Consider the following 54888-nt stretch of genomic DNA (forward strand, 5'->3'; position numbering starts at 1 on the left):
TAGCGAGGTTTGCCTTGAATGCTACGGCCTTACCTCCTAACTTCTGAATTTCAGTTACGGTAGCTTGAGCCTCGGATGCAGACTGGCCATAATGAACTGCTACATCCCAGCCCTGACGAGCAAACTCCAAGGCAATTTCTCGACCAAGACGCTTGGCAGCGCCGGTCACTAAAACTGCTTTATTTTGCTGAGGTTGTGGGTTTGAACTCAAGTTACCTAAATTCTCTTAGACTAGCGAGCTATGGATATTACCTTGACCAGCCTTGAAACGGCTCATACCGAGCTTCTTAGCCAGAAAATAATGGCAGAAATCGCCTCAAACGGCGGCTGGATCCCCTTCTCAAGATATATGGAAATGGCCCTCTATGAGCCAGGAATGGGCTATTACAGTGCCGGAGCTCATAAATTGGGAACCGGTGGTGATTTCACGACCGCACCTGAGCTATCCCCCCTGTTTGGCGCTGCCATTGTGGAGACGCTTTTACCTATTCTCGAGGCTCTTCAGTCTCAAGGACTCCCCACCCAGATTCTGGAATTTGGTGCCGGTACGGGCAAGTTAGCCCAATCCATTCTCAGCCGTCTTCAAGAGCTTGATTTCACTCTGGATCACTATGACATCATCGAGATCTCGCCCGACCTAGCTCAAAGACAAGAAGAGCGACTTCAACATCTCTCCAAGAAACTCAATTTATCTACTCAATGCCATTGGCTCAGCTCCTTACCCAACAGCTTCAAAGGCATTATGTTAGCCAACGAAGTCATTGATGCCATACCTTGTGATGCCATCATTTTCCAAAATGGTTTCTGGTATTGGCAAGGCGTCTCAGTTGTTGATGGTAAGCTTATTTGGTCAGCAGGAAAGCCGGCTGAACAGTCGCTACTTCCAGAAGCATTGGTGAATGGAAGTTTCTCTGAAGGCTATGTCACTGAGTTACACGTACCAGCAAATGCTTGGATGCGCCAAGTAGCTAATCATCTAGATACCGGACTCTTTCTGACTTTTGACTACGGCTTTCCAGAGAATGAGTACTATCACGCTCAACGTCTCGAGGGAACCTTAATAGCGCACCATCGCCATCATGCAATTCAAGATCCGTTTTATCTTCCAGGACTATGTGATGTGACTACCCACGTTGAGTGGTCACAAATTGCGCGTAGTGCGCTAGAGGCAGGGGTTGATGATGTCTATCTCAGTAATCAAGCAAGCTATTTGCTTGATGCGGGTATTGGTGATATCGCATTAGAGATTGGCGACCCTAGCAATCCAGAAACTTTTTTACCCATTTCAAACTCTCTGCAAAAACTGTTATCCGAAGCAGAGATGGGGGAGATCTTTAAGGTCTTCGCATTCTCAAAGAAACTATCCGACATATTGCCAGACCATACATTAGAGGGCTTACCTGGCCTACGAGGTAGAAACCGGCTTTAAATTAATTAGCTAGCTAGTGCTACAGAAATGGCCGAGAGTCTTGTAGCATCTACTGCACTGCGAATGCTTTCCCCATTGGATCGCTCCTCTGCTGGAATGCCTTCAATCACTTCGGCTGTGTTGAGTACCTGAGCATTTTGCATTGCCAAAATTAAAGTGTCGACATTCAGGCCGATGCGTTTAGCCAAATCTAATAAAGCCTGGCCACGATCAGGCTTGCGCCATACATCCGCACGATTGAACCATGCCAGCACATTGGAAGCTTGATATGCATCCCCTGCTGTCTGCTCAGTTAATAAATTAAGCTCACTAAAGATTTCACTAAAGTCTCGCACCTCATTTGGCATTTTGACGCACGCTGCCCATGAACGAATTTCACTAGCAGGCAAATGCATCAGAGTGATAGCGCAGCGATCTTCCAAGCGGTTATCTGATGCATGCAAATGCGCAATGAGCTGCTCACGAAATTCTTCTTTAGCCAAATAGGATGTCAGTGTTGCGGGTAGCAATATCTTGGCTGCGTCAGCATCTAGCAGAACTTGGAACATTCGCATTGGCTTGCTGGCAGTAAAGCCTCTAGCTAACTCCTGCCAAATTCTTTCAGCAGAGAGTGCTGACAATTCATTGGATCGAACGATAGCCTGCAAAGCATCCATAGTTTCTGGCGCTACCGTGAATTCTGGGAAGCGGGCTGCAAAACGGGCGATGCGTAATAGTCGTAAAGGATCTTCTGCAAACGCATCCGATACATGACGGAAAATTTTTGACGCTAAATCGTCCTGGCCGTTGTAGGGATCCAAAATAGGTCCTAGCCATTTGCCATCAGCCCCCACCTCTTGAGCCATTGCATTAATAGTAAGATCACGGCGCTCTAGGTCTTGCTCTAGCGTGATAGTTGGGTCGGCATAAAACAGAAAGCCTTTGTAGCCCTTACCCGTCTTACGCTCCGTACGAGCCAGGGCATATTCAGCTTGAGTCTCTGGATGCAGAAAGACGGGGAAATCCTTACCCACCGGACGATACCCCTGAGCAATCATCTCTTCTACGCTAGAGCCCACCACCACATAATCAATGTCGTGTACCGGCAAACCCATGAGGGTGTCCCGAATAGCACCACCGACTGCATAGATCTTCATCGACTTATTTCATGCCTTCTAGTGTGCGACGACTGATGCCAAACACTTTACTCAAGGCATCCACTCCATTTGGCGGCAGAATATTGGGTAATTGCATTGAGGCAATATTGTCACGAGACATTAAAGTCGGAACCGGTAAAAACTCAAAGGCCAAAGCTTGAAGGTAACCCACAAAATCCGGTACGGGAATGATCGCGCATTTTGTATCGACTTTGCGCGCAGCAAATTCCACAATCTCTTTCATAGTGTAGACCGTAGGCCCTACCAAATCATAAGACTCACGAATCGTCGATGGCATTTTCAGAGACTTGGTAAACGCACTGGCCACATCATCCACACTTACTGGCTGGAACTTGGCACCTGAGTTTGCTAAAGGCATCGCCAGAAATAATTTTGTTAACTTAGCAAACAAATTAATAAATTGATCTTGTGCACCAAAAATGACTGAAGGTCTAAAAATAGTCCAGTCGAGATTGCTAGCTTTTACTGCGGCCTCGCCATCACCTTTACTGCGCTGATACATCGATGGGCCATGAGAATCCGCGCCCAATGCACTCATATGCAAGTAACGCTTGAGACCATTCATCTGCATAGCGGTAATAATGCTTTTTGGGAGATCAACATGTGCCGCTTGGAATACTTTTCCATAAGGCTCTGCTGGCTTGTCATGCAATACACCCACCAAATTAATGACGGCACCGCTAGGCTGGATTCGTGAGCAAAGCTCTTGCAGAGAATCGAACTCATGTACATCAGCATCTTCCAAATGTATCTTTGGCAACATGCGTAATTCACGTGCGGATGCTAAGTGCCTAGTGGGCAGCAATACAGAGTAGCCCTCTGCTTGTAATTGGGCAGCTAAGACTCTGCCTACAAAACCGTTACCACCAATTAGCAGAATGTCATATTTCATAAAAATCCCATCTCGTTAAATTACTAAGGCAACTCAGAGGCGTTTGCTACTTTAGGAGTGATCACCCCTAAGCGCTGCTTTAATGATTGTGTCTGACCATACATCACCGATGAATAGTACGTTGAATTGGCTAAAACGTTTTTTACGTAAGTGCGTGTTTCGTTGAACGGAATCGTTTCCGCAAAAATGGCACCCTCTGTTGGGCTGGTGAGTTTTTCTCGCCAAGTTTTCGAGCGTGAAGGGCCGGCGTTATAGGCCGCTGAGGCTAACACCCATGAACCATCCAGATCTACTAAAACCATATTTAAGTAATTGCTACCTAAAGTTAAATTCGTATTGGTATCAGTCAATTTATCAATAGTGTATGAAGTCATCCCAATTTTTTTAGCTACATACTTTGCTGTATTCGGCATCACCTGCATCAAGCCTGAAGCACCCACCGAGGAAGAGGCATTCATAATGAATCGTGACTCTTGACGAATCAACCCATAAGTCCAGGCCAAGTTCAAGTCGATTTGTTTTGCAATCGGCGACAGCTCGTCACGATAGGGTGTTGGATAGCGCAAACTGAAATCATGCTCTTGCTTTGTGCGGTCTGCAGTGTTGACAACGCGGTCATATAGACCGATACGCTTGGCGTACTCAGCAGATGCTAACAACTGCTTATCAGTCATATTACGCAACTCCCAGTTCCACTCCCGATTGCCTTCAAAACGCAAATTCATAGCATAGAAACGCTCGCCCCTGATAAAGCCTTTACGTTGAGACATCGCTTCGATTTCTGCATCACCAACCTTAGTACGTGCAGGCACATGATTTGATTTACCAAGATCTTCACGTGCAAGCTGCCCATAAAAATTATATTGATCGGCAACGAGCTCAAGGTTTTCGCGTGCCTTATCATTTTGTCCATCTGCCTTTAATGCACGCGCATACCAGTAGGTCCAAGCAGGATCTTTACTTCTTACCGCAGGATTCATGCCTTCAATCGCATTTTTTACCAGCGTCCAATCCTTAGCGCGCAAGCCTGCACGCACTTTCCACTCTTGGCCTTCAGTAGAGAGTAGTTCGTTAAAACCTAGCTCCTGTTGAAGACGATAGGCATCATCTGCATTGGAGTCTAATTTCTTTGCGAGGAACTGGCCAATGACACCCCAAACTACAGCTTGATTCTCTTTGCTATAGCGTGATGGGTTTTGTGAAAAATCTTTAAACGCTTTTGCAGGATCTGCTTTGGCAGCCTTCACAATCTCGGCAATAGGATCTTCGCCACCTAAGCGACGCGACATCGTATCAAAGCCCATCTCGCTAGCAGCGCGGCCGATTGCCTTTGCTTCGCTCAGCGTCATACCTCCGGCGCTAACCAAGGTGGGCACTAATTCTTGGCACGCTTGGCCAAAATAGCGTGGGTCTAATAATATTGCGCGTGCATCAATCGCTAATTTAGTTGGGTTCTCACCTTGGACTAATTTCGACTGTAATGAATAGCATTTCACCTGGGTGTCATCATCTAAAGCAAACTTGGGATATTCAGCATCAAAACGCGACCAATCTTTTCGCTTGCCTAATACGAGCAGCCAGTCATTACGCATCCGATCGGCCAGAGCGGTACCTTGATACTGATTTAGAAAAGCCATTACTTGAGAGTCAGCATTGCTATCTGCTCGGGCAACGCCCGCACTGTCAAATAACTGGGGCTTAATACGGAAATAAGCTACATAGTCGTCATAGGGGTAATTGGAAAGGCTAGCAGCTAATGTTTGTGCGCGAGCTACATCATTTCTTTTGGCGGCCTCACGTAACTCAATAAAAGTGCGATCACCCTCAGTGATCTCAAAGGCTGCAATCCTACTTTCTTTAGTCTGGGTAGTTTTCTTGGCCTTCTCTGCAGAAATACTGGGCGTAGAAACTGTCAGGGCCAGAAATAGCATTCCGCCCATGATTTTTTTCCAACCACCAAAAAGATCAAAACTCTTTTTCACCGTCATACCCTATCGATTTACTATATCTCTTAATTTTCGCCTGATAATGGTCGATATGCACGGCAATTCTCCAAAATCGCTTCGGCAGGACTTGCTAGCCCAAAGAAAACAGTTTGCGGCTAGCGCAAGCTATCCCATCACTAAAGAAGCCATTTTGGCTGGCCTAGCGAGTTTTCTGGCTGACCATGACACCCAAGTTCAATCCATTGCCTTGTATTGCCCCATACAAGATGAGCTTGATATACGACCTACATTATTAGCTTGGGCTCAGAGTAAGTCAGGTAAAACGCTGGCGCTCCCATTTGCGCGTGCTGATAAACATTTGGATTTTTATATCTGGCAAGAGGGTGACCTACTTATTCCAAGTCGCCACGGCGTTCCCGAGCCAGACCCCAATAACCCCCGCAGACCTCAAATTACTCCAGACTGTATTTTGATTCCCTGCGTTGGTTGGTCACAATCCAAGGTAGGCGATAAAACCCATCATTGGCGACTGGGCTATGGGGGGGGCTATTTTGACCGCACTTTAGCGCAATTGCGTACAGCCAAGCCTAAGCTACTCTGTATAGGAATTGGCTTTGATTGGCAAAGGTTAGATGATGCGCAGTGGCAAGCTCAAGCACATGATGAGCCTTTAGATGCCATGCTGACTGAGTCAGGTTTAGTGATTACCTATTGAGACTTAAATTATCTGCAATCGCTAAAACGGCATCAGCCTGATTCAGCGAATAGAAGTGCAGTCCAGGTGCACCCGCTACTAAAAGCTGGTCGCAAAGATCAGTAACCACTTCTTCACCAAACGCGCGAATCGAGGCAGTGTCATCACCATAAGACTGCAAGCGCAAACGAATCCAACGTGGGATTTCTGCTCCGCAGGCATCAGAAAAACGTAGCAACTGAGTACTATTGGTGATCGGCATGATTCCAGCAATAACGGGCTGAGTAACACCTAATTCATATGCCTCATCCACAAAACGAAAATAGGCATCGCTGTTATAAAAATATTGCGTGACTGCGGAGTTTGCTCCAGCTTTCATTTTCTGCACAAAGAAGTCAACATCAGTTGCTGGTGATTTGGCCTGAGGATGGCATTCTGGATAGGCAGCGACATCAATGTGAAACCAGTCACCAGTTTCGGCACGAATAAATTCAACCAATTCATTAGCATGATGGAACTCACCATACTGACCCATGCCAGATGGTAAGTCACCACGTAAAGCTACGATACGCTTGATACCTAAAGCCTGATATTGCTTCAACATCTCACGCACGCTCTCACGTGAGCTTCCAACACAAGATAAGTGGGGAGCAACCGCTGCACCCGCAGCGTGAATGTCGCTCACCACTTTTAATGTGCCAGATTGAGTAGAGCCACCAGCGCCAAAGGTCACAGAATAAAAAGCGGGCTTAAGCATTTCACTAAAACGCTCACGCACGAGATGCAACTTGTTCTCACCTTCAGGTGTTTTTGGAGGAAAGAATTCAACACTTAATTCCATGATCTTGGGCCTGTATCTCTATTGAACAATGTCTAGCAAGGAGCAGATTAATAACGGTAGTGATCGGTCTTATAAGGACCTTCCTTCGTTACACCAATGTAGGAAGCTTGCTGATCTGACAATACAGTTAACTGAGCATTTAGAGTCTTAAGTTGTAAACGAGCCACCTTCTCATCCAAATGCTTAGGCAAGGTGTAAACACCAACTGGGTATTTATCTGTACCAAAGGCATTCCACAGTTCAATCTGCGCAATTACCTGGTTCGCAAATGAAGAGCTCATCACATAAGATGGATGGCCTGTACCGCAACCGAGGTTAACCAAACGACCTTTAGCCAAGATGATGATGCGCTTCTCAGGATTGCCATTGCTTGCTGGGAAAATCACGTGATCTACTTGAGGCTTGATTTCTTCCCACTTGTATTTCTCGATACCAGCAACATCAATCTCGTTATCGAAGTGACCAATATTACAAACGATGGCTTGATTCTTCATCTTGACCATATGGTCATGTGTAATCACATGGTAGTTACCAGTTGCTGAAACAAAAATGTCTGCCTTATCTGCAGCGTAATCCATGGTGACTACGCGATAACCTTCCATCGCAGCTTGCAATGCGCAAATTGGGTCCACTTCAGTCACCCAAACTTGAGCAGACAAAGCGCGTAAGGCTTGTGCCGAACCCTTACCTACATCACCATAACCACACACAACGGCAACCTTACCAGCAACCATGACATCGGTAGCACGCTTGATCGCATCGACTAAAGACTCGCGGCAACCATAGAGGTTATCGAACTTGCTCTTGGTAACGGAGTCATTGACGTTAATAGCTGGGAACTTTAATTCCCCTTTAGCAAACATCTGATAAAGGCGATGTACACCCGTAGTAGTTTCTTCTGTAACACCCTTAACTTTTTCTAAACAAGTGGAATACCAAGTTGGATCTTGCACCAATTTCTTTTTAATGGCCGCAAACAAAATGGTTTCTTCTTCGCTCGTTGGGTTATTCAAGCAAGCTTGATCTTTTTCAGCGCGTGCGCCGAGGTGCAATAGTAAAGTCGCATCGCCACCGTCATCCAAAATCATATTAGTGAAACCACCATCAGCCCACTCAAAAATACGGTGGGTGTAATCCCAGTACTGCTCAAGCGTTTCACCCTTGATCGCAAACACCGGTGTGCCATTCGCAGCAATTGCTGCAGCAGCGTGGTCTTGGGTAGAAAAAATATTGCAAGATGCCCATTGCACTTCAGCACCAAGAGCTTCTAAAGTCTCAATCAATACTGCAGTTTGAATAGTCATGTGCAATGAGCCAGTGATGCGTGCACCACGTAATGGCTGCTGAGCTGCGAACTCATCGCGAATTGCAATCAGGCCTGGCATTTCAGTTTCAGCAATGGCGATTTCTTTACGGCCAAAGTCAGCCAAAGAAATATCGGCAATAGCGCAACGGGTTGCAACAAAGTTGTTTAAATCGGAAACGGTACTCATGAATGCTCCAGCTAAATACGATCCAATGCTGGAGTAGAAACTCGCTAGCCATTGAATCATGGGTTAGCGAGCGCAGTTGCAATTAGCAAACTCTGGGGTTATCTAGGAGTTCACTCCCTTCAAGCCTGGGGAAACACTGGTTCTCAGTATTCCTTGCAACGCTCCTTGAAGGTATGGCGAAATTGTAATCAATTTCGCCATATTTCGCCTCAATACAACAACATACTGCCAATTTACTACCTAGAAAGCAGATTACAAGCCAGCAGCTGCACGTAATACAGGCGCCTTATCGCACTGTTCCCAAGTAAATTCTGGTTCCTCACGACCAAAGTGGCCATATGCAGCAGTCTTGCGATAAATCGGGCGCAAGAGGTTCAACATCTTGACGATGCCTTTTGGACGCAAATCAAAATGCTCCGATACCAATTGCGCAATCTTCTCGTCAGAGATCTTGCCGGTACCAAAAGTGCTCACCATCACTGAAGTTGGCTTCGCTACACCAATAGCGTAAGAGATTTGAATCAAGCACTTGCTTGCCAAACCTGCAGCAACCACATTCTTAGCCACATAACGGCCAGCGTAAGCAGCAGAACGGTCTACCTTAGAAGGATCCTTACCTGAGAACGCGCCGCCGCCGTGAGGAGCCGCGCCGCCGTATGTGTCGACAATAATCTTGCGACCTGTCAGACCACAATCGCCTTGCGGGCCACCAATCACAAATCGACCTGTTGGATTTACCAAGAAGTTAATTGCACCTTTGATCAAATGCTTTGGCAATACCGGTTTGATAATTTCTTCGATCACTGCTTCACGCAATTTCTCAAGAGAAATTTCTTCATCATGCTGCGTGGAAAGAACTACGGTATCGATTGAGTCAGGCTTACCATCCACGTAACGCAAGGTCACTTGAGACTTGGCATCTGGACGCAGCCAGTTCAAACGGCCATCACGGCGCAATTGAGATTGACGCTCAACCAAGCGGTGTGACAAATGAATTGGCAAGGGCATGAGCTCTGTAGTTTCATCACAGGCATAACCGAACATCAAGCCTTGGTCGCCAGCGCCTTGATCTAAGCCGTCGTCATGCGCCTTATCAACGCCTTGAGCAATATCTGGGCTTTGCTTGTCATAGGCAACTAAAACCGCGCAACCTTTGTAGTCAATACCGTAGTCAGTGTTGTCATAACCAATCTCACGCAAAGTGTTGCGAGCTACTTGGATATAGTCTACGTTAGCGTTCGTTGTGATCTCGCCAGCCAACACTACGAGGCCGGTGTTACACAGGGTTTCCGCAGCTACACGCGCAGTTGGATCCTGAGCCAGGATCGAATCCAAGATGGCATCAGAAATTTGGTCTGCTACTTTATCGGGATGACCTTCAGAAACTGATTCTGAGGTGAAGAAGTAATCATTTGCCATTGCATATTCCTTTAAAAATTAACACGATCTATAGGACAACTCGACGTGCCAGGAATTTCAACGGCGACGCTTTAGCAGAATTTATGAATCGCCCTGCAAGTTGCCTTAACTCAGCGATGTATGAATTCTATCCGAAAAATGCCTTATTCATCAAGCATCAGTGGAAATTTGGCCCTATCGCCCGCATTGAATATCATTAGAGGGTGCGCAAACTCCTTCTCAAGCTAACCCTCGCTGCAATTGCAGTGTTGCCCTTATTCCTAGTTCAGGTCATTGGGGCTGCCTTAGGGATATTGGCCTATGTAGGATCCAAGCAATATCGATCACTTTTTCACCCTCAATATGAGGCGGTTATTAAAAGCCATCATCTCCCACTTCAAATCTGGAATGCGGCGGCGGCCTCCGGGCAGCTCTTCTCAGACAGCCTGTGGATTTGGCGCAACCCCAAAAAAGCACTTTCCCTGGTTGAAATACAAGACTGGGATCTAGTCGAGGCAGCCATCAATGAAGGTCATGGCCTAGTCATGCTCACGCCGCACCTTGGCGGCTTTGAAATCATTCCCCGAGTATTGGCTCAGCACTTCCCTGCCACCATCCTCTATCGCCCCTCCCGCCAAGAATGGCTCAACGAAGTGGTTGAAGAGGGTCGCGCCTACCCCAATATGCATTTCGTACCAACCAACCTGAACGGCGTTCGTCAAATGACGCGCGCCCTCACGCGAGGCGAGGCCATTGGCATTCTTCCAGATCAAGTGCCAAGTGGCGGTGAAGGCGTTTGGGTACCCTTCTTTGGGCGCTTAGCTTATACAACCCCGCTGCCAGCACGCTTAGCGAATCGTAACAACACACCTGTTGTGATGTTTACCGCCAAACGTAAAGGACTGGGTAAAGGCTGGCTCATGCAAGCCAAGAGACTGGGGCCGCTTTCTGAGGATTCCACGCTAGCGGCTGCCGAACTAAACATTGCCATTGAGAATGCAATCCTAGTTGCGCCCAATCAATTCATCTGGGCCTATAACCGCTACAAACATCCAAGTGGAGCAGAATTACCACCAAGCAATTAGTTAATAAATTTATAATTAATTCTCATGACCTGGTTACAAAATGTTTTCAATTTTCTAGCGCTAAACCTGTTGCGCCTGTTTGCATTTTTACCTTATGGCCTCACCATTCAGACCGGCTACAGTCTCGGCTGGTTAGCAGCACACATACCCAATGAGCGTGCCAAGGTTGTTAAAACGAATTTACGCTTGTGCTTTCCCAATCTGAGCGAAGATGAAATTGATGCACTTGCACTAGAGCATTGGAAATTATTTGGGCGCAGCGTAATCGAGAGGAGTCGCATTTGGCTCGGTAGTGGCAAACAAATCACTGATATCGTCACCATTAACTCTGCGATTACTCTGGGTGATCGTAAGCCACGCCTCCTAATCAACCCTCACTTTGTTGGGCTTGAAGGTGGTTTCATGGCCCTCTCCGTTTTAGCCAGTGAGCATGACTGGCCGCGCGGTGCAGGGCTCTACCAAAATATGAAGAACCCCTTCTTCAATCAAAAAATGATTGAATGGAGAAATCGTTTCGGGGGGAAATCCATTGAGAGACAAAGTCGCTTACGTGATTTAATTCGAGAGATTCAAACGGGCAACTTTATTTTTATTGCGCCCGATATTGATCTCGGTCCACGCGACTCTGTTTTCGTGCCCTTCTTTGGCATTCAGACAAATACGATCACCTCAGTCTCGCGTTTAGCCAGGCTCAGCGGTGCAGAAGTCTGCCTGATGACCACCACTTTGAATCCCGATCGCAAAGCCTATATCTGCAATATCAGCGCCCCACTTCCCAGCTTCCCAACAGAGGATGTGGAAGCAGATACCGCACGCCTAAACAAATACATCGAAGACCTTGTTCGAGAAAGGCCGGCAGAGTACTATTGGGTACATAAACGCTTTAAGCATCGGCCGCCTGGTGAGCCAAGTCTTTACAACTAATTGGATTTCTTTTGAGCACGAATTTAAATATATCCGCACGCACATTACGCTTCACCAAAATGCATGGTGCCGGTAATGATTTCATTGTGCTCAATGGGATTGATCAAGATCTTAGCGACATTACACGCGAGCAGTGGCAAAAACTAGCCCATCGCCAATTTGGTATTGGCGCCGATCAAATTCTGCTGGCTGAAAAAGCCACGCGCCCTGATGCTGATTTTCGTTATCGTATTTTTAATTCGGATGGTGGTGAGGTTGAGCAATGTGGCAATGGCTCACGTTGCTTTGTTCGGTTTGTGCTCGACCAAGGTCTATCCACGAAAAATCCCTTGCGCGTTGAAGTAGCGCATACCGTACTCACACTCAGATCTCATGATGATGGTCAGGTAGAAGTGGATATGGGCGCGCCGATTTTTGAGCATAGCCAAATTCCTTTCAACGCTAGCGGCTTAGCAAGTAAGCAAGAGTTTCATGAAATGCTCTACGCGCTACCTATTAAAACCCCTGCTGCACACGACAGCTGGATCAGCGTAGTCTCGATGGGCAATCCTCATGCAGTCCAAGTGGTAGGTGATGTCGATAGTGCACCCGTTCTTGAAGAAGGTCCATCAATCGAAAAGGATGCGGCATTTCCGAAAAGAGTCAATGCAGGCTATATGCAAATTCTGAATCGTAAAGAAATCAAGTTGCGTGTATTTGAGCGTGGCGCTGGCGAGACTCTTGCTTGCGGCACCGGCGCCTGCGCCGCAGTAGTCTCGGGCATTCGTCGTGGCTCACTGGATTCACCAGTCACAGTGCATACCCGTGGTGGTGACTTACAAATTACCTGGGGTGGCATGATCAATGAAGTGGCTCAGCCTGTCATCATGACTGGCCCAGCGATTACCGTGTTCGAGGGTGAAACAACAATCTAAAGAGCGGAGCTGATCTTGAGATTAAATGCCGTATTTCTCGCGATAAGCTTTCACAGCTGGTAGGTAACTTGTTAGCTCGGTATTACTGGAGCTTGTCAGGAAAGCCATCAAGTCTGCCAAGTTCGCAATTGCAACGACTGGTAAGCCAAATTCTTGCTCCACCGCTTGGACTGCTGACTGATCTCCAATGTCAGTGGCAGTTCCTGACTTTTCCATACGATCCAAGGCAATTAATACTGCTGCCGGCTCTGCACCCGCATCCCGAATCAGTTTGACAGACTCTCGCACAGACGTCCCCGCAGAAATCACATCATCAATGATGACTACCTTACCTTTGACTGGGGCGCCCACCAAAGAGCCGCCCTCACCATGGTCCTTTGCTTCTTTACGGTTGTAGGCATAAGGCACATTACGACCAGTATCAGCCAATGCAATTGCTGTTGCAGCAGCTAAAGTAATTCCCTTATAAGCAGGGCCATACAGCATGTCGTATTGGAGACCAGATTCTTGCAAGGCTTTGGCGTAATAGCGGCCTAGCGCACTTAAACGGGCGCCATCATTAAATCCACCGGCATTGAAGAAATAAGGAGAAAGTCGTCCCGCTTTAGTTTTAAACTCCCCAAACGACAAAACATTTGCCTCTAGGGCAAATTGAATAAAGTTATCTTGATTAGAATTTTTTGAGCTCATAGGCCTATATGTTACGCATCATTTCTGCCAACCTCAACGGTATCCGCTCAGCGGTCAAAAAAGGCTTCTTGCCTTGGGTTGTAAAGCAAAAAGCGGACTTTGTCTGCATGCAAGAGCTCAAGGCTCAGCAGGATGATCTGGATGATGCCATCCTCAATCCAGACGGCCTGCATGGCTTCTTTCATCATGCCGAAAAAAAGGGCTACAGCGGTTGTGGCATCTATACCCCACATCAGCCTGACAAGGTGCTCTACGGCTATGGCAACGCCGAGTTTGATGCTGAAGGTCGCTATGTCGAAGCTCGATTCAAAAAGCTTTCGGTGATCTCGGTATACATGCCCTCAGGCTCGAGCTCGCCAGAAAGACAGGAGGCTAAGTATCGGTACCTGGATTCTTTCTTGCCACACCTAGTTGAGCTCAAAAAGTCAGGACGCGAGATTGTGCTGTGTGGCGATGTGAATATTGCCCATAATGAGATTGACCTCAAGAACTGGAAAGGCAATCTCAAGAACTCGGGGTTTTTGCCTGAAGAGCGCGCTTGGCTAACAAACCTGTTTAGCAAAGTTGGTTATGTAGACGTCTACAGAAAGCTAGAGCCTGAGGCTACTGATACCTGCTACACCTGGTGGAGCAATCGTGGTCAAGCGTATGCAAAGAACGTAGGTTGGCGTATCGACTATCACATCACCACCCCAGAGATTGCAGCAAGAGCTAAACATACTGCCGTGTATAAAGATGAGCGTTTCTCAGATCATGCGCCACTGACAGTAGATTACGACTGGTCTATTTAGAAACCTGTGAGTCGTGCTTTTTAAATTCCACTACTTTGAAGTGAATAGTGAGCCAAATCAGAATTAATACTGGCGCACCAATAATCGCAGTGCTAATAAAAAAACTTGAGTAACCAAAGCTATCAACAAAAACGCCAGAGAAACCAGCCAACCACTTTGGCAATAACAGCATCATCGAACTAAACAGGGCGTACTGTGTTGCGGAGTACTGAACATTCGTTAGCGCCGACAGGAATGCAATAAACGCAGCCGTTGCGATACCAGAACTCAAGTTATCGGCAGAGATTACCCAGATCAAGCCATGTAAGTCATGGCCCTGCGTGGCAAGCCAAGCAAACAATAAATTACTGACGGCCGATAAAATCGCACCCAAAAACAAAATCCGCATCACGCCGAAACGCAAAGTGAGTACGCCTCCAACGCAGGCGCCGACCAATGTCATCACAACACCAAAGACCTTGCTCACTGCTGCCACCTCATCTTTGGTATAGCCCATATCAACATAAAACGGGTTGGCCATAATACCCATTACCACATCACTAATCCGATAGATGGCAATTAAAGACAAAATTAAAATAGCGTGCCAACCGTAACGCTTAATAAAGTCTGCAAATGGCTCAATCAAAGTTTGATGTAGCCATGCTTTTGCATTGCGTGCTTTTGCAAGCTCAATACGAACGGGCTCTTTACTAAACAAGGTAGTGACCACACCTACACCGATAGAGAGTGCCATGCAAAGATAAGCAAATTGCCAGGCAGCTGGATCATAAGCAGCCATACCAGATTCTGCGCGGGCAGCCAACCAGAGAACACCAGCACCAGACCAAATTAACGCAAGTCGATACCCTGTTTGATAAGTAGCTGCTAAGGCGGCCTGATGGTCACTATCGGCTGACTCAATTCGGAAAGCATCTAAAGCAATATCTTGAGTGGCAGAACCAAAGGCAACCAAAAGTGCACACCACACAATCGGCGTCAGTTGAACCTTAGGATCAATGCTGGCCATACCCACCAGTCCAAGAACAATCAACAATTGTGCAAAAAGTAGCCAGCTACGCCTTCTACCAAATAATTTTGCAAGCAAGGGGATAGGCAATCGATCCACTAAAGGCGCCCACATCCACTTAAAGGCATAGATTAAGCCAACCCAAGTCAGGTAACCAATCGTGCTGCGATCAATGCCAGCCTCTCTTAGCCAAAAGCTCAGCGTTCCTAAAATCAGTAATAGCGGCAGGCCTGCAGAGAATCCCAAGAAGAGCATTCGAAGGCAGGGCCATTCGAGATAGACCCGAAAATCTTTTAGCCAGGACTGAGGGCTACTAAGCACGTCGAACGCGGAACAGCGCTAGGCTTCCAAAAAGATTAGGCATCAAGGTAACTTGCCGCCCCTCATGCAGAATGCATTGATCCAAAATCTGTAAGCCTAAACTCGAGGCTAATTTTTCGAAATCAGCAACAGTAAGAACACGCACATTGGGTGTGTTGTACCACTGGTAAGGCAGGCTTTTAGAAACTGGCATGCGGCCAAAGCCAACAGCTACGCGGTGTGACCAATGGCCGAAGTTTGGAAAAGAAACAACCGACTCCTTACCAACCCGAACCACTTCACGCAAGATCTTTTCAGTTTCGTGAATAGTTTGTAGCGTTTGTGAGAGCACAACCGTATCAAAACTATTGTTCTCAAAGAGTGCCAAGCCCCCTTCAAGATTTTGCTGAATAACGTTCAAACCTTTTTGCACACAAGAAAGTACGCGCGCATCGTCAATCTCAACCCCGTAAGCGTGCACGGGTTTTTGTTTTTGCAAATACTCTAAGAAGCTGCCATCACCACAGCCAAGGTCAAGCACCTCGCTATTAGGCGCAATCCAATTCGCTATTGCGGCAAAGTCTGCGCGCTTCATGCCTTCACCTCGAGCATTTGTTCAAAATAAGCACGAATCAGATTGTGATAGCGCGGGTCATCCAATAAGAAAGCATCGTGTCCATGTGGCGCATCAATCTCTGCATAACTGACCTCACTCTTATTGCTGAGCAAGGATTCCACAATCTCGCGACTGCGATTGGGTGGGAAGCGCCAATCTGTAGAGAAGCTCACTACCAAGAACTTGGCTTGCACTTCCGCTAGAGCACGATTCAAACTGCCTTCATAACGACGAGAAGGATCAAAATAATCTAGCGCTCTAGTGATCAGCAAATAGGTATTGGCATCAAAGTAAGTAGAGAACTTGTCACCTTGATGACGCAAATAGCTTTCAACCTCAAACTCCACATCAAAGCTAAAGCGATAGTCTTGAGATTCGCCACTAGGCCTTTGTAGCTCGCGCCCAAATTTTTCCGCCATGTCATCATCAGATAAATAGGTAATATGTCCGACCATGCGAGCCAACTTGAGGCCACGCTTTGGCACTACGCCATGCTCATAGTAATTACCACCATGAAAATCTGGGTCAGACAAAATCGCATTACGAGCTACCTCATTAAATGCAATATTCTGTGCACTGAGTTTTGGTGTTGATGCAATAACTAGGCAATGTGCAAGGCGTTTTGGAAACTGAATTGACCAAGCCAATGCCTGCATGCCACCTAAACTTCCTCCCATTACCGCCGCAAAACGGCGAATGCCCAACTTATCGGCTAAGCGCGCCTGGGTGTTTACCCAATCTTCCACCGTAATCACCGGGAAATCAGCGCCATAAGGCTTGCTACTGGCAGGATTAATACTCATGGGTCCAGTGGACCCAAAGCAAGAGCCTAAATTATTAACACCAATCACAAAAAAGTGATTTGTATCTACTGGCTTGCCTGGCCCAATCATGTTGTCCCACCAGCCGATATCTTTCGCATCATCCGGATTGGGTCCAGCCACATGGTGCGATGCATTTAATGCGTGACAAACTAATACAGCATTACTTTTATCGGCATTGAGCTTGCCGTAAGTTTCAATTATTAAATCGTAGCCAGATAAGATGGCGCCACTTTGCAAAGGCAAGGGCTCGGCAAAATGGATAGTATTTCTAGAGAGGTGTAACTCGCTCATTCGGACAGAAGAATGCGAAGGCTAATATCAGATGCTTCGGTTGGAAGCTTCTTAAAGCCGCTGCGAGCAAAACGGTGCCAGCGACCCAAAACATAACTCATCAACATTGTTGCGCGAATACTAACTTCATCTTGAGGCACATTTGCCCAAGGGCCATCCTGAGTTAGAGCGATACGCAGCGCCTGCTTTAAAGATGCCTCAACACGATCCAGCACTTGTGTAATACGCTCTTGTAAGCGATCGTCTTCTTGCAATAGGGCATCGCCCAAGAGTACGCGAGTCATACCAGGATTCTTTTCTGCAAAGAATAAAAGCATCTGCAAGATGCCACGAGCCTGGGCAAGCCCAGATTCTTCTTTTTGATTGATCTGATTAATCAGACCAAAAACTGTTTGCTCAATAAATGCAATCAAGCCCTCAAACATCTGAGCCTTACTAGCGAAATGTCGATAAAGCGCTGCTTCAGAAACTTGAATTTTTGCAGCCAATGCCGCGGTCGTTACACGCTCACCTTTGGGATTTTGTAACATCTCTGCCAACACTTGCAAAATCTGGAGGCGGCGCTCCCCCGGGCGTGGGCGCTTGCGTGTCTTGCCCTCCTCGGCAGCCGTCACTTCGATCTCTGATGCAGCGGGGTCAAAAGAATCACGCATATTTATATCTCTTGTTCAGCTATTAGCGGGAACGAATCATCGTGCCGAATGCTTGCTCTGTCAGAATCTCTAACAATAAGGAGTGCTCAATTCGTCCATCAATAATGTGCACTGAATTTACACCACTCTTTGCCGCGTCTAATGCAGAAGAAATCTTTGGCAACATACCACCAGAAATAGTACCGTCAGCAAATAAGCCATCAATTTCACGGGCAGTCAGGTCGGTCAAAAGATTACCGCTTTTATCCATCACACCAGGAATGTTAGTCATCATGACTAATTTCTCTGCATGCAAAATTTCCGCCATCTTGCCAGCTACTAAGTCAGCATTAATATTGTAGGCCTGACCTTCTTCACTAAATCCAATGGGAGAGATCACCGGAATAAAGGCATCATCCTGCAATGCTTTTACAACTGCAGGATTAATCGCCTCAATCTCACCAACAAAACCTAAATCAATAGTTTCGCCAGGCTTCTTTTCGTCGGCAACCAGCATCTTTTTTGCACGAATCAAGCCACCGTCTTTGCCAGTTAAACCAACTGCTTGACCGCCAAAGTGATTAATCAGCATCACAATGTCTTGCTGCACTTCGCCGCCGAGAACCCACTCAACCACTTCCATGGTCTCTTCATCGGTCACGCGCATACCTTGAATAAAGGTACCGGTCTTACCAATCTTCTTGAGAGCCTCATCAATTTGTGGGCCGCCGCCATGAACCACCACCGGGTTCATGCCAACCAGCTTCAGCAAAATGACATCGCGTGCAAAGCTTTCTTTCAGGCGCTCTTCGACCATCGCATTTCCACCGTACTTAATCACAATAGTCTTACCGTGATAAGTCCGAATGTAGGGCAAGGCCTCAGCCAAAATCTCCGCCTTTAGTAAAGGAGAGATGTCACTAATAGATGGGGATTGCGTTGTCATTGCTGCTTTTGTATTCGGTCTAGTAAATTAATCGCCAAACAACTTTTGACGCAGCTCACGGCGCTCTTGCGCCTCTAGAGAGAGATTGGCTGTTGGGCGCGCAATAAGACGGTTCAGGCCGATCGGCTCACCGGTCTCCTCACACCAACCGTAATCACCAGATTCAATTCGGGCTAAAGCCTGCTCAACTTTTTTCAATAGCTTGCGCTCACGATCACGTGTGCGCAACTCAAGAGCATGCTCTTCTTCAATCGTTGCACGATCAGCTGGATCAGGAACCAAAATGTTTTCACGTAAATGCTCTGTTGTCTCCGAAGCATTCTTCAGAATGTCACCCTTTAGGGTCAACAACTTCTGACGGAAAAAATCTAACTGGCCGGCATTCATATAGTCCTTTTCGGACATCTTGAGTAACTCAGCTTCTGTTAGAGGCGCACCTTTGGCAACTTTTGCGCTTGCCGCTTTACTTGGGGCTTTTGCTGCAGCCGAAGATTTCGTTGGTGTTTTTACCGTCATTTCATTCTTTCCATGGATCTAAATCATTATTACTTCATTCTGCCAAAGTTTTATTACCCTTTAGCCAATATTTATCAATATTGGCTGTGGCGGCGGATTGTACTGTAAATTTCCTAGACTAAACAGCCCTCAAGCCCAGCCAGCAGGGTATCTTTGGGCAAATCTATCCCGATAAAAACCATGCGGGTTTGCTTGGGTTCAGCACCCCATAAACCAGCCATATCACTACCCATCATCTGATGGACGCCCTGGAACACGACTTTTCGATTGCTACCCTTTACATAGAGGACGCCTTTGTAGCGCAACATCTTCTCCCCGAAGACCTCCAAAATACCCCCTAGGAAGTCCTCTAATTTTTTATGGTCAAAGGGTTTATCACTACGAAAAACGAAGGATTGGATGCGGTCTGTATGGCCCGCGTGATCATGGTGACCGTGACTATGGTCGTGATGGTCATGACTGTGGTCATGGCCACAAGCAGCGTGATCATGATCGTCTTGCCCTAGAAAATGAGGATCAATATCGAGCTTCGCGTTCAAGTTAAAACCCTTGAGATCCAAGACGGCATCCAAAGGAACGACTCCTTTAGAAATTCCCTGAATTGGGGCGCGGGGGTTCATATGCATTAGGCGATTGCGCAAGGCATCCACCTCGGCAGGCGTTACTAAATCCGTCTTAGTGATGAAGATTTGATCTGCAAAGCCCACTTGGCGCTGCGCCTCTTCATGTTCAGTTAGTTGTTGTGGGCCATGCTTGGCATCCACCAAAGTGACTACGGCATCCAGAACATAGTGGTCGGCTACGTCATCGTCCATAAAGAAAGTTTGAGCCACCGGCCCTGGATTAGCCACTCCAGTAGTTTCAATAACCACGCGCTCAAAGCTAATTTTCTTATCCCGACGTTGCTCCCAAAGCTCATTCAGGGCTTCAACCAGATCTCCACGAATTGTGCAGCAAATACAACCATTGCTCATTTGCACAATGTTCTCTTGATTGTCTTGAACCAAGATGTCGTTATCGATATTTTCTTCGCCAAACTCGTTTTCAATCACGGCAATTTTTTTGCCGTGTTGCTCAGTCAGAATATATTTGAGCAAAGTAGTTTTGCCGCTACCTAAAAAGCCTGTAAGAATTGTTACCGGAATTAACGCCATCTTTGATCCTATCAAAATCTATAAATGCATTCCCCAATCGGGAAACCTTTCTATCTTACCGAGTTCTTCAAGCTTTGCCAGCTTTCGCACGGGGATGCGCCTTGTCATATGCCTGTGCCAGATGCTGGAAGTCTAAAGAGGTGTAAATCTGGGTGCTGGCGATGCTGGCGTGACCCAACATCTCCTGCACCGCCCTCAAATCCTGAGAAGACTGCAATACATGGCTAGCAAAGCTATGGCGCATCATATGCGGATGCACGTGGGTGGGAAGGCCTGCCCGCATGGCTAAGGTACGTAAGCGCGCCTGAACAGTGCGGGGAGATAAACGTGCGCCCGTAGCGGAGATAAATAAAGCCATTGATACATCTGCCTGCTCAAGCAATTCTCGAGTAGCACGCCAGACTTTGAGGGATTGCATTGCTGGTCCACCAATCGGAACTGAGCGACGTTTACCACCCTTACCCAAAACCGTTACTTCTGCAGCATCCCAATCCAGCCAGCCAGCAGACTCATGCTGACGATCCTTGCTTTGCATCACATCAATACCTAAAAGCTCAGATAAACGCAGGCCAGAGGAATACAACAAATCAATGATCGCGGCATCACGCACAGTCTCTAGATCCTTTTTTTCTTCAGCCTCCTTGACTGCTTGATTGACTAAAGAGAGTGCCTGCTCGACTGAAAGGGCTTTTGGTAAAGACTTCGGGCGTTTGGGAGCCTTCACATCATCAACAGGATTGGCAACTAGATTTGCGGTAATCCTGCCTGCCTGCGCATCACGTCGTGCATCTTTTTCAGTCAGCCAGTCGTACCAGCCACGCCAAGCAGATAGCGCTCTTGCAATCGTGCGAGATGACTTCCCTTTCGAGTGCAAGCGACCAGCCCAGCGACGTACATGAGCATTGGTAACCTTTAACAACTCGACGGCATCATCTGTTGCTAATGTCTGTAACTCACCAAGATCCATGCGGTAAGCTTTAAGCGTATGTGGTGAGAGCTGCCTTAATACATGCAGCTCATGCAAGTACTCCTGCACTAAGGGGTGCAGATCAGCTGGTGCTTGGCTCATAAGCCTGGATACGATCCAAAGCTGCAGCAGTAAGTTCAGCAATCTGACGCAAATAGAACGCGCCCATATCAGCAGTAAAACGGAATTCGTCTTTGCTTGCTAATAAAAGTACTGCTGGCGATTGCGCTACGCCAATACTTTTACCTAATGGCAGACCAATAGCTACCATGCTTTGCCACTCAGAATCGATAGTCACTTGAGTTGCCAATAAATCTACGCTCGCTGCAGCTAGCTCTTTAGCAGAACCGCATAGCGGCGTATCAATCCATGGGCCAAATGCTGTATTGGGTGACAAGAGTTGTGCCGACTCGACTTCAAACACTTCTGCCAAACCTGCGGTCACTGCAGACTCCACATCCTTCTTGGTGTTAGCGCGCATTAAACGCAATAACCAAGCCACTAAGCTTTGCTGGGTTTTGTCATTGCGACTGCCAAAGTGCAGCATTTCACTTAGGCGACGATTGAGCTCTTGATTCTGTGTACGCAACAAGGTCATCTGGCGCTCTTGCAAGGAGATCGCACGATCCTCGTGGGGATGCTTTAAACGAATTTCATTTAAGAGATTGGCATAGCGCTCAAAAAAACCTGGGGTAGCGCGTAACCACTCTGCCACCAATTCTTCTTGTTCGGCCTGCTTAGGATCGATCGCGCTCATCTGTCTTTTTCTCGCTTATTTTTTAATTTAATTTTTTTAGCTCAGTTTTTTACGCAGAAGCTCATTCACTTGCCCTGGATTAGCCTTGCCCTGCGAGGCCTTCATAATCTGCCCTACCAAAGCATTAAATGCTTTTTCCTTGCCAGAGCGGAACTCTTCAACTGACCTCTCATTGGCCGCCAACACGGTATCGATCATGGCCTCAAGTTCACCACTATCGCTAATCTGCTTCAAACCTTTGCCATCAATCACTTGATCAACAGTACTCATTTTTTGGCCTGCGATAGCCTCTTCCCACAAAATTGCGAAGATATCTTTTGCAATCTTGTTAGAAATTGTGCCATCGGCTACGCGAGTTAATAGTGGCGCTAAATGTTCAGCTTTTAATGGTGCATCTGCAGTAACAATACCAGCGCGATTGAGTGATGAAGCAAACTCACCTGCAATCAGGTTCGCTGCAGCCTTTGCCAAAGACTTGCCAACAATCGCAAGTAGCTCTCCAAATACTTTGGCAGTGTCACGATCTTGCGTGAGTAATTGTGTATCGTAGGCGCTTAAGCCGAATTCACTTTGCCACTGCTCACGAAGCTGTGCCGGTAAAGCTGGCATCTTGCTGCGCACAGCAGCAATCCAGGCGTCATCAATCACTACTGGCAATAAATCTGGGTCCGGGAAATAGCGATAGTCATTTGCATCTTCTTTGCTTCGCATACTGCGAGTCTCTTGACGATCGGGATCGTAAAGGCGGGTTTCTTGAACAACTTTGCCACCATCCTCAATCAACTCAATTTGGCGACGTACCTCGTATTGAATTGCCTCTTCCAAAAAGCGGAAGGAATTTAAGTTCTTAATTTCGCAACGGGTACCAAATTCTTTCTGGCCTACAGGGCGAACGGATACATTGGCATCGCAACGGAAAGAGCCTTCTTGCATATTGCCGTCACATACCCCAAGCCAAACAACCAGGGTATGAAGTGCTTTTGCATAGGCAACTGCTTCCGCAGCGCTGCGCATTACTGGCTCAGTCACAATTTCCAGCAATGGGGTACCAGCGCGATTTAAGTCTATACCGCTGGACGCCTCGCCGTGCGGACCTAAGAAGCCTTCTTCGTGAACCGACTTTCCGGCATCTTCTTCCATGTGGGCGCGGGTGAGTTCCACTACCTTGACTTCATCGCCAACCAATATTTCCAGATGTCCACCAACGACTACAGGAAGATCCATCTGGCTTATCTGGTAACCCTTTGGCAAGTCAGGATAGAAATAATTTTTGCGAGCGAAAATACTTGCTGGCGAAATCTTGGCGTTGACTGCTAAACCAAAACGAATGGCATGCTCAACTGCTTGACGATTTAATACTGGCAATACTCCAGGCAAAGCTAAGTCAACTGCACAGGCTTGCGTATTGGGGCTTGCGCCAAAACGCGTACTCGCCCCGCTAAATATTTTAGATTGTGTTTGTAGCTGCGCATGGGTCTCTAGACCGATCACGATTTCCCATTGCATCATGCCACCTCGCTTGCTTGACGCAAATGCCAGTCACTATTTTGCTGATATTGGTGTGCCACTTGGAGTAAGTGCGCCTCAGAAAAATAGTTTCCTATTAACTGCATGCCAATTGGCAAATTACTTGAATTAAATCCGCAAGGAACACTCATCGCCGGTAACCCTGCTAAGTTAGTTGAGAGCGTGTAAATATCTTCTAAATACATCTGCACAGGATCTTTTGATTTTTCACCTAAGCGCCAGGCTACATCAGGGGCTACAGGCCCCAAGATCACATCGCATTTTTCAAATGCTGTCTGAAAGTCGGCTGCAATGATGCGGCGAATTTTTTGCGCCTGCAAATAATATGCATCGTAATAGCCATGACAAAGCACATAAGTTCCAACTAAGATTCGACGCTTTACTTCCGCACCAAAACCTTCGGTGCGCGATTTCTTATACATGTCAGATAAGTCGCGATATTCATTGGCACGGTGTCCATAGCGCACGCCATCAAAGCGACTCAAATTACTGGAGGCTTCGGCTGGAGCTAAAACGTAATAGACCGGAATGGATAACTTAGTTTTGGGCAGGCTAACCTCCAACAACTCCGCGCCTAAATCCTGCAAGTCTTTTGCAGCAGCATTGACTGCATTGGCTACTTCTGGAGCAAGGCCTTCTGCAAAGAATTCTTTTGGCAGGCCAACTCGTAATCCCTCCAGTGGTTTTGCAGTGTTTATACCGCCGTCTTTCCAAGACTGTGTGAGGTAGCGACCGTAGTCCTCTCCAGAATCTGCCAGTGAGGTGGAGTCGCGTGGATCATGGGAAGACATTGCTGTTAGCAATAAAGCACAGTCTTCTGCGGTCTTCCCCATAGGGCCAGCCTGATCCAAAGATGAGGCGTATGCAATCATTCCGTAGCGAGATACGCGCCCATAACTAGGCTTGATGCCGGTTAATCCGCAAAAAGCCGCTGGCTGACGAATGGAGCCACCAGTATCTGTACCTGTCGCAATTGGAGCTAACCCGGCTGCTACTGCCGCTGCAGATCCTCCAGATGAGCCTCCAGCAACATATTCTGAATTCCAAGGATTTAAAACTGGACCATAGGCTGAATTTTCATTAGAGGAGCCCATGGCGAACTCATCCATATTGGTCTTGCCAAGGCAAACCATGCCAGCTCCATATGGGTTCAGCTCATCCGGAATCCCGAGATTTGATACCACTGTCGCATCAAATGGGCTGTGGTAACCCTCGAGCATTTTGGAGGCTGCTGTCGACTTCCAGCCACGTGTTACGAAGACGTCCTTGTGGGCAACCGGTACGCCCGTTAACTTTCCAGCCTTACCAGAGGCAATAATTTTATCTGCTTTGGAAGCTTGATTTAAACTTAAGTGAGCACTTACATCAAGATATGCATTCCAATGTTTTCCGACCTCAATCCGGCTCAGAAAGTACTGCGTCAACTCAACGCTGGAGACCTCTTTAGCTGCCAATGCTTTAGACATCAATGCAACAGGAATTTGATGCCAGCTCATTCGATCACCCTTGGGACTAAAAAGTAGCCATCCCGCTCTGCGGGGGCAGATTGCATGTTTTCAGCGCGATGATCTACTTCGGTCACCGTGTCACTTCGCAAAGGTTGCGCTAAATCACGCAAAAAGAGGATGGGGTGGGCCAAAGGAGCGAGACCACTCGTATCAACAGCCTGCATCTCCTCAACTAAAGCAAATACGGCCTGTAATTGAGGCAATACCGCCTCGGCTTCTGCCTGACTTAAGTCAAGGCTGGAAAGGTGCGCAATGCGCTGGACATCATTCAGTTTCATGGGGCGCTAGGGTATCATTCATAAATATATTTTTTAACACTTACTTATTTTCCCACTACATCATGTTTGGTTTTTTTCGCAGCTACTTTTCTAATGACCTAGCCATCGACCTAGGCACCGCCAACACCTTAATTTACATGCGTGAACGGGGTATTGTGCTTGATGAACCCTCAGTTGTGGCAATTCGTACTGAAGGCGGCCCAAATGGCAAAAAAACCATTTTGGCAGTTGGAAAAGAAGCAAAAGCCATGCTGGGACGGGTTCCTGGAAATATTGAGGCTATTCGCCCAATGAAAGACGGTGTTATTGCCGACTTCACCATTACTGAGCAGATGCTCAAGCAATTTATCAAAATGGTACATGAGAGTAAGCTGCTCAAGCCAAGCCCGCGTATCATTATTTGCGTTCCTTGCGGCTCTACCCAAGTTGAGCGTCGCGCTATTCGCGAATCTGCACTAGGTGCAGGTGCCTCACAAGTATTTTTAATCGAAGAGCCCATGGCTGCTGCAATTGGCGCAGGTCTGCCAGTCTCTGAGGCGGCAGGTTCTATGGTCGTTGATATTGGCGGCGGCACAACTGAAGTTGGCGTGATGTCACTTGGCGGCATGGTTTACAAGGGTTCAGTTCGGGTAGGCGGCGATAAGTTTGATGAAGCCATCACAAACTACATTCGTCGTAACTACGGCATGTTGATTGGGGAACAAACCGCTGAGTTAATTAAAAAAACGATCGGCTCTGCCTTTCCTGGGGCTGAAGTACGCGAGATGGAAGTGAAAGGTCGTAACCTTTCCGAAGGTATTCCACGTAGCTTTACTGTTACCAGCAATGAGATTTTGGAAGCATTAACCGATCCATTGAATCAAATCGTTACTGCTGTAAAAGCCGCTCTCGAACAGATTCCTCCCGAGCTCGCATCAGATATTGCTGAGCGTGGCATGATGCTAACTGGTGGTGGCGCACTATTACGCGACCTTGATCGCCTATTACTAGAAGAAACTGGTCTTCCAATTCATGTTGCTGAAGATCCTCTCACTTGCGTCGCTCGTGGTTGCGGTATTGCATTAGAGCGCATGGACAAGCTGGGTGGCGTATTCTCACAAGAGTAATTGACTTAAGCGTCGATTAGGGAATTGCAACATAGCGCTCCACCTCTTTTCAGACAAGGCGTTCCGGCTTTAGTTAAACTAATTGTCTGTCTTTCGATCAGCATCGCATTGATGTTGATCGATTTTCGTTTTAAGGCACTAGACCCCATTCGCAATAACGTCAATTGGTTATTGCGTCCACTAGAGTATGTGATGATGATGCCGCGCAATGTCTTTGAGGCGACATCAGAATACTTCACTAGTCGCGGAACTCTAGAAATAGAAAATCAAAAAATGAAAATCCGGCAAGCGGAGCTCTCTTTGCTTGCCAATCAATCTGAGTTTCTGCTGATAGAGAACCAAAATCTACGGCAGCTGATGGATTTGCAAAAGCAGGTTCAATTCGAAACATTACCAGTCGAAATTCTATTTAATCCACCTAATCCAATTTCTCAGCGCATTGTGATTAATCGTGGCAGTAAGGACGGTCTCAAGCTGGGCAATCCCATTGCAAGTGATTCGGGCATCTTGGGTCAAGTAATACGCGTCTACGATCACTCTGCAGAAGTGTCTCTATTAGAGGATCGTGACTTTGCGGTGCCCGTACAAATTGCACGTAATGGCTTAAGAGCGGCCGTTTTTGGGGTAGGGCGTGGCAACCCTCTTGAACTGCGCTACCTTCCGGTGGCCAGCGACTTAGAAGTAGGCGATGTGTTGATTACCTCAGGCATTGATGGCGTTTACCCCCCTGGCTTTGCAGTAGCTGTGATTAGTCGCATTGAACGAAATGCCGATAAAAATTCTTCTAACGTCTTTTGTGTGCCAGTTGCACCGGCAAACCGCTACCGACAGGCTCTAGCATTACTTTACGATCCGCAATGGGATGCCAAAGCATCTACTGCAAACAGCAAGCCTGATGCACCGCTGACCAATACTCTAGGGCGTCGCCAAACTCGCGCGCGAGGCATGCAATGATCGACTTTCAAAGCGGCTATATTCTTCGTCCAGTAAATGCGGTTTTTATTTATTTCAGCTTGTTTTGCGCACTACTACTAAATCTTTTACCCATTGGAAATTACGGCTGGGTGCCAGACTGGCTAATTATTTGCATCATATTTTGGAATATCCACCAGCATCGCTACGTTGGCGTAATAATTGCATTTATTCTTGGCTTGTTGATGGATGTTCATAACTCTGACTTGTTAGGCCTTAACGCTTTTAGCTACTCATTGGTGGCTTATTTAGCCATCTCTTGGCACCGACGAATCGTTGCATTAAGTGCCGTCACCCAAGCAATGCATTTGCTGCCTATCTTCCTGCTGGTTTCATTATTCCCGGTACTCGCCCATTGGTTCTTAAGTGGTGAAGTCTATTGGGGGGCGCTCACCGGTGCCATTCAAGCGCTGATTGAGGGAATGCTGTGGCCCTTAGCAACACGCATCTTGCTATCGCCTCAACGTCGCCCTATTGATGTTGATCATAATCGTCCGCTTTAAAAAATTACATGGTTTCTTTTAAAAAACCAGATCTCGACTCGTTTCAAGAGCGCATTCATATTGCGACCCTATTTGTCACCTTCTGTTTCTTGTTATTAGTCACGAGATTGGTGTGGCTGCAACTAGTGAGTCATAGCAAATACGCCCTGCTGGCAGAAAGCAATAGAATCGCATTAGTTCCCGCACCAGCAAATCGCGGTCTTTTAATAGACCGCAATGGAATCGTTATTGGCAGAAACTATTCAGCATTGACCTTAGATGTAAATGCCGAAGAAGTTAAAGGCAATGTTGATGAGCTGATCGATGAGCTCTCTCAAATTGTGTTGATTTCCCCCAGAGATCGTAGAAATTTCAAGCGCTCACTTGAAGATTCTCGCAAAATGGGTACCTTTCCCCTCAGATCGATGCTCACCGAAGTAGAAACAGCCCGCTTTATGGTTAATCGCTATCGCTTTCCAGGCGTCGAAATACGTGCCCGAAGCTTTCGAGAGTACCCCTATAACGAGCTAGCCTCGCATCTGATTGGTTATATTGGGCGAGCCTCTAAGCAAGATATCGAGCGCATGCAAATTGAAATTGATAACTCCAAAGCGGGTGATCCTGATGCACTACAAACTTCATTTCTGCCGGGCATTCACTATGTAGGGAAAATTGGCATAGAGCAAAGTTACGAAACAGTATTGCGAGGCAGGCCAGGATATGATGAGGTGGAGATTACTGCAGGCGGCAAACCCGTGCGCACACTTTCTAGTTCACCATCGGTACCAGGGAAAAATGTGGTGCTCTCGGTTGATATCAAGCTGCAATACTTAGTTGAGCAACTCTATGGAAATTTCCGGGGTGCATTTGTTGCGATTGAGCCTGAGACTGGCGATATCTTGGCATTTGTTTCTAAGCCTAACTTTAATCCCAATGACTTTGTTGAGGGCATCGACTCATTAACCTGGAAAGAGTTGAATGACTCGCCACAGAAACCACTCTATAACCGCCCGCTTAAGGGAATTTATCCGCCGGGGTCAACCTATAAACCATTTATGGCGCTCGCCGCTCTAGAAACTAAAAAGCGTACGCCATCACAAACTATATCCGACCCGGGTTATTTTGATTTTGGTAACCACACCTTCCGTGATGACAAGAAAGGTGGGCACGGCATAGTTGATATGCAAAAGTCGATTGTTGAGTCTTGTGATACCTACTACTACTTGTTAGCACGTGATATGGGCGTCAACATGATGCATGACTTCATGAAACCACTTGGCTTTGGTCAAATTACTGGTATCGATCTACAAGGTGAATCAAAAGGTGTGCTGCCATCCACCGAGTGGAAGAAAAATACCTTCAAAAAACCAGAGCAACAAAAATGGTATGAAGGCGAAACAATTTCTCTGGGCATTGGTCAAGGCTATAACGCATTTACTATTTTGCAGCTAGCACATGGCATGGCCAATTTAGCCAATAACGGCATTGTGATGAAGCCGCATTTAGTAAAGGCAATTGAAGATCCCTTCACAAGAAATCGCACCCTGACTACACCCAAGGAAAGTTATCGAATTGATCTCGCGCCTGAGAATATTGAGATAGTTAAGAAGGCGATGGTCGAAGTAAATAATTCTGGGACCTCTGCATCCGTTTTTAAAGGTACCGGATACCAAGTTGGCGGCAAGACTGGAACAGCGCAGGTATTCAGTTTGAATTCGAAAGAATATCACCACGGATCTACAGCAGAATTTTTACGCGATCATGCTTTGTACGTTGCTTTTGCCCCTGCAGAAAAGCCCACTATCGTCATTGCGATGGTTGTTGAGAATGCAGGATTTGGTGCACAGTATGCTGCGCCAATTGCGCGTAAAGCACTTGATTTTTATCTTGAAGGTAAATGGCCAAAGGAGATTCCTGAATGGAAAAGAGCGCCATAAACAAAGCAAAGCAAATATTCCTGAGCATTTTCAGCGGGCTAGACCGCCAGCTAGGCTATATTCTGCTTGGTTTAGCGGGCATTGGATTTATTACCTTCTTATCCGCAAGTCAAAATACACCCGTTCGCTTTGAAGATGAGTTGCGCAACTTAGTCCTTTCGTTTGCGGTGATGTGGACTGTTTCTCGCATTCCACCAAAGTGGCTAGAGATGGCCGCAGTATGGATTTATGGAATTGGAGTTGCGCTGCTGATTGCAGTCGCGATATTTGGGTTAATTAAAAAAGGTGCAAGACGTTGGCTCAATATTGGTTTTGTAATTCAACCATCTGAGATCATGAAAATTGCAATGCCACTCATGTTGGCCTGGTACTTCCAAAAACGGGAGGGCATTCAAAAGTCTTGGGACTATGGGGTGGCAGCAATCATTCTTGGGATTCCAGTGCTGCTCATTGCGCGTCAACCTGACTTGGGTACTGCACTCTTGGTATTTGCTGCCGGTATGTATGTAATCATTCTCGCTGGATTGCCGTGGAAATGGATCCTCCCATTCATAGGTATTGGTGCATTTGGAATCATCCTCATCATTATTTTTGGCAGTACTATCTGCGCCCAAGATGTTGTGTGGCCGCTAGTTCATAACTACCAAAAACATCGAGTGTGCACTTTGCTCGACCCGAGTAGCGACCCACTTGGAAAAGGCTTTCATACCATTCAGTCGATGATTGCAATCGGTTCAGGTGGATTTTTTGGTAAAGGCTGGTTCCAGGGCACGCAAGCCCATCTCGAATTTATTCCCGAAAAACATACCGACTTTGTCTTTGCTGTTTTCTCGGAAGAGTTTGGCTTGCTGGGTAACTTAGTGATGTTGGCACTTTTCTTCGCTTTGATTAAACGAGGCTTAGCCATCTCTGCTAGTGCGCCGAATCTGTTCACTCGCCTGCTAGGCGCATCTGTCACACTGATTTTCTTTACCTACGCCTTTGTCAACATCGGTATGGTGAGTGGTTTATTGCCCGTGGTTGGAGTTCCACTACCTTTCATCAGTTATGGAGGAACTGCCTTAGTGACTCTGGGGTTTGGTGCTGGAATTTTGATGAGTATTCATCGCCATCGACGCTTGGTACAAAGCTAAGATTTGAGCTTAGGCATGTGTTCCAATTTTTTACATTTACCCTAGAAACAAAAAAGCCTGGCATGCCAGGCTTTTTCATCAACAAAGCAAGAATTACTTCTTTCGCTTGTTAACTGAATCTTTAAATGCTTTACCAGCAGAAAACTTAACAGTTTTAGCAGCAGCAATTTTGAGTGGCTCACCAGTTTTTGGGTTACGGCCCATACGTGCAGCGCGCTTACCAGAAGAAAAAGTACCAAAACCGATCAGTTGTACTGAGTCGCCTTTAGTAACAGCTTTAATGATTTGCTCAATAGCAGAATTCAATGCAAATTCAGCTTTGGCTTTTGAGATCTCAGCGTCGTCAGCAATCGCTGCGATTAGTTCTGCTTTGTTCAAGTGAAGCTCCTTATAGATATTTATATCAGCGCACCTTGCGCTTACATGATTTTAACCACAAAAAATTACAAAAATAAAGTTGCGTCACAGCAAAATTTTTTTATTGCCTATTTTTTACTCTTCTATAACTGTCACATCAGATACAAAATACTCAGTATCGCCAAAACAGCTTGTAGGCAATCCGATATGCTGCTCATATTTAAGGGCGACTTTTTTGCCCAGATTAGCGTTAATTTTTTGTGCCACAACATCATCACGCACTGTAAAGAGGAATTTTTCTGACATGGTTCCCGGCATGGACACCATAGCTAGCTCGCCTTCCCAGGTTTTACATACATAGCCTCGGTTGGAAAACTTTTGCACATAGCCAGCACGCTCACCACTGCCGTAGCTCCAATTGAACATAATCCAAGTATAGGCTGCCAAACCAGCCAAGCCAATCAATATTAGGCTTAAAAGCCATTTTACGAATCTATTCATGTGAATTTCCTTAACAAATCATCATTGCAGCACTGATTAGGTGCGTTCCCGGTGGCCTGCTATGACCCCAATCAACATTGGAGCATATTCATTATGAAAATAGGGGTGAAATAGCGCTCCATACAAATTAAAATGTTGGTACTAACGCTAATGGGTATATTCCATGGAAATACGTCACATTATTTTTCTGATCTTTGTTGTATCGGCTGTCTACGTTTACTCTAGAGGAAAGGTGCGATTTGGCTTAGTTCGCTCTTTAACAGACTACCAAGTACTTTTAGCGCCAATTAACTGCCTGCTCTACTTGTTTTCAAAAACCAAGGCTGGGGCATTTATTCCAGTTGCAGACTTTCCCGAAATGAAGCCCCTGCAAGATCATTGGCAAATCATCCGTGATGAAGCGCTCGCTTTGAACGCGGATGGGGCCATAGCAGCCGCTACGGGATATAACGATATTGGATTTAATTCCTTTTTTCGCACAGGCTGGAAACGCTTTCACCTCTATTGGTATGGCAAAGAAATGCCGTCAGCGCAGCTCCAATGCCCTAAAACTGTTGCCATCCTCAAATCAATCCCCTCAATCAAGGCGGCGATGTTTGCCTCACTGCCTCCCGGGGCAACGCTAGTAAGGCACCGAGACCCCTATGCGGGCTCACTACGCTATCACATTGGCCTAGTCACCCCAAATGATCCCAAGTGCTTTATTAATGTGGATGGAGAGCGGTACTACTGGAAAGATGGTGAGCCAGTGATGTTTGATGAAACTTATATCCACTATGCGGCCAACGAAACAGAGCACCAACGCATTGTCTTATTTTGCGATGTAGAGCGGCCGGTTCACACTAAATTGGTGCAATTATTGAATCGCTGGTTTGGGCGTTACGTCATGAGCGCAGCCTCTTCCCAGAATGTTGAAGGGGAGAGAGTGGGATTTGTAAACGTTCTCTTTAAGTATTTTTACCATCTCAGGGCGCAAGCCAAAAAACTCAAAGCAAAACATCGCAGCGTGTATTACATCGGAAAATGGGTTTTAATTTTAGGAATTCTGTACGCCATATTTTGGTAAACCTTAGGGGCTCAAGGCCTCTGTAATCTGCTCTGGGGTGATTGAGCCCCAGATTTCCACTCTCTTGACGCGGCTACTTTGTCCTGACAAGAGCTGAATTTGTTTTTGCGGCACCCTCAATTGCCTAGAAAGCCAAGACAGCAGCATTTCATTTGCCCTGTTTTCGAGGGCAGGGGCCTGCAGAGATATCTTGAGACAGCCATCATGCAGACCAACCACCTTGGTCAGCTTTGCGCCTGGCTGGCAATGCAAATGAAGAACAATGCCAGTGGGGGTTTGCTTTAACCAAATAGGCATCATTAAAGTACTTTAAACTCAAACCATGATTATGAAGAACTCCAACGCCTTAGACCAGCTATTTGCCAATAATCGCGAATGGGCGGAAGCCATGATCGCCAAGGATGCTAATTTCTTTAAGCGTCTAGTTTCACAGCAGGCGCCAGAATATTTATGGATTGGTTGTTCAGACAGTCGCGTACCCGCAAACGATATCGTAAACCTGCTGCCTGGCGAACTTTTTGTTCATCGTAATGTTGCCAACGTGGTGGTCCATACCGATCTGAACTGCCTATCTGTAATTCAGTTTGCTATCGACCTGTTGAAGGTCAAACATATTTTGGTGGTGGGGCATTACGGCTGCTCAGGCGTCCATGCCGCCCTAACTGATAAACGGGTTGGCCTTGCTGATAATTGGTTACGTCATGTGAAGGATGTGCATCAAAAACATGAACGATATCTTGGCGAAGTGATCCCATCTCCAAAACGTCAAGATCGCCTATGCGAGCTCAATGTCATTGAACAAGTAGTCAATGTTTGTGAAACTACTATTGTTCAAGATGCGTGGGCTAGAGGGCAAGACCTCACGGTACATGGATGGACTTACCGTCTCGAGACCGGCCTAGTCAATGATTTAGGCATGTCTATTAGCTCTACCGAAGAAATGAATGTGCGCTACGCTAAATCATTATCTCGCTATGACGCTGAATAAATTGAGTTTTGTTTAAAAACTTTTCAAACTATTCTGGGGTAGCACTCCTTAGATTTCTGGCGTCGCTTCCCTACAAGACTTTAGTCTCTGTCGGCTATGGCTTAGGCTATCTAGCAGCTCACATTCCTAATGATCGCAATCGCGTGGTTCAAAAAAACTTGAAGCTCTGTTTCCCTGAGCTAAGCGAAACAGAAGTTGATCAACTTAGAAAGCAACATTGGCGACTACTAGGCCGCAGCTTAGTTGAAAAAAGCATTATTTGGCTGGGCAGCAAAAAACAGCTTGCCGATATGATTGAGGTTCGCTCGGAGGTTGATCTAAATGATAGACTGCCACGCATTTTAGTGAACATGCATTTTATTGGCATTGAAGGTAGCATTATTCTGAGCGCACTTGCCAAGGAAAAAGGTTGGCCTCGTACCTCTGGCTTTTTTCAAAGAATGAAAAGCCCCTTCTTTAACAAGAAGATTGTTGAATGGCGCAATCGCTTCGGTGGAAATTCGATTGATCGCCAAGGAAACTCGCTTGAACTCATTCGAGAGATCCGCAAGGGGAGCTTCATCATCATTGCGCCTGATATTGATTTAGGCCTCAAAGACTCTGCTTTCGTTCCCTTTTTTAATATTCAAACCAATACGATCACAGCTGTATCGCGTCTAGCTAAAATCACAGGGGCGCAGGTCTGCATGATGATCACTACCCTCAAGAAAGATGAGGCTGGCTACATTTGTACTATTAGCAAACCTCTTGAGAATTTCCCAACCGAAGATCCTGAAGCCGATACTGCGCGGCTCAACACCATTTTTGAAAAAGAAATTAGACTCAGGCCAGCTGAGTACTACTGGGTTCATAAGCGTTTTAAAAACAGGCCGCCCAATGAGGCTAGCCCTTACTAGGACAATTGCCCGATAATGCTGTCATGGAAGAAAAAATACGCGTATCCAAGCTACTCTCCGAGCTGGGTCTTTGCTCCCGACGCGAGGCAGACTCTTATATCGAGCAAGGCTTGGTCACCGTCGATGGTGAAGTAGTCAATGAGCTTGGCTCCCGAGCTTTTCGCCATCAGAAGATTGAGCTCCAGTCTGGCGCTAAAGTGCAGCAGGCATCTCGGATTACGGTCATTTTGAATAAGCCAGTCGGCTTCATCTCTCACTTTGATGACGAGCAAGAGTATCAACCAGCAGCCTCGCTCATCACGCCCGAGAACTACTTTGCCAGCCCACTGGATAAGGGACGTAACCCGCGCTTCAATACTCGCGGCTTGGCGCCTGCCGGTCGCCTAGATATTGATTCCACTGGCATGCTGGTCTTAACTCAAGATGGCCGCATCGCAAAACTCCTCATTGGTGAAAATAGCCCCGTCGAGAAAGAGTACTTAGTCCGAGTTGAAGGCGCACTCTCTTTTGACGATTTAGATCGCCTCAAACATGGCCTGGAATTAGATGGCGTCGTTTTAAAGCCAGCCCAAGTCAGCTGGCAGAACGAAGACCAACTTCGCTTTGTTCTGCGCGAAGGCCGCAAGCGTCAAATTCGTCGTATGTGTGAAATCGTTGGTCTCCGAGTTTTAGGTCTCAAACGCGTACGTATGGGCAGAATTTCTCTGGGTGCCCTACCACCCGGGAAATGGCGTTTTGTAAGGCTCGAAGAGCAATTCTAAGAAGCTCCACCCGTCTATAATTCTGTCTACTAGATTGAGCGCAGAATTACCATCGACACCACCACCCCCAGCACTCCCGGTGCAGAAGTTTTAAGACGCCGTAGCTTCGCCATCATCTCTCACCCAGATGCCGGTAAGACCACGCTTACTGAAAAACTCTTGCTATACGCGGGTGCGATTCAGATTGCGGGTAGTGTTAAAGCCCGCAAGGCCAGCCGACATGCTACCTCAGACTGGATGGAGATTGAGAAACAGCGTGGTATTTCTGTAGCCAGCTCAGTAATGCAAATGGAATATCGCGATTGCATTATTAATCTTCTAGATACCCCGGGTCACCAAGACTTCTCCGAGGATACTTACCGCGTATTGACTGCAGTTGATTCTGCATTGATGGTAATTGATGCTGCTAATGGTGTTGAGTCACAGACCTTGCGCTTGCTTGAAGTCTGCCGTGCGCATAATACGCCCATTGTGACCTTCATCAATAAAATGGATCGCGAAGTAAAGCCACCCATGGAGCTCATGGATGAGATTGAAACTGCACTTGGCATTGAAGTGGTTCCTTTTACATGGCCAGTAGGCATGGGCAAATCCTTCGCCGGTGTGATTGATATTACCAACTCTCAAATGCGAATGTTCAAGGCAGGCGAAGATCGCGTGACTGAAGATTCTCATGCCATTGTTGATATTAACGATCCCGCCCTAAAAGAGCGTCTCGGTACTGATCTTGAAAATGCACTTGCTGAAGTAGATTTAATTAAAAATGCGATGCCTGCTTTTAACCGAGAGGCCTTTCTAGCAGGCCGTCAGTCACCAGTATTCTTTGGCTCAGCCATTAATAATTTTGGTGTACGTGAAATTCTCAATACCTTAGTTGAGCTTGCACCATCACCGGGATCACGCAAAGCATTACAGCGCGAAGTGAGCCCAGCAGAGAATAAATTTTCTGCAGTGGTCTTTAAGATTCAAGCAAACATGGATCCAGCCCATCGAGATCGCGTTGCTTTCTTGCGTATTTGCTCGGGGCATTTTCAGCGGGGCATGAAGCTGAAGATTTGTCGTAATGGCAAAGAAGTGCGCACCAATAATGCACTTTCTTTCTTATCGCAACGACGCGATATCTTAGATGAAGCTTTCCCTGGTGACATTATTGGCTTGCCAAACCATGGCCTACTTCGATTGGGCGATACGCTCACAGAAGGCGAGCAATTGCAATTCACGGGCTTACCATTTTTTGCTCCAGAAATTTTCCGTATGGTCGAGTCTGCAGATCCATTACGCTCCAAGCAATTACGCACCGGCCTAATGCAGCTTGGCGAAGAGGGTGCGATTCAGGTATTTCGTCCAATGACTGGTGGCACTATGTTGCTTGGCGCATTTGGACAACTGCAGTTTGAAGTGGTGAGCCATCGCCTACAAACTGAATATGGAGCGGAAGTGCGTTTACTGCCGGCACGCTATAACTTGGCCCGCTGGGTAAGCTCCGAAGATCCTGTGGCACTCAAAAAATTCATGCTAGAAAATATTCACCGCATGGCAGAGGATGTTGTGGGCGCCTCCGTATTTTTAGCTAGCCATAAATCTGAACTCGATGTTGCTCAACAGCGTTGGGAATCCATTCGGTTCCATGCCCTAAGAGAGCATGCAGGGCTGATATATCAATCAGACCTCGCTGGTTAACTCTAACGTGGGCTTGATTGCGGCTAATTGCAATCAAACACCACCAGTAACTGAGTATCGTTTTTTCTAAACGATGCAGTCTTGCCGTATTGTGCGCAATATGCATTGGCTTTTGGTGTCAGTGAGGCAATAGAGTCGTCATTACTATTCAGAAAGGTCACATGATTCGCATCTGAGGCATCGGTATAAACCGCAGCGCAAGCACTCAAGCCAATCATGCTTAGCAACAAAATATATTTGAAATGAATCATCGCTCCAGTTTCTTTACTAAACTTGCAGTGAGCTTGCTAGCAAACGGGCGATAAATCAAAATACAAATCATCGCTACTGGGTAGGCAATCACCCAAACCTCCAGCCACACCCAAAAAAAATCCCGTGCAAAACCTACGCGCACCAAAGTGGTAGCCAAGGTAATACTCAATGACATGAGTCCGCCCATGATGGCAGCAAAAATAAGATTAGGAATATTCATCAGGATCTAATCATAGCGCCTTGACTGCTTAACTGTTATTCTGATCTGTGATCACTATTCCGCGCCCTAAATAGGGGAGTCTGCTGAGCAAGCTCAGAGGTTCATCATTCCAAGACTCTAGGAAACTATATGGCTGCTGGCCAAAATCAAAGAAACAGAAAAAACGACCCCATGGTGAGCAAAACTGGAAAAGCTAAATTGGGACCACTTAACCTGGCTCAACTCAGTAAATTGCTCGAATCGAGCACCAAGCCTAAAGAGAAGGCAAAGATACAGAGGGCGCTCAATAAGCGCCCCCCGGTTGCGGTACCCGCTGAAACAAAAGTCGCAGCCTAATCACTAAGTACTAAGCCCCGAAATTACCGGGGCTTTTTCTTATGTAATATGCTGTCAGCATGAAAGCATCTCCTCAAGTTCACTCTATTTATATTGCTGCTCGAGCAGGCGAGATGATGGTGCAGCTTGCACAAGCTGAGATTATTGCTGGCGAAGGCATTGTGGGCGATCGCTACGCACTAGGTCTTGGTGCATTCTCTAAGACCAAGCTCAAGATACGCCATATTTCTCTCATTGCTCTCTCGGCCATAGAAAATGCTAATGTCCAATTACATACTAAACAGCAGACACCTTTTGGCGAGGGTGATACCCGAAGAAATCTGGTGATCAAAGGAATTTCTGAGGAGGAGTTAAATGGTCTCGTTGGACAGATTTTCTATTTAGGAGGTATCGCATTTAAAGGCACTGAATTGTGTGAGCCTTGTCAGAGACCGGCCAACTTGCTAAAAAGGCCCGACTTCATGCATGCTTTTGAGAATAGAGGTGGGCTCAGGGCAGAAGCGCTAGACTCTGGAACTATTAGCCATGGCGATTCGCTTACCTTCTCATCAGAACAAGAAAAATGATTACCTTTACCGAGCATGCAAGCATTAGTCCAGAACAGGCGATCGACCTCTATACCCGATCGACTCTCGGAGAGCGCCGCCCAATCGATAGCGTTGAAACCTTTGCAGCGATGCTTGCCAATGCCAATCTCACCATTTCCGCATGGGATGGTGAAAAACTCATTGGAATCAGTCGTAGCCTGACAGACTTTGCCTATGTGGCTTATTTGGCTGACCTTGCTGTAGATGAACATTACCAGCGACAGGGAATAGGAAAGCAGCTCATTGAAGAAACTAAAGAGCGCTTAAAGCCTAGCTGCATGATTGTGCTGCTTGCAGCTCCGAAGGCAAATGCCTACTATGAGCACCTGGGCTTTGAGCACAATCCACGTGCCTGGACCATGAGAAAATAATTCAACTGAATATCGCAATATGTCGACCACAAAACTCTGCCTCATCCGCCATGGTGAAACTACTTGGAATGCACAAAGACGCCTTCAAGGACATACCGATATTCCCCTCAATACCAAAGGCGTTCAGCAGGCTAGCCAAATGGCACAGGCTATAAAAAATACAAAGCTCTCATTCAATGCTTTATATACCAGCGATCTTAAAAGAGCCGTCGACACTGCAAATGCTATTGTTGAATTATTTGGCGTAAAGGCAAGGGTGGATAGCGCCCTACGAGAGCGCCATTTTGGCGCACTTCAAGGACTCATGATTCAAGAGGCGCCATTATTACAGCCAGCAATTTGGCAAGCTCATATTTCTCGCGACCTAGAACACGATCTCGATGGCGGTGAAAGTATTACGCAATTTGCATTACGCGTTCAAACTGTTTTAGACAAGATACAAGAGCAGCATTCAGGCCAAACGATTTTGCTTGTGAGTCATGGTGGTACCCTCGACATGGTGTATCGAATTGCTAGCAAGCAAGCCTTAAGGACTGAGCGGGTTGCCTCAGTGCCAAATGCTTCATTCAATTGGATTACCCATCAGGAAGGTGAGGGCTGGTCAGTTGAGAGATGGGCTGACACGCGTCATCTCGAAGATTCCGCCTTAGAAGGCGTAGACCTCTAAACAAAAAATCGCCCTTAGGTGACTTTTTGTTTTTTAAATAAGGTTTACTTTCTGATGTGAGCATGACGGGCGGCATCTTGTGACATGCCCTCACCCTTTGACTTATCTTCAAGCGCCTCTTTTTCTGCGGTAATTTCTTTACGGCGCTCTTTGCAAGAACCAGCGATCTCTTACAAAGCTTTACGAGCACTTGCTGCAGAGGCTTTGACTCCTTTTCCGTGAAACTTTTCATTTTCTGATTGGTACATCTCAAATGCAGCCATTAGCTTGTCATGATGGGACATATTTTTCCTTATAAATTATTGAAATAATCGACTTAAGAAACACCTTAACCCAATATATTGAAATTGCTTTAATTTATTGTGTCCAGCGATTAATAATGGCTTTTAACTTCTCTGGTCCGATCTCAGCAAGATATAGATTAAAGTCATCGCGCAACTTAGAGTCTTTTTTGAAGGCAAATCCGAGATTATCAAACCCAACAACTTGGTAGCTGCTGCTTACTGGGAGGTTTAAGGTTTTTTGATAATTAACCAGCATTACGTTATCAACAAATACCAAATCTACATTGCCATTTTGCAATGCAAGCAAGGCTTCGGTTGGCGAAGGATATAGTTTTACTTGCTCAACTGAGTAATAGCCTTTTGGCTGCAATACATTTTTTACATAATCATCAAATACACTTCCTGTTGGATAGGCAATTGTGTACTTACTGAGCTGTGATAAATCAGTTATTTTGATATTACGGTTTTTTAAACCTATCAACTGCCAGGTGCTAGTGAAGTATGGATTAGAAAAATCCATCACCTCTTTGCGCTTGTCTGTAATAGAGATTCCAGAGAATGCCACATCAGCTTGGCCACTAGTTACAGCGCCCAGCATGCCAAGCCAATCGTAAGCTGTTATCTTAAATGTACAACCTCGTGACTTACAGTAGCCTTCAAATATCTCTAAGTCTACGCCTAAGTATTTCCCATCTTTTTCAAACAGCATTGGGGGAATCGCGGGTGATATGGCAACCTTAATTAGGTTGGATGGTTCTTCTTTAGAGCATCCGCTAAGAAGAAGTAGGCCAAGTAACAGGGTTGTAAGGATACGTTCAAGTCTCATAGTATTTTCAAGTTTTATTTGATTGAACGATCTTATCAAGAATTGAATCTAACAATACCATCAGGGTATTACTTTTTAACTCTGCAGCTTTTCCGCATTTCGATTAGTGAAAAACCCAATAAAAAACCCGCATACACGGGGCTTTTTATCTGAAGCGATCTACCGATTACTTGGTGCGACTTTTTGTTGCCTTAGGAGTCTGGCCAAATTGACCCTGTGCGCTCTTCATTGCAGTTTCTACACTTTTTCTCAAAGTTTGCAAAAGCATCTTGAGTGCTTGAACGTACTTGGTCAAAGTTTTGCATTGCCGTATTGAATGTGGAGGTAAAGGAGCTGACATACGCCTCTGACCCTGCAGGCGCCTTTGATGTAGCAGCAGCTACAAAACTCTTTAGATCATCTTGTGATTGATTGATGGCAGCTTCTACAGCTTCAACTAACTCTTGGTTACCACGGCGCAGTACTGCAGCAACTTTTTTCTGGTACTCGGCAACTTCAGCGACGGCCTTTTGTACCTCTGGGCTTTGCAGAAGATCTAAGGCTGCTTTTGCATCTTTACCCTTCATTAGCTCGGCTGCTTTAGCTTGTGCATTTGCAACGGCTTGTTGTGCAGCCTGGTAATTGATTTCTGTTAACTCTTGAGCATTTTCAAGGGCAGTTTGGCCTAGTGCACGTGCACTTTCTGCGGTTTTAGTTTGGTTTTCTATAAATTGGTTTTTGAACATGATTTTTCCCATTAATTGGTTAATTGTTGCACTGCACCATATTAACGGCTTATTTTGGGCTTGGCAAGGAAATATTGCTGCAAAGCAACATTTTATTTCCTAAAGGGCAAATAAATCCGCCCCGAGAACAATTAAGCGGCTCTATTTTTTAAATAGTCAATCACCCAGACCGGATCGCTTTCGCTTGGAAAGATGGGGTAGTGAACAGCTTCGATCACGCCATCATTTGCAATCAGGGTGATGCGCTTTAATAGCGTCATTCCGGCAGCAACAAAGGTGGGCAAGCGCAAAGCTTCTTGAAATCGATAATCTTCATCACTTATTACTGAAAATGGCAAATGCAAACGATCCGCCATCTCTTGTTGATATTCCGTGGATTGAACGCTTAGACCCACAACATCCGCGCCAAGCGACCGAAGCTCTTGATAGTGATCCCTAAATGAGCAGCTTTGTGGGGTACATCCTCTTGCTCCCGGGATTTGATCCCATCCATCGGGCAAAGGAACATTGGGCTGACCTGTCATTGGGTAGCAGTAAATCACTAAACGACCCTTAATCTCGCTGAGATTCAGTAGGCCTTGAGCCGTTGTTACCAGGGAAAAAGCTGGCAAGCGCATACCCACCAAGTGATCTGCAGCCCCATCATCTTGAGGGATAGGTAAGTCGGCAGGTAATTGATTGAGATTTGTCATAAATGTAATCTTAGCTTACTAAGCCATGGCCTATCTACAAGTCTTTAGAGGCACTGATTTCTTCAATGATGCGAGCTCGGCCATTGACTCAAACTGTCGACGCAAGATATTTTTAATGAAGTATTCGATTACTACTGATGGCACTAAGGAATTTGGTTCAATTTGGGCATCGTACTTAAAGGTGGTGAAATCCTTCTCAAAAAAATAGCCGCCAACTTCCCTTGTAATACTTTGTGTCTCCGCTGAATTGCTCAAAAAGTAATGTTTTGTTGGGGATTTCTACATACTCAAACTCAGAGCGCATTTCAAATGGGATGAATAGAATTCTTTCCTCAAGCAAGCGAACGACCTTCACTTTATTGCCTGACCTAAACAGCACTTTTGAATCGACCACTCCAGGTAGATTTTTAGCGCTCTCATAGTCAGTAATGAATGCAAAGGCTTCACAAAGCGTGATCGGCACCTCATAACTTGCGTTCACCTGAAAGCGATCACCAGCTCTCGTAACAGAAACTTTTAAGTCATACGCACTTGATGACTCTTGCGCAAGGACAATGCCGCACGATGCAATTAGAACAATATAGAGGAGCTGCTTCATGCTGGGAGTTTAACGGTATCAAAGTGAGCTACTTACGAATGCCATCTAGTTTTTCACTTAAAGCCTCAACAGCCTTTGTTAAACCGAACAGCTCTTTTTCTTTCAACAATTCAATTTTTTGGTGCAAGAGTTCAATCTCTAGCTCTGCCTTCACGTTGACTTCAAAATCATTGCTGGCCTGTTGACGATCTATTTCTGAAAGTCGATTCTGACTCATCATGATTGCTGGAGCGGTATAGGCAGCCTGAAAAGATAGCATTAAATTTAGCAAAATAAATGGGTAGGGATCCCATGCATTTGTGTTGTTCATTGAGTTGTAAGCGATCCAAACAAAGATACATGCACTTTGAACTAGGATAAATTTCCATGAGCCTACCGTTTTTGCAACAACATCAGAAATTTTCTGGCCAGTCGTTAACCCTGGAGTGTAAGCTTGAATATGACTTGAGATGTTGCGAGGGAAGCCTTTGCGATGCTTTCGCCTATGCTCCCGAAGGGACTCTAGAATTTGTAGCTCTTCAGTGGTGGGTGCAGTAATGGTGGTCATAGTCCCTCGCTTTATCTGACTACTTTACGCTCATCGAGGAGACTGTAGATTCAGCATCCTGGAATGCTGAATCTACACCGCTTACCTTCATTCAAAGCTAAGTATTAAATGACTTCCAATACCTTGCTTAAGGAGTTGCCCTCATAATTTGGCATATCACCAATTTCTTCAAAAGGGTGACCTAGGCGATTAACCCAAAATACATCAAATCCATACCACTTAGCCGCTAGAGCATCCCAGGCGTTGCTCGATACAAAGAGAACTTCTTCCCTCTTTACAGGAAATGCTTTAAGTAAAAGTCCATATGCCTGAGGATCTGTTTTAAATTGGCGTACATCCTCAATGGTTACAACTTGATCTAGATAGGGCTTCAAGCCATTGCTATCCACTACAGTAGCGAGCATCTCTCTACTGCCGTTAGACAAGATAGCCGTAGATAAACCTTTTTCTTTAATAGTTTTTACAACCTTCAAGCTATCCTCAAAACCAGTGAGCTTGGCATATTGATCCATCAGTCGCTTTTCATATTCTGGCGTGAGATTCAAACTCATCCGCTTACAGATATAGCGCAAAGAACGAATGGTCAATTCCCAAAATGGCAGATAGTGCTTACTACCACCAGGATTGGGATCACTCATTGTTACTAGGCGCGTGTATTCAATTTGGCGATCTCGCCACATTAAAGCAAATGCCTCGCCATGCCCAGGGAATAATTCTTCTGCCAACTGGCTCATAGAGTAGACATCAAACAGCGTTCCATAAGCATCAAAGGCGATTAGCTTGTACATAATTTGTCCTATATTTTTTATTATGAATATCTATTGTTGTTTAAAAGGAGGTCTCTGAAGCAAAGCATTAAACCTGAAAATGAGAAAACCACCCGGAGGTGGTTTTTCTTTTTTTACTAATCTAAGGCTAGGGGCAATACTATTTAATCAGGCCGCATGCAATTCTTGGGCCTGAGTTGCCCGCTGGTTGTGATTTATAATCATCTGGATCACGATGCACAACAACAGATTTTCCTAAAATACCAGTTGGCCCATTATTCACAGTAAAGCCACTTAGCTTTGCAGAGTAAGTGGCATTACCATTGGCATCTGATTTGATGTTTGGCATATCTCCAGCATGATTGGCTCCACTTCCGGGCATTCCATGCGATTTTGTGTCTGGATTGAAGTGGCCACCTGCGCTAGTAGCATCAGGGGCAGAGCAATCTCCTTTTTCATGAACATGAAATCCTTGCTCAGCATTTGGCTTTAATCCAGTAAAGTTTCCGGTCACCAAAACATCATGCCCTTGCCATACAAAATTTACTGTGCCTTTTGTATTTGAGCCTGAGCGCGAATCTAAGCTAGCGGACGCTTTTTGACCGGTACCTTGCTCCATTGACTGGCAGGCTGTCAGCAACAAAACTGACGCGGCGCCAGCTAATAGAGAAATTTTTTTAATCATGGTTTGCCTCTTTTTGTTTATATAAACTCAGAATAGATCTTGTGGTGACACTCTTCAACTAAAACAAAAACCTTACTGGCAGTAGTCTTATTGACTTACTCTGCCCAAGGGTATGAATTCAAATGAAAAACCACCCGCAGGTGGCTGTTCATAGCGGCTCAGAACAAAGTCGGCTAGTGCCAGCTATGCTTGGACCTAAAACTTTTTTACATCTTGATAATGCGCCAAGCACCTTCTGAGCGACCATCACCAGTTTTATCGCCTGGCTTGACATCTTTTACATAGAAATACAAAGGCATGCCGTTAAACGCTAACTGCTTTTTGCCATCATCGCGGGTAATCACTGAATAAGCACCAGCAACAGCCGGGCTACCTTCCACCAATAGTGGTGGCCAATTGCTTGCGCACATACCATTACAAACTGACTTGCCTGAACCAACGACATCCTTGCTAAAGGTATACAAGGTCATACTATTATTACCAGCCAATACACCATCGTTTGCCTTAGTAAATGGCGCCAACGCTACTCCGGTCATTGATGCACAGGCTGCCAAAGTAGCTGTAGCCACCAATGCTATTAATACACTTTTTATACGGTCCATGCTTACTCCCTTTTGGTTGATAAGATACTTTAACCCTAATTTTGGTCTCTCGCTTTGAATCAGGCTGACTAGCAATTACATAGATAAAAACAAGCTAAAGGTGTTTATATTCAGAAATGGTTTTCGATAATCATTTCTGTCCTAGGAATAAATCCTGGTTTTGGCCAGGCTGGCTTTATCCCTTTGCCGATTACTAGCATGGCGGCAATATCATGGTCTTTTGGTAAACGAATCAACTCTGCAACCTTGTCAAAATCAAAGCCTACCATTGGGCAAGAGTCATAACCCATTGCTTTAGCAGAAAGCATCATTGTTTGAAGCATGATCCCCGCAGAACGCATTGCCTCATCTCTCTGCAATTGCTCTTTGCCAGAGTAGAAGGGATGAATCCAAGGCACCAATATATCTTGAGCTTCCTTGGGTGCATTTACCCAGTATCTCGCAGGATCCTTTTCCCAAGCCTTGATATCGACAGTGACTACAAACAGCAAAGATGCTTCGGTGACTTGAGCTTGATCGTGAGCAGCCTCTTTTAGCTTCGCCCTCAGAGCTTTATCAGTAACATTAACCAAACGCCAGTGCTGGATATTAAAAGATGATGGGGCCTGCATAGCTAACTCGAGTAGCTGCTCTGTCTCTTGCTGAGTCAATTGATGATTGGGGTCGAAAGACTTTATGGCTCTACGCTCGCGAATTGCGTCAAATGTATTCATAGTTTCCTTTATTGGTTAAACCGAAGCTACAGAGATTCTAGGCGCACCCCTTTGGTATTTTACGAATTATTATTACGCCAAGAACTCCATATCTTTTAACCATAAAATGGCGCATGATAGCTTAATCAATTGATAACGAGATTCATCTGAGAAGCAGGGGCACAAAATGAGTACAAAAATAGATATTGGCATTAGCGAAAAAGATCGAAAAGCAATTGCAAATGGGTTATCAGGCCTCTTGGCAGACAGTTACTCTTTATATTTGATGACCCACAATTTTCATTGGAATGTCAAGGGCCCGATGTTTAACACCCTTCACACCATGTTCATGGCTCAATACACAGAGCAATGGGCGGCACTTGATTTAATAGCAGAACGAATAAGGGCTCTTGGCGAGCCAGCACCAGGCACTTATAAAGAGTTTTCAAGATTAACCTCGATTAAAGAGATTGAGGGAACTCCCAAGGCAATCGATATGGTTAGGCATCTTGTAAAAGCTCAAGAAGCAACAGCAAAAACCGCTCGCAAACTATTTCCCTTGGTTGAAAAAGCCAATGACCAACCTACCGCTGATCTGCTCACCCAACGACAAGATATCCATGAGAAAACTGCTTGGATGCTGAGAAGCCTATTAGAGGAGTAAATCCCCTCAGCATTGCTCTAAATGACACCACTAACTCAGGGATGCCTAATTGATTTTCTTTTTAAATGACAGCTCGTGATGGGCGCATCCGAAACTAATGGCGCCTAGCCCTGCCAAGCTCTAAAAGAAAATAGCCCAATAAGTGGGCTATTGAGATTCTTGGTGGCTCGGGGTGGAATCGACCAGAGCCCGTGGAATTCACCATTCTAAATGCTAAACACCGTGGCCATTAATATAAGTTTCTAGAAACTTAATCTGACTACCTTGATTTTCAATAATACTTTTTACTAAATCTCCAACGGAAATCACTCCAACCACTTTAGATTCGTGTAGTACAGGCAAGTGTCTGATGTGCTTGTGAACCATGATAGCCATACACTCCTCTAATGAGTTAAGTGGCGTCACGGTAAGTGGTTTTGCTGTCATTATTTTTGAGACGGCCACTTGTTTTGGATTGTTATTAGGTAATAGCACTTTTATAGCGCAATCTCCCTGTGACACAATCCCCGCCAAAACTCCGTCATCGATAACTAAAATGGCTCTTACTCGATGCTCGCGCATGAGCAACAAGACATTTTCTACGGTATCAGATGATCTTACAGAAAAAATGGTGTTCGACTTTTTCTCAATAACTTGCTTTACTGTTGTCATAAGAGTCTACCTAATGAATTGAAGTTTAACCGTGATCGCTGCTTAATTATTTTTTATTCAAGTGTGATAATTATATTCTGAGGTGCCGCCATATTCAAAACACGATTATTAAGTTGACTTAAATAAAATGGCCCAATAAGTGGGCCATGGTGATTCTTGGTGGCCTGGGGCGGAATCGACTAGGCTCGAGGGTGCTTGAGTCTATCTTGTGACTGCTAAGGGTAATTCAATTACAAACTTAGCGCCACCACCATCAGCATCTTCAAAATGGATCGAACCGCTATATCTAGTGACAATATGCTTACAAAGCCATAGCCCTAGGCCCATTCCGGTCTGCTTGGTTGTACTCAAGAGCTCAAAAAGCTGGGATTTGAATTCAACAGGTACGCCACTTCCATTATCGGAAACTGTGAGCCGCACTAACTGTCCAGCCTTAATTGCTTCAATAGTGATACGACGCTGGAGCGTCCCAGCATTAGCCAAGGCCTGTGCCGCGTTGTTCACTAAGTTCAATATCACCTGCTCTATCTCTGCTGGATTAACCTTAATCACCAATCCATCGTCAACTCTTAGCTGAATTTGAATATTCTTAGACTTTAGCTCTGGCTTAACAATGTCTAATACTTTTGCTATCAAATCACCCAATTGAACCTCTTGAGCATTGGATTCACCTTCTGTAAATATTGACCTGAGGGATTTAACAATTGTAGCGGCTCTCTTGTTGTCGTGCTCTAGGGAATCTAAGATTTCTTTACCTAACGCTGGATTGAGCACCCCCTTTTCTAGCTTCATCTTGAGAAACTGAATATTAAGGCCTGAGGCTCCAAGGGGCTGATTGAGCTCATGAGCAATGGATGCCGATAGAGCGCCAGTAGCCGCAGTCTTATTCGCCTTCATCAGGCCATAGATGAGTCGCTCTTTTTCTTTTAAGAGCTCGGTAATTTTTTCATTTTCTTCTTTGGTACTCTTTAAGGCGTTGGTAATTTCATTTTCTTTTTTTATCTGCTTTTCTAAATAAAAACTGCCAAGAGCTACATAGATCAATATCGTACTACCGTATCCTAGCCATAAAAGAGTTAGGGCTAGAGTATCTTGAGCATATAAAAAGAAATTGATTTGGGTGCTTCCAATCAATACCCAAAGAGTTCTACAAGTTTCTCCAAGCAAAGTAAACGTTGTTAAAAAAATTAGCCACTTCACTACTATCGTTCGCTCTACTTTGTAATACTTTATCAACTCCCATATTTGCCACACCAAAAATAACTCTTGAGTAATTGTTATTAAGGCCACCCGATGCTTAAAGGTTTCTGGCATTACCCTCAAGTAGTTATAGAAAAAGAAAATAAATACTGGAATGAGCCATAAAAGTACAGTTTGAATTTTATTAAATGGGCGTTTACTCCAAGAGCGGTATAAAAATATGAGCAGAAAAACCGAAACAATAAATGTGGTATTTGCTATTGTGAGAAAAAACTTATGCGTCCACAAGGCAATGCCAAAGCTTAATGAGGATAGGGAGAATAAGCCTACGCTTAACGGCCAATAGATGCTTAATCCACTGGCCCCATTGGCTCGATATTGAAATAGGGCACTTAAGAACAGTCCTAGACCAATTAGCGAAAAAACAATAAAAAAGATTTGGTTGGCTATTTCCATAATCTAAATAGTACTAAAGATGATTAATAATGTCGCTTAAAACGACATCGCAAGCACTGGCCTTAGATGGGCGTCGCCTAAATGGGCGCAGGACCAGCGCAGGGATGTTTAATTAACGTGTCCTTTTAAAGGACAGTTCTGGTCAAAGGGGATGTGATTGGTAAAGGTGTAAACCATGTGGTCGGTACGTACCCTGAGAATTCTTGGTGGCCCGGGGCGGAATGGACTAGTGCCGAGGATGCCCTAATCTATGGGCGCTAATTCAGCTCCAACAGGTCTTTTGTATCGGTTATAAGACCACATATATTGATTTGGTTTGGATATTATTGACCCCTCAAAATAACGGTTCATTTCTGTACAGGCATCAACCAAGCAATCGGGAAAAGCTTCTGTCATTAGTCGACTTTTAATGATCCAACCCCTCCCCAGACCCAATCTTTCTGCCCCAACAAAAAGAATTGCTACATCAGCTTGACGTGCTAATTTGATTGGAAATGAAGTTGTGTAAGCATATTGATTAAAAAATTTAGCCCATACTCCATCGCCAACACTTGGAACCTGGTCTGCTAATAGCCCAACTACCTCACCCCTTAATAAGGCACGCTTAATTTGACGTACTCCACCAATGTTTGCCTCAACAAATGACATTTGAGAATGCTGGCGAGATTTAAGCATTAACTTATTCACCCACCCCTTTCGAGCAGGCCTATACATCACTGTCGCCCTTGTATGCTCGGCAAAAATACGAGGCACTATTTCAAACCCACCAAAATGTGAAGCAAGAATAATTACTCCCTTTCCATTTTTAGATAACTCAATAACTTGATCCAAGTTTTCTATGGTTGTTTTGGCGAGAGAAGATTTTGGATGTCTCCAAATCCATAGGGTGTCAGCAAACATCATTCCGGATTCAATTGCCGCCCTCCACGGGGTAAATTTGAACCCACAATAATTTGCGGCACTCTGGTGATTTTTATATAAGCGCGTCCGGTACCGAGAGGAGCACAAATAAATCAATAGTCCTATACAAGCCCCGGCCATCTGAATGGCCGCCAATGGCAGTGAGCTAAAGAACCTCAATATTAAATACAACATTGGCCATTTTACGCCCGACCAAAAGAAAATGCCCCGCACAAAGCAGGGCATTATTTAAATCTTGGTGGCCCGGGGCGGAATCGACCAGGGCCTCAGGAGACTCTCATCCTACCTCTAGACTACTTCCAGCTAAGGTTCAATTTCTTATGGGTAGCAGCACAATCTCTCAAATAGAGATTAATGAGGCTTTGATAAGGAATGCCTACTTCCTCTGATACAGACTTGAAGTAGCTCACTGAGGTCTCATCCAATCTGATGGTAATAGGCTTCTTGAGCATAGAAGCATATGGATTTTTACGGGCTTTTGAGAAATCATATTCTTTACGCATCTTCATCACCTTTAATAAGCTTTTGACTCTTTAGCAGTTGCCTTACGAGCCGAAATAATACGAACGACATTACCCTCGCTTCGATAACAATGGCAAACCAAAATCACACGAAGAGAATGGCTTACTCCCAGCAAGATAAATCTGTCTTCATCCTCTGAATGATCAGGATCAGAAATTAATTTGGCACTTTCATCATAAAACACAGATTTTGCTTCTTCAAATGAAATGCCGTGCTTTTTTAGATTAGCTGAAGCTTTTCTGGGTTCCCATTCAAATCGCAATGAAGTCATATGTACATTGTACATATATAAATTATAGAGGGCAAGTCCGCCCGACCAAAAGAAAATGCCCCGCACGAAGCAGGGCATTATTTGAGTTTGGTGGCCCGGGGCGGAATCGAACCAGGGCCTTAGGATGCCTGACTCTACTCCTAGACTGTCGTTTTAAACGACATGGCGTGAAGGGATAACAAAACCCCTACTTCTGCGGCAATAATTACCGGTTTAAACAGCCTGTATTGCCAGGGCAAAACAGCACAGTATTAAAAATAGCCATAAAGAATCGGTATTTGACATAAGCACCCCCTTGAGAAGATTTACTTACTTACACCCATGCATAAACTATGCCATTTTGGCTTGCCCTCTTTTCATAGCCGTCCTTTTAAAGGACATTTCAGTAAGGGCTTTCTAATCAGTTTTTCTTCTTAAAAGTGGCTTCAGTAATCGGTATATGGGTAATGACACAACATACGTCATCCAAGTGTTTGTAGGCAGACACCTTAACCTCGAACCATCTTTTATCTCCATTGCTGTGGCAAGGATACTTTGAAGTAAATATTTTCGAATGTTCCGCAATCACTGCACGAATAGCTCTAGCCACCTTATTTGCTTCTTCAGAGCCCGGTCCCATTGCTTTCTCACACACAGCTAGATAATTAACGCCTTCGCATCCTAGGCTTCCGCCCTTTAATTTGGGATAAAGCATAGCCGCAGATCGCCATGCACTATTAACCAAAATGATGATACCCTCTGCATTTAATACCGCCGTCAGAGGCGACACAAAGTTCAAAGCAGCTTGTGCCAAACCTTCTATTTTTCGTCGCCCATAGGCCTCTACTTTTGCCCTATCTTTTTGACTATCAATCGCTACATGAACGCTTGCTTTTTCGGTAACAGTCGTAGAGTAAATAAATGCTGCATCTAAATTAAGCCAGCTGATTAAAGTCTTTAATCTTGCTGTCTCTGGCATGGATTGGCCATTAATCCATTTTCTGGCCGATTCACGACTAATGGGCTTTGACTGAAAGTTACGTAGATTAAATTCAATCGCTAACTTACTGGCCGTAGGTATTTCCCCAAACCGATTAATCAGTCCCGCTCTAAAAGCCAAATGAAAACGCTCGATCACGAATTGGTTGATAGTAAAGGTTCCTTAGAGTGCTCTTTTGTCCGTTCAATATCATCTTCCTTTTCGGGCTCTATGTCAGATTAATTACATTTGCCAACTTGAACTTGGCAAGTGACAAACTATTCAGTTTATTTTATTCAGAATAATCATTAACAAAACAAGGTGGTAGAAATGGTCCAACTGACATACATCAATGCCATACAAAAACTAGAGGCAGGTGACTCATTCACCCTTCAAGATATGAAGAATCTATCTTATGCAGATCTCGATAAGCTATTTGAAGAAATCAAACATTGGAAGGTCTATGGCAATGTCGGCCAAAAAATTAATGAAGTAAAGCGATGGTAAAGGTCATACAAGAAAATAAAACTTACCTTGCTATCGATTTTAAGAATCAAGCGCTGCTTGATGGTTCGCCTGATAAAGCAGGGAATCTTTCGTCCATAGGCATTAAGTATGAGGGCAATTCTTTTGCTGAATTACCTATAGTCAAAGCCTATATCGATAACCGCTTACAAAAAATTCGTAATCAATTTAATGAATCTATTATTGCTACTGTCTTTATATTCATCGATACTACCGTTGAAAAAGCCCTAAGAAATACCGTTGAGATTACTATTCATCTTAAAGATAAGCAGCTTTACTCTGAGGATGAGGGCGAAGATCTTTATTCCACCATCAACTCTGCAATTGAAAAAATATGGAAAGCACTTAACCCGTCTACCAAATAAATTTTAGTGAGTCATCCAATTGGTAGTTGATAGACTGTTCGTATTCTCTAAGGCTTAATTTTGGTTGAAGCTTGGCTACCAATAGCGTGTTTGCCTCTTTCCAACCTGCAGTTAATTGCTCCATGGCTTTGGCTCTTTTATTAAGCCTTAGGTTCTCGAGCGTGAGCTCCTCTATACGCTGCTCTTCAGGTTCATATCTTTTGTCCATGACTAGACTCCCAACCTTTTACAGAAGTTCAGTCTATCCCTCTTCTAGTCAAAATAGCTCATTTTAGATATAAAGCTAATAATTAGTACTAAAAAGCAACACTAGGTATTGTTTCGTATTACATGGGTTTTGTCGTTTTAAACGACATTACAATCATCGACCCTAGATGAGCGTCGCTTAAATCGACTGACACAGGGATGACAAATCCCCAATAGATAAAGTGTCCTTTTAAAGGACGATTCAATATGGGGATATCCAGAGGAAATGGTGCCAAACCGCGGCTGACCCTCAAGTTTTTATATCTGACTGGCATCTTTATAAATGTTCTGATGGCTTTTATCTATGAGCTGAAAGTAGCTATCCATAAATTGATGATGTTGCTCAACCACAGCGTTATAGATCATGAGATTCGTTTGGCCAAATGCTTGACTGGCAATAACCACTGCACCCATTAATTCTTTGGGTTTAGTATGATCGATTGCATCAACGACCTTATCAGTAACCCGCTCATTAGCATCTTGCATTAACTCAATTAATTGCTCATGCAATTTTTTATGATTTTCAAAGGAATTACTTGTTACAGCCCAAACAGGCATCATCAAACTATAAAATCCTTCTATTGTTTTCATAGGATTCGTTTGACCTGTTGATTGTTCAGGTCTGCCAAAGTGGTTTAAGGTCATGATTAGTCTCCTGATGTGGTTACTTGTGAAGATGTCACCGTCACCTCATGGTGCTGGTCTGCATCTTGAATAAATTGGGTAATCATTGGCGCGATAGTGCGGCGAAATACTCCGCCATTAAAGGTTCCGTAATGCCCTACCCCTTTAATCAACTCGTAACGCTTATGTCTTTCGGGTAGATTTGGCGTGAGATCAAATGCCGCCTTCGTTTGACCTACACCACAAATATCGTCCTCTTCACCTTCTACGACCATCAAATAGCTTTTACGAATGTGTTTTGTATCCACCGGATGCCAACGGCTCATCATCTTTCCTTGTGGCAAGGAGTGGTCTTGAAAGACTTCTTTAATCGTTTGCAGGTAAAACTCTTCTGTTAAATCCATCACGGAGAGATATTCATCATAGAAAGCTTTGCGTCGATGGGCCTCTTCTTGGTTTCCCTTTACCAATGCCTCATGCATCGCATCAATTGACATGGCATGACGATCTGAATTCATGGCCATAAAACTATTAAGCTGTAAAAACCCTGGATAGACCCTTCTGCCCATACCTAAAAAGGGTGGTGGCACAGGTTGAATCAAATTTTTCTCGAACCACTCTAGGTCATGTGATTTAGCAAACTCATTCACCTTGGTTGGATTTACTCTGGTATCAATAGGTCCAGCAATTAGCGTAATTGAGCATGGCTGACAGCGGTCACCCCAATCAGACATGATGGCTGTTGTTGCTAGGGCCGCTACGGTAGGCTGGCACACAGCTAAAACATGCGTCTTGGGGCCTAAAAAATGTAAGAAATCAATTAAATAGTCTATGAAATCATTTAAATTAAAACGATCTTGGTTGGTGGGGATATTCTTACAATCTAACCAATCGGTAATGTAAACATCGTGCTCGGGTAGCATCGCTTCAACAGTCCCTCGTAAAAGGGTGGCAAAGTGCCCTGAATAAGGAGCAACAATTAATAACTTTGGTTGATGTAACTTTGTCACTACTTTTTTGAAATGCACTAATTGACAATAAGTTCGTTTCAGAACTATTTGATCTTCAACCTCTACTGCCTCTCCATTTACTTGAGTCTCATGAATATCCCACTCAGGTTTTAGATGGGCTCCCGACAACTGTTCTATGACATCTAGCCAAGCCAAATTGGATTTATGC

General features: G+C 45.3%; 65 protein-coding genes and 1 riboswitch (2 of these 66 only partly in view). Of the genes, 22 read left to right on the forward strand and 43 right to left on the reverse strand.

Translation table 11 applies throughout. The features are described from left to right. Positions 1-211, reverse strand: the 5' end (the start) of a protein-coding gene (locus tag ICN22_RS00890) for an SDR family oxidoreductase (RefSeq protein WP_216168454.1). Its footprint begins 605 nt before the window's first position; the window shows 211 of its 816 coding nt (coding positions 1-211); it begins with the start codon at positions 209-211; its stop codon lies beyond the left edge, outside the window. A gap of 90 nt (positions 212-301) precedes the next feature. Between ICN22_RS00890 and ICN22_RS00895 the strand changes: the two genes are divergently transcribed. Further along, positions 302-1429 (forward strand): class I SAM-dependent methyltransferase, encoded by a 1128-nt coding sequence (locus tag ICN22_RS00895; RefSeq protein WP_255533774.1) that lies wholly within the window; start codon positions 302-304, stop codon positions 1427-1429. Positions 1430-1434: 5 nt separating this feature from the next. Here the strand turns inward: ICN22_RS00895 and ICN22_RS00900 are convergent, their stop codons facing one another. The 3 genes from ICN22_RS00900 to ICN22_RS00910 are packed head-to-tail and all read right to left on the reverse strand — an operon-like array spanning position 1435 to position 5418. Continuing rightward, positions 1435-2565 (reverse strand): tRNA nucleotidyltransferase/poly(A) polymerase-related protein, encoded by a 1131-nt coding sequence (locus ICN22_RS00900; protein WP_216168456.1) that lies wholly within the window; start codon positions 2563-2565, stop codon positions 1435-1437. A gap of 4 nt (positions 2566-2569) precedes the next feature. After that, entirely contained in the window at positions 2570-3478 is a 909-nt protein-coding gene (locus tag ICN22_RS00905; RefSeq protein ID WP_216168457.1) for a complex I NDUFA9 subunit family protein, read from the reverse strand. Between the two features lie 23 nt (positions 3479-3501). Further along, positions 3502-5418 (reverse strand): lytic transglycosylase domain-containing protein, encoded by a 1917-nt coding sequence (locus tag ICN22_RS00910; protein ID WP_216168801.1) that lies wholly within the window; start codon positions 5416-5418, stop codon positions 3502-3504. A 97-nt stretch (positions 5419-5515) separates the two neighbouring features. Here ICN22_RS00910 and ICN22_RS00915 point away from each other — a divergent pair, with 97 nt between their 5' ends. Continuing rightward, positions 5516-6139, forward strand: coding sequence for a 5-formyltetrahydrofolate cyclo-ligase (locus tag ICN22_RS00915; protein WP_255533775.1), 624 nt, complete (start codon positions 5516-5518; stop codon positions 6137-6139). Here the strand turns inward: ICN22_RS00915 and metF are convergent. The 3 genes from metF to metK form a co-directional block, all read right to left on the reverse strand. Then, positions 6129-6959 carry a methylenetetrahydrofolate reductase [NAD(P)H] gene (gene metF / locus ICN22_RS00920; protein ID WP_216168459.1) on the reverse strand — a complete coding sequence of 277 codons (831 nt, stop codon included), beginning with the start codon at positions 6957-6959 and terminating at the stop codon, positions 6129-6131. The genes ICN22_RS00915 and metF overlap by 11 nt on opposite strands. Before the next feature lie 47 nt (positions 6960-7006). Continuing rightward, the gene (gene ahcY / locus ICN22_RS00925; RefSeq protein WP_216168460.1) at positions 7007-8452 is read right to left on the reverse strand and encodes an adenosylhomocysteinase; all 1446 of its coding nucleotides are present in this window, start codon (positions 8450-8452) and stop codon (positions 7007-7009) included. Positions 8453-8513: 61 nt separating this feature from the next. Beyond that, a riboswitch (S-adenosyl-L-homocysteine riboswitch) is annotated at positions 8514-8625 on the reverse strand. A 79-nt stretch (positions 8626-8704) separates the two neighbouring features. Next, positions 8705-9871, reverse strand: coding sequence for a methionine adenosyltransferase (gene metK / locus ICN22_RS00930; RefSeq protein ID WP_216168461.1), 1167 nt, complete (start codon positions 9869-9871; stop codon positions 8705-8707). Positions 9872-10074: 203 nt separating this feature from the next. Here metK and ICN22_RS00935 point away from each other — a divergent pair, with 203 nt between their 5' ends. From ICN22_RS00935 to dapF, 3 genes are read left to right on the forward strand one after another with little or no spacing between them, the layout of a single operon-like run. Further along, positions 10075-10935, forward strand: a complete 861-nt coding sequence (locus ICN22_RS00935) for a lysophospholipid acyltransferase family protein (protein ID WP_216168462.1) — start codon at positions 10075-10077, stop codon at positions 10933-10935. Positions 10936-10959: 24 nt separating this feature from the next. After that, positions 10960-11859 (forward strand): LpxL/LpxP family acyltransferase, encoded by a 900-nt coding sequence (locus ICN22_RS00940; protein WP_216168463.1) that lies wholly within the window; start codon positions 10960-10962, stop codon positions 11857-11859. 59 nt (positions 11860-11918) lie between these two features. Continuing rightward, positions 11919-12773: a diaminopimelate epimerase gene (gene dapF, locus ICN22_RS00945; RefSeq protein ID WP_216168802.1), complete on the forward strand. Its 855-nt coding sequence runs from the start codon at positions 11919-11921 to the stop codon at positions 12771-12773. Positions 12774-12794: 21 nt separating this feature from the next. On the opposite strand, the gene pyrE is transcribed toward dapF, so the two are convergent. After that, positions 12795-13463 carry an orotate phosphoribosyltransferase gene (gene pyrE / locus ICN22_RS00950; RefSeq protein WP_216168464.1) on the reverse strand — a complete coding sequence of 223 codons (669 nt, stop codon included), beginning with the start codon at positions 13461-13463 and terminating at the stop codon, positions 12795-12797. Positions 13464-13471: 8 nt separating this feature from the next. Here pyrE and ICN22_RS00955 point away from each other — a divergent pair, with 8 nt between their 5' ends. Further along, positions 13472-14254: an exodeoxyribonuclease III gene (locus ICN22_RS00955; RefSeq protein WP_216168465.1), complete on the forward strand. Its 783-nt coding sequence runs from the start codon at positions 13472-13474 to the stop codon at positions 14252-14254. On the opposite strand, the gene ICN22_RS00960 is transcribed toward ICN22_RS00955, so the two are convergent. From ICN22_RS00960 to gatC, 12 genes are all read right to left on the reverse strand, one after another. Further along, a complete protein-coding gene (locus tag ICN22_RS00960; RefSeq protein WP_369411551.1) occupies positions 14247-15581 on the reverse strand; it encodes an AmpG family muropeptide MFS transporter in 1335 nt (444 codons plus the stop codon). The two genes, ICN22_RS00955 and ICN22_RS00960, sit on opposite strands and share 8 nt — an antisense overlap. Then, positions 15574-16155, reverse strand: a complete 582-nt coding sequence (gene metW / locus ICN22_RS00965; RefSeq protein ID WP_216168467.1) for a methionine biosynthesis protein MetW — start codon at positions 16153-16155, stop codon at positions 15574-15576. Before metW ends, ICN22_RS00960 begins: the two co-directional genes overlap by 8 nt. Beyond that, positions 16152-17291 carry a homoserine O-succinyltransferase MetX gene (gene metX, locus ICN22_RS00970; protein WP_216168468.1) on the reverse strand — a complete coding sequence of 380 codons (1140 nt, stop codon included), beginning with the start codon at positions 17289-17291 and terminating at the stop codon, positions 16152-16154. The genes metW and metX overlap by 4 nt, the downstream gene beginning before the upstream one ends. After that, on the reverse strand, positions 17288-17944 hold the full coding sequence (gene slmA / locus ICN22_RS00975) for a nucleoid occlusion factor SlmA (protein WP_216168469.1): 657 nt from the start codon (positions 17942-17944) through the stop codon (positions 17288-17290). The genes metX and slmA overlap by 4 nt, the downstream gene beginning before the upstream one ends. Before the next feature lie 22 nt (positions 17945-17966). Beyond that, positions 17967-18869 (reverse strand): acetylglutamate kinase, encoded by a 903-nt coding sequence (gene argB, locus ICN22_RS00980; RefSeq protein WP_216168470.1) that lies wholly within the window; start codon positions 18867-18869, stop codon positions 17967-17969. A 27-nt stretch (positions 18870-18896) separates the two neighbouring features. Continuing rightward, entirely contained in the window at positions 18897-19274 is a 378-nt protein-coding gene (gene dksA / locus ICN22_RS00985; protein ID WP_046331310.1) for an RNA polymerase-binding protein DksA, read from the reverse strand. Positions 19275-19498: 224 nt separating this feature from the next. Further along, a complete protein-coding gene (locus ICN22_RS00990; protein ID WP_216168471.1) occupies positions 19499-20539 on the reverse strand; it encodes a CobW family GTP-binding protein in 1041 nt (346 codons plus the stop codon). Positions 20540-20606: 67 nt separating this feature from the next. Then, positions 20607-21608 carry a tyrosine recombinase XerC gene (locus ICN22_RS00995; protein ID WP_216168472.1) on the reverse strand — a complete coding sequence of 334 codons (1002 nt, stop codon included), beginning with the start codon at positions 21606-21608 and terminating at the stop codon, positions 20607-20609. Further along, complete coding sequence (locus ICN22_RS01000) at positions 21589-22263, reverse strand: DUF484 family protein (RefSeq protein ID WP_216168473.1); 675 nt, start codon at positions 22261-22263, stop codon at positions 21589-21591. Before ICN22_RS01000 ends, ICN22_RS00995 begins: the two co-directional genes overlap by 20 nt. Before the next feature lie 36 nt (positions 22264-22299). Then, positions 22300-23769 (reverse strand): Asp-tRNA(Asn)/Glu-tRNA(Gln) amidotransferase subunit GatB, encoded by a 1470-nt coding sequence (gatB, locus tag ICN22_RS01005; protein ID WP_216168803.1) that lies wholly within the window; start codon positions 23767-23769, stop codon positions 22300-22302. Continuing rightward, positions 23769-25286: an Asp-tRNA(Asn)/Glu-tRNA(Gln) amidotransferase subunit GatA gene (gene gatA / locus ICN22_RS01010; protein ID WP_216168474.1), complete on the reverse strand. Its 1518-nt coding sequence runs from the start codon at positions 25284-25286 to the stop codon at positions 23769-23771. Before gatA ends, gatB begins: the two co-directional genes overlap by 1 nt. Further along, positions 25283-25576: an Asp-tRNA(Asn)/Glu-tRNA(Gln) amidotransferase subunit GatC gene (gene gatC, locus ICN22_RS01015; RefSeq protein ID WP_215305535.1), complete on the reverse strand. Its 294-nt coding sequence runs from the start codon at positions 25574-25576 to the stop codon at positions 25283-25285. Before gatC ends, gatA begins: the two co-directional genes overlap by 4 nt. 62 nt (positions 25577-25638) lie before the next feature. On the opposite strand from gatC, the gene ICN22_RS01020 reads away from it, so the two are divergent. From ICN22_RS01020 to rodA, 5 genes are read left to right on the forward strand one after another with little or no spacing between them, the layout of a single operon-like run. Further along, a complete protein-coding gene (locus tag ICN22_RS01020; RefSeq protein ID WP_046330974.1) occupies positions 25639-26682 on the forward strand; it encodes a rod shape-determining protein in 1044 nt (347 codons plus the stop codon). Between the two features lie 24 nt (positions 26683-26706). Next, entirely contained in the window at positions 26707-27636 is a 930-nt protein-coding gene (gene mreC, locus ICN22_RS01025; protein ID WP_216168475.1) for a rod shape-determining protein MreC, read from the forward strand. Then, entirely contained in the window at positions 27633-28157 is a 525-nt protein-coding gene (mreD, locus tag ICN22_RS01030) for a rod shape-determining protein MreD (RefSeq protein WP_216168476.1), read from the forward strand. Before mreC ends, mreD begins: the two co-directional genes overlap by 4 nt. A gap of 8 nt (positions 28158-28165) precedes the next feature. Then, the gene (gene mrdA, locus ICN22_RS01035; RefSeq protein WP_216168477.1) at positions 28166-30073 is read left to right on the forward strand and encodes a penicillin-binding protein 2; all 1908 of its coding nucleotides are present in this window, start codon (positions 28166-28168) and stop codon (positions 30071-30073) included. Further along, on the forward strand, positions 30055-31206 hold the full coding sequence (rodA, locus tag ICN22_RS01040) for a rod shape-determining protein RodA (protein ID WP_216168478.1): 1152 nt from the start codon (positions 30055-30057) through the stop codon (positions 31204-31206). The genes mrdA and rodA overlap by 19 nt, the downstream gene beginning before the upstream one ends. A gap of 93 nt (positions 31207-31299) precedes the next feature. Here rodA and ICN22_RS01045 read toward each other — a convergent pair whose 3' ends face one another. Both ICN22_RS01045 and ICN22_RS01050 read right to left on the reverse strand, forming a co-directional pair. Continuing rightward, positions 31300-31584: an HU family DNA-binding protein gene (locus ICN22_RS01045; protein ID WP_046330979.1), complete on the reverse strand. Its 285-nt coding sequence runs from the start codon at positions 31582-31584 to the stop codon at positions 31300-31302. A gap of 114 nt (positions 31585-31698) precedes the next feature. Then, positions 31699-32064 carry a DUF8785 domain-containing protein gene (locus tag ICN22_RS01050; RefSeq protein ID WP_216168479.1) on the reverse strand — a complete coding sequence of 122 codons (366 nt, stop codon included), beginning with the start codon at positions 32062-32064 and terminating at the stop codon, positions 31699-31701. A 169-nt stretch (positions 32065-32233) separates the two neighbouring features. On the opposite strand from ICN22_RS01050, the gene ICN22_RS01055 reads away from it, so the two are divergent. Beyond that, positions 32234-33130, forward strand: coding sequence for an aspartyl/asparaginyl beta-hydroxylase domain-containing protein (locus tag ICN22_RS01055; RefSeq protein ID WP_216168804.1), 897 nt, complete (start codon positions 32234-32236; stop codon positions 33128-33130). Positions 33131-33133: 3 nt separating this feature from the next. Here the strand turns inward: ICN22_RS01055 and ICN22_RS01060 are convergent, their stop codons facing one another. Next, a complete protein-coding gene (locus ICN22_RS01060; RefSeq protein ID WP_216168480.1) occupies positions 33134-33430 on the reverse strand; it encodes a DUF167 domain-containing protein in 297 nt (98 codons plus the stop codon). A 22-nt stretch (positions 33431-33452) separates the two neighbouring features. On the opposite strand from ICN22_RS01060, the gene can reads away from it, so the two are divergent. From can to ICN22_RS01080, 4 genes are read left to right on the forward strand one after another with little or no spacing between them, the layout of a single operon-like run. Then, positions 33453-34118: a carbonate dehydratase gene (gene can, locus ICN22_RS01065; RefSeq protein ID WP_216168481.1), complete on the forward strand. Its 666-nt coding sequence runs from the start codon at positions 33453-33455 to the stop codon at positions 34116-34118. Positions 34119-34126: 8 nt separating this feature from the next. Then, positions 34127-35014 carry an LpxL/LpxP family acyltransferase gene (locus ICN22_RS01070; protein WP_216168482.1) on the forward strand — a complete coding sequence of 296 codons (888 nt, stop codon included), beginning with the start codon at positions 34127-34129 and terminating at the stop codon, positions 35012-35014. Positions 35015-35037: 23 nt separating this feature from the next. Continuing rightward, complete coding sequence (locus ICN22_RS01075; protein ID WP_216168805.1) at positions 35038-35775, forward strand: pseudouridine synthase; 738 nt, start codon at positions 35038-35040, stop codon at positions 35773-35775. A 51-nt stretch (positions 35776-35826) separates the two neighbouring features. Beyond that, positions 35827-37455 carry a peptide chain release factor 3 gene (locus ICN22_RS01080; protein WP_216168806.1) on the forward strand — a complete coding sequence of 543 codons (1629 nt, stop codon included), beginning with the start codon at positions 35827-35829 and terminating at the stop codon, positions 37453-37455. A 23-nt stretch (positions 37456-37478) separates the two neighbouring features. Here the strand turns inward: ICN22_RS01080 and ICN22_RS01085 are convergent, their stop codons facing one another. After that, positions 37479-37706: a hypothetical protein gene (locus ICN22_RS01085; protein ID WP_216168483.1), complete on the reverse strand. Its 228-nt coding sequence runs from the start codon at positions 37704-37706 to the stop codon at positions 37479-37481. Further along, positions 37703-37927 (reverse strand): DUF2798 domain-containing protein, encoded by a 225-nt coding sequence (locus ICN22_RS01090; RefSeq protein ID WP_255533776.1) that lies wholly within the window; start codon positions 37925-37927, stop codon positions 37703-37705. Before ICN22_RS01090 ends, ICN22_RS01085 begins: the two co-directional genes overlap by 4 nt. Before the next feature lie 395 nt (positions 37928-38322). Between ICN22_RS01090 and ICN22_RS01095 the strand changes: the two genes are divergently transcribed. From ICN22_RS01095 to ICN22_RS01105, 3 genes are read left to right on the forward strand one after another with little or no spacing between them, the layout of a single operon-like run. Beyond that, positions 38323-38829 (forward strand): MOSC domain-containing protein, encoded by a 507-nt coding sequence (locus ICN22_RS01095; RefSeq protein WP_255533777.1) that lies wholly within the window; start codon positions 38323-38325, stop codon positions 38827-38829. After that, the gene (locus ICN22_RS01100; RefSeq protein ID WP_216168484.1) at positions 38826-39221 is read left to right on the forward strand and encodes a GNAT family N-acetyltransferase; all 396 of its coding nucleotides are present in this window, start codon (positions 38826-38828) and stop codon (positions 39219-39221) included. Before ICN22_RS01095 ends, ICN22_RS01100 begins: the two co-directional genes overlap by 4 nt. Positions 39222-39240: 19 nt before the next feature. After that, on the forward strand, positions 39241-39888 hold the full coding sequence (locus ICN22_RS01105) for a histidine phosphatase family protein (protein ID WP_216168485.1): 648 nt from the start codon (positions 39241-39243) through the stop codon (positions 39886-39888). Between the two features lie 357 nt (positions 39889-40245). Here the strand turns inward: ICN22_RS01105 and ICN22_RS01115 are convergent, their stop codons facing one another. From ICN22_RS01115 to ICN22_RS01155, 9 genes are all read right to left on the reverse strand, one after another. Next, complete coding sequence (locus tag ICN22_RS01115; RefSeq protein ID WP_216168486.1) at positions 40246-41037, reverse strand: transporter substrate-binding domain-containing protein; 792 nt, start codon at positions 41035-41037, stop codon at positions 40246-40248. A gap of 152 nt (positions 41038-41189) precedes the next feature. Then, positions 41190-41723: a phasin family protein gene (locus ICN22_RS01120; protein ID WP_216168487.1), complete on the reverse strand. Its 534-nt coding sequence runs from the start codon at positions 41721-41723 to the stop codon at positions 41190-41192. A 131-nt stretch (positions 41724-41854) separates the two neighbouring features. After that, entirely contained in the window at positions 41855-42415 is a 561-nt protein-coding gene (locus ICN22_RS01125; RefSeq protein WP_216168488.1) for a peroxiredoxin, read from the reverse strand. Positions 42416-42611: 196 nt separating this feature from the next. Further along, positions 42612-43013: an SRPBCC family protein gene (locus ICN22_RS01130; RefSeq protein WP_216168489.1), complete on the reverse strand. Its 402-nt coding sequence runs from the start codon at positions 43011-43013 to the stop codon at positions 42612-42614. Between the two features lie 28 nt (positions 43014-43041). Next, positions 43042-43560, reverse strand: coding sequence for a DUF1003 domain-containing protein (locus ICN22_RS01135; protein WP_216168490.1), 519 nt, complete (start codon positions 43558-43560; stop codon positions 43042-43044). A gap of 104 nt (positions 43561-43664) precedes the next feature. Next, positions 43665-44348, reverse strand: a complete 684-nt coding sequence (locus ICN22_RS01140) for a haloacid dehalogenase type II (protein WP_216168491.1) — start codon at positions 44346-44348, stop codon at positions 43665-43667. Between the two features lie 139 nt (positions 44349-44487). Further along, entirely contained in the window at positions 44488-45012 is a 525-nt protein-coding gene (locus ICN22_RS01145; protein WP_216168492.1) for a superoxide dismutase family protein, read from the reverse strand. A 206-nt stretch (positions 45013-45218) separates the two neighbouring features. Beyond that, a complete protein-coding gene (locus ICN22_RS01150; RefSeq protein ID WP_216168493.1) occupies positions 45219-45614 on the reverse strand; it encodes a COG4315 family predicted lipoprotein in 396 nt (131 codons plus the stop codon). A gap of 110 nt (positions 45615-45724) precedes the next feature. Beyond that, a complete protein-coding gene (locus ICN22_RS01155; RefSeq protein WP_216168494.1) occupies positions 45725-46327 on the reverse strand; it encodes a nitroreductase family protein in 603 nt (200 codons plus the stop codon). A gap of 166 nt (positions 46328-46493) precedes the next feature. Here ICN22_RS01155 and ICN22_RS01160 point away from each other — a divergent pair, with 166 nt between their 5' ends. After that, on the forward strand, positions 46494-46970 hold the full coding sequence (locus tag ICN22_RS01160; RefSeq protein ID WP_216168495.1) for a Dps family protein: 477 nt from the start codon (positions 46494-46496) through the stop codon (positions 46968-46970). 213 nt (positions 46971-47183) lie between these two features. On the opposite strand, the gene ICN22_RS01165 is transcribed toward ICN22_RS01160, so the two are convergent. The 6 genes from ICN22_RS01165 to ICN22_RS01190 form a co-directional block, all read right to left on the reverse strand. Next, the gene (locus ICN22_RS01165) at positions 47184-47621 is read right to left on the reverse strand and encodes a CBS domain-containing protein (protein WP_216168496.1); all 438 of its coding nucleotides are present in this window, start codon (positions 47619-47621) and stop codon (positions 47184-47186) included. Positions 47622-47822: 201 nt separating this feature from the next. Further along, positions 47823-48935, reverse strand: coding sequence for a sensor histidine kinase (locus ICN22_RS01170; protein WP_216168497.1), 1113 nt, complete (start codon positions 48933-48935; stop codon positions 47823-47825). A 585-nt stretch (positions 48936-49520) separates the two neighbouring features. After that, on the reverse strand, positions 49521-50180 hold the full coding sequence (locus ICN22_RS01175; protein ID WP_216168498.1) for an LpxL/LpxP family acyltransferase: 660 nt from the start codon (positions 50178-50180) through the stop codon (positions 49521-49523). Between the two features lie 311 nt (positions 50181-50491). Next, positions 50492-50701: a BrnA antitoxin family protein gene (locus ICN22_RS01180; RefSeq protein ID WP_216168499.1), complete on the reverse strand. Its 210-nt coding sequence runs from the start codon at positions 50699-50701 to the stop codon at positions 50492-50494. Positions 50702-50712: 11 nt separating this feature from the next. Next, the gene (locus tag ICN22_RS01185) at positions 50713-50991 is read right to left on the reverse strand and encodes a BrnT family toxin (RefSeq protein WP_216168500.1); all 279 of its coding nucleotides are present in this window, start codon (positions 50989-50991) and stop codon (positions 50713-50715) included. 400 nt (positions 50992-51391) lie between these two features. Beyond that, entirely contained in the window at positions 51392-52090 is a 699-nt protein-coding gene (locus ICN22_RS01190) for a hypothetical protein (RefSeq protein ID WP_216168501.1), read from the reverse strand. A 189-nt stretch (positions 52091-52279) separates the two neighbouring features. On the opposite strand from ICN22_RS01190, the gene ICN22_RS01195 reads away from it, so the two are divergent. Both ICN22_RS01195 and ICN22_RS01200 read left to right on the forward strand, forming a co-directional pair. Next, on the forward strand, positions 52280-52456 hold the full coding sequence (locus ICN22_RS01195) for a hypothetical protein (RefSeq protein WP_216168502.1): 177 nt from the start codon (positions 52280-52282) through the stop codon (positions 52454-52456). Continuing rightward, positions 52450-52839 (forward strand): HPF/RaiA family ribosome-associated protein, encoded by a 390-nt coding sequence (locus ICN22_RS01200; protein ID WP_216168503.1) that lies wholly within the window; start codon positions 52450-52452, stop codon positions 52837-52839. The genes ICN22_RS01195 and ICN22_RS01200 overlap by 7 nt, the downstream gene beginning before the upstream one ends. Here ICN22_RS01200 and ICN22_RS01205 read toward each other — a convergent pair. From ICN22_RS01205 to phaZ, 3 genes are all read right to left on the reverse strand, one after another. Further along, entirely contained in the window at positions 52829-53047 is a 219-nt protein-coding gene (locus tag ICN22_RS01205; RefSeq protein ID WP_216168504.1) for a hypothetical protein, read from the reverse strand. The two genes, ICN22_RS01200 and ICN22_RS01205, sit on opposite strands and share 11 nt — an antisense overlap. Before the next feature lie 296 nt (positions 53048-53343). Continuing rightward, the gene (locus ICN22_RS01210; RefSeq protein WP_216168505.1) at positions 53344-53730 is read right to left on the reverse strand and encodes a hypothetical protein; all 387 of its coding nucleotides are present in this window, start codon (positions 53728-53730) and stop codon (positions 53344-53346) included. Positions 53731-53732: 2 nt separating this feature from the next. Beyond that, positions 53733-54888 carry the 3' portion of a polyhydroxyalkanoate depolymerase gene (phaZ, locus tag ICN22_RS01215; RefSeq protein WP_216168506.1) on the reverse strand. 116 nt of this gene lie beyond the right edge of the window, so the window shows 1156 of its 1272 coding nt (coding positions 117-1272); the start codon falls outside the window, past its right edge — the gene reads right to left on this strand; it ends in the stop codon at positions 53733-53735.

It is taken from the genome of Polynucleobacter bastaniensis (assembly GCF_018882205.1).
In the GTDB taxonomy this organism is placed as follows: domain Bacteria; phylum Pseudomonadota; class Gammaproteobacteria; order Burkholderiales; family Burkholderiaceae; genus Polynucleobacter; species Polynucleobacter bastaniensis.

Bases quoted from the DNA above. Each gene is read 5' to 3' on its own strand.
- ICN22_RS01140 (WP_216168491.1), bottom strand. From the start codon at position 44,348: ATGTACAAGCTAATCGCCTTTGATGCTTATGGAACGCTGTTTGATGTC.
- slmA (WP_216168469.1), bottom strand. From the start codon at position 17,944: ATGCGTGATTCTTTTGACCCCGCTGCATCAGAGATCGAAGTGACGGCT.
- ICN22_RS00905 (WP_216168457.1), bottom strand. From the start codon at position 3,478: ATGAAATATGACATTCTGCTAATTGGTGGTAACGGTTTTGTAGGCAGA.
- ICN22_RS01185 (WP_216168500.1), bottom strand. From the start codon at position 50,991: ATGACTTCATTGCGATTTGAATGGGAACCCAGAAAAGCTTCAGCTAAT.
- ICN22_RS01125 (WP_216168488.1), bottom strand. From the start codon at position 42,415: ATGACAAATCTCAATCAATTACCTGCCGACTTACCTATCCCTCAAGAT.
- ICN22_RS01135 (WP_216168490.1), bottom strand. From the start codon at position 43,560: ATGACCACCATTACTGCACCCACCACTGAAGAGCTACAAATTCTAGAG.
- ICN22_RS00910 (WP_216168801.1), bottom strand. From the start codon at position 5,418: ATGGGCGGAATGCTATTTCTGGCCCTGACAGTTTCTACGCCCAGTATT.
- mrdA (WP_216168477.1), top strand. From the start codon at position 28,166: ATGGTTTCTTTTAAAAAACCAGATCTCGACTCGTTTCAAGAGCGCATT.
- metW (WP_216168467.1), bottom strand. From the start codon at position 16,155: ATGAAGCGCGCAGACTTTGCCGCAATAGCGAATTGGATTGCGCCTAAT.
- ICN22_RS01150 (WP_216168493.1), bottom strand. From the start codon at position 45,614: ATGGACCGTATAAAAAGTGTATTAATAGCATTGGTGGCTACAGCTACT.
- ICN22_RS01175 (WP_216168498.1), bottom strand. From the start codon at position 50,180: ATGATGTTTGCTGACACCCTATGGATTTGGAGACATCCAAAATCTTCT.
- gatA (WP_216168474.1), bottom strand. From the start codon at position 25,286: ATGAGCTGGCATCAAATTCCTGTTGCATTGATGTCTAAAGCATTGGCA.
- ICN22_RS00955 (WP_216168465.1), top strand. From the start codon at position 13,472: ATGTTACGCATCATTTCTGCCAACCTCAACGGTATCCGCTCAGCGGTC.
- metX (WP_216168468.1), bottom strand. From the start codon at position 17,291: ATGAGCGAGTTACACCTCTCTAGAAATACTATCCATTTTGCCGAGCCC.
- ICN22_RS00900 (WP_216168456.1), bottom strand. From the start codon at position 2,565: ATGAAGATCTATGCAGTCGGTGGTGCTATTCGGGACACCCTCATGGGT.
- rodA (WP_216168478.1), top strand. From the start codon at position 30,055: ATGGAAAAGAGCGCCATAAACAAAGCAAAGCAAATATTCCTGAGCATT.
- can (WP_216168481.1), top strand. From the start codon at position 33,453: ATGATTATGAAGAACTCCAACGCCTTAGACCAGCTATTTGCCAATAAT.
- ICN22_RS01145 (WP_216168492.1), bottom strand. From the start codon at position 45,012: ATGATTAAAAAAATTTCTCTATTAGCTGGCGCCGCGTCAGTTTTGTTG.
- ICN22_RS01060 (WP_216168480.1), bottom strand. From the start codon at position 33,430: ATGATGCCTATTTGGTTAAAGCAAACCCCCACTGGCATTGTTCTTCAT.
- ICN22_RS01155 (WP_216168494.1), bottom strand. From the start codon at position 46,327: ATGAATACATTTGACGCAATTCGCGAGCGTAGAGCCATAAAGTCTTTC.
- ICN22_RS01100 (WP_216168484.1), top strand. From the start codon at position 38,826: ATGATTACCTTTACCGAGCATGCAAGCATTAGTCCAGAACAGGCGATC.
- ICN22_RS01160 (WP_216168495.1), top strand. From the start codon at position 46,494: ATGAGTACAAAAATAGATATTGGCATTAGCGAAAAAGATCGAAAAGCA.
- gatC (WP_215305535.1), bottom strand. From the start codon at position 25,576: ATGAAACTGAATGATGTCCAGCGCATTGCGCACCTTTCCAGCCTTGAC.
- ICN22_RS01095 (WP_255533777.1), top strand. From the start codon at position 38,323: ATGAAAGCATCTCCTCAAGTTCACTCTATTTATATTGCTGCTCGAGCA.
- ICN22_RS01165 (WP_216168496.1), bottom strand. From the start codon at position 47,621: ATGACAACAGTAAAGCAAGTTATTGAGAAAAAGTCGAACACCATTTTT.
- mreD (WP_216168476.1), top strand. From the start codon at position 27,633: ATGATCGACTTTCAAAGCGGCTATATTCTTCGTCCAGTAAATGCGGTT.
- ICN22_RS01200 (WP_216168503.1), top strand. From the start codon at position 52,450: ATGGTAAAGGTCATACAAGAAAATAAAACTTACCTTGCTATCGATTTT.
- ahcY (WP_216168460.1), bottom strand. From the start codon at position 8,452: ATGAGTACCGTTTCCGATTTAAACAACTTTGTTGCAACCCGTTGCGCT.
- pyrE (WP_216168464.1), bottom strand. From the start codon at position 13,463: ATGAGCTCAAAAAATTCTAATCAAGATAACTTTATTCAATTTGCCCTA.
- ICN22_RS01105 (WP_216168485.1), top strand. From the start codon at position 39,241: ATGTCGACCACAAAACTCTGCCTCATCCGCCATGGTGAAACTACTTGG.
- ICN22_RS00895 (WP_255533774.1), top strand. From the start codon at position 302: ATGGCAGAAATCGCCTCAAACGGCGGCTGGATCCCCTTCTCAAGATAT.
- ICN22_RS00940 (WP_216168463.1), top strand. From the start codon at position 10,960: ATGACCTGGTTACAAAATGTTTTCAATTTTCTAGCGCTAAACCTGTTG.
- gatB (WP_216168803.1), bottom strand. From the start codon at position 23,769: ATGCAATGGGAAATCGTGATCGGTCTAGAGACCCATGCGCAGCTACAA.
- ICN22_RS01090 (WP_255533776.1), bottom strand. From the start codon at position 37,927: ATGAATATTCCTAATCTTATTTTTGCTGCCATCATGGGCGGACTCATG.
- ICN22_RS00995 (WP_216168472.1), bottom strand. From the start codon at position 21,608: ATGAGCCAAGCACCAGCTGATCTGCACCCCTTAGTGCAGGAGTACTTG.
- ICN22_RS01020 (WP_046330974.1), top strand. From the start codon at position 25,639: ATGTTTGGTTTTTTTCGCAGCTACTTTTCTAATGACCTAGCCATCGAC.
- ICN22_RS01130 (WP_216168489.1), bottom strand. From the start codon at position 43,013: ATGAAGCAGCTCCTCTATATTGTTCTAATTGCATCGTGCGGCATTGTC.
- ICN22_RS01075 (WP_216168805.1), top strand. From the start codon at position 35,038: ATGGAAGAAAAAATACGCGTATCCAAGCTACTCTCCGAGCTGGGTCTT.
- ICN22_RS01050 (WP_216168479.1), bottom strand. From the start codon at position 32,064: ATGAATAGATTCGTAAAATGGCTTTTAAGCCTAATATTGATTGGCTTG.
- ICN22_RS01170 (WP_216168497.1), bottom strand. From the start codon at position 48,935: ATGCCAGAAACCTTTAAGCATCGGGTGGCCTTAATAACAATTACTCAA.
- ICN22_RS01180 (WP_216168499.1), bottom strand. From the start codon at position 50,701: ATGCGTAAAGAATATGATTTCTCAAAAGCCCGTAAAAATCCATATGCT.
- ICN22_RS01195 (WP_216168502.1), top strand. From the start codon at position 52,280: ATGGTCCAACTGACATACATCAATGCCATACAAAAACTAGAGGCAGGT.
- ICN22_RS01120 (WP_216168487.1), bottom strand. From the start codon at position 41,723: ATGTTCAAAAACCAATTTATAGAAAACCAAACTAAAACCGCAGAAAGT.
- ICN22_RS01205 (WP_216168504.1), bottom strand. From the start codon at position 53,047: ATGGACAAAAGATATGAACCTGAAGAGCAGCGTATAGAGGAGCTCACG.
- ICN22_RS01210 (WP_216168505.1), bottom strand. From the start codon at position 53,730: ATGACCTTAAACCACTTTGGCAGACCTGAACAATCAACAGGTCAAACG.
- dksA (WP_046331310.1), bottom strand. From the start codon at position 19,274: ATGTCCGAAAAGGACTATATGAATGCCGGCCAGTTAGATTTTTTCCGT.
- ICN22_RS00990 (WP_216168471.1), bottom strand. From the start codon at position 20,539: ATGGCGTTAATTCCGGTAACAATTCTTACAGGCTTTTTAGGTAGCGGC.
- ICN22_RS01000 (WP_216168473.1), bottom strand. From the start codon at position 22,263: ATGAGCGCGATCGATCCTAAGCAGGCCGAACAAGAAGAATTGGTGGCA.
- ICN22_RS01085 (WP_216168483.1), bottom strand. From the start codon at position 37,706: ATGATTCATTTCAAATATATTTTGTTGCTAAGCATGATTGGCTTGAGT.
- metF (WP_216168459.1), bottom strand. From the start codon at position 6,959: ATGGAATTAAGTGTTGAATTCTTTCCTCCAAAAACACCTGAAGGTGAG.
- argB (WP_216168470.1), bottom strand. From the start codon at position 18,869: ATGACAACGCAATCCCCATCTATTAGTGACATCTCTCCTTTACTAAAG.
- dapF (WP_216168802.1), top strand. From the start codon at position 11,919: ATGCATGGTGCCGGTAATGATTTCATTGTGCTCAATGGGATTGATCAA.
- metK (WP_216168461.1), bottom strand. From the start codon at position 9,871: ATGGCAAATGATTACTTCTTCACCTCAGAATCAGTTTCTGAAGGTCAT.
- ICN22_RS00915 (WP_255533775.1), top strand. From the start codon at position 5,516: ATGCACGGCAATTCTCCAAAATCGCTTCGGCAGGACTTGCTAGCCCAA.